52 protein-coding genes and 1 other annotated feature (2 of these 53 cut by a window edge) are annotated in these 57,671 nt (G+C 50.7%); of the genes, 7 read left to right on the forward strand and 45 right to left on the reverse strand.

The window, feature by feature from the left end; genetic code table 11:
- The 14 genes from def to I8U17_RS05515 form a co-directional block, all read right to left on the reverse strand.
- On the reverse strand, nt 1-93 hold the start of the coding sequence (def, locus tag I8U17_RS05450) for a peptide deformylase (protein WP_033100286.1). The gene continues 384 nt to the left of window position 1, outside the view; the window shows 93 of its 477 coding nt (coding positions 1-93); it begins with the start codon at nt 91-93; the stop codon falls past the left edge of the window.
- A complete protein-coding gene (priA, locus tag I8U17_RS05455; RefSeq protein WP_052154071.1) occupies nt 80-2,560 on the reverse strand; it encodes a primosomal protein N' in 2,481 nt (826 codons plus the stop codon). The genes def and priA overlap by 14 nt, the downstream gene beginning before the upstream one ends.
- Nucleotides 2,550-3,749 carry a bifunctional phosphopantothenoylcysteine decarboxylase/phosphopantothenate--cysteine ligase CoaBC gene (gene coaBC, locus I8U17_RS05460; protein WP_198059132.1) on the reverse strand — a complete coding sequence of 400 codons (1,200 nt, stop codon included), beginning with the start codon at nt 3,747-3,749 and terminating at the stop codon, nt 2,550-2,552. Before coaBC ends, priA begins: the two co-directional genes overlap by 11 nt.
- A gap of 201 nt (nt 3,750-3,950) precedes the next feature.
- Nucleotides 3,951-4,151 (reverse strand): DNA-directed RNA polymerase subunit omega, encoded by a 201-nt coding sequence (gene rpoZ / locus I8U17_RS05465; protein WP_033100284.1) that lies wholly within the window; start codon nt 4,149-4,151, stop codon nt 3,951-3,953.
- Nucleotides 4,152-4,166: 15 nt separating this feature from the next.
- Nucleotides 4,167-4,769, reverse strand: coding sequence for a guanylate kinase (gene gmk / locus I8U17_RS05470; RefSeq protein ID WP_033100283.1), 603 nt, complete (start codon nt 4,767-4,769; stop codon nt 4,167-4,169).
- Between the two features lie 14 nt (nt 4,770-4,783).
- Entirely contained in the window at nt 4,784-5,050 is a 267-nt protein-coding gene (gene remA, locus I8U17_RS05475; protein ID WP_033100282.1) for an extracellular matrix/biofilm regulator RemA, read from the reverse strand.
- A gap of 184 nt (nt 5,051-5,234) precedes the next feature.
- Nucleotides 5,235-6,146 (reverse strand): YicC/YloC family endoribonuclease, encoded by a 912-nt coding sequence (locus I8U17_RS05480; RefSeq protein ID WP_052154070.1) that lies wholly within the window; start codon nt 6,144-6,146, stop codon nt 5,235-5,237.
- A gap of 154 nt (nt 6,147-6,300) precedes the next feature.
- A complete protein-coding gene (gene bcaP, locus I8U17_RS05485; RefSeq protein ID WP_033100318.1) occupies nt 6,301-7,698 on the reverse strand; it encodes a branched-chain amino acid transporter BcaP in 1,398 nt (465 codons plus the stop codon).
- A gap of 746 nt (nt 7,699-8,444) precedes the next feature.
- A complete protein-coding gene (locus I8U17_RS05490) occupies nt 8,445-9,518 on the reverse strand; it encodes a M42 family metallopeptidase (RefSeq protein WP_198059133.1) in 1,074 nt (357 codons plus the stop codon).
- A gap of 232 nt (nt 9,519-9,750) precedes the next feature.
- A complete protein-coding gene (locus tag I8U17_RS05495; protein WP_033100277.1) occupies nt 9,751-10,971 on the reverse strand; it encodes an ROK family transcriptional regulator in 1,221 nt (406 codons plus the stop codon).
- A gap of 498 nt (nt 10,972-11,469) precedes the next feature.
- Entirely contained in the window at nt 11,470-12,141 is a 672-nt protein-coding gene (locus I8U17_RS05500; RefSeq protein ID WP_033100275.1) for an ABC-2 transporter permease, read from the reverse strand.
- Nucleotides 12,134-13,003 carry an ABC transporter ATP-binding protein gene (locus I8U17_RS05505; RefSeq protein WP_198059134.1) on the reverse strand — a complete coding sequence of 290 codons (870 nt, stop codon included), beginning with the start codon at nt 13,001-13,003 and terminating at the stop codon, nt 12,134-12,136. The genes I8U17_RS05500 and I8U17_RS05505 overlap by 8 nt, the downstream gene beginning before the upstream one ends.
- Entirely contained in the window at nt 13,000-13,380 is a 381-nt protein-coding gene (locus I8U17_RS05510; protein ID WP_033100273.1) for a GntR family transcriptional regulator, read from the reverse strand. Before I8U17_RS05510 ends, I8U17_RS05505 begins: the two co-directional genes overlap by 4 nt.
- Nucleotides 13,381-13,753: 373 nt before the next feature.
- Nucleotides 13,754-15,106 carry a glucose-6-phosphate isomerase gene (locus I8U17_RS05515; protein WP_198055672.1) on the reverse strand — a complete coding sequence of 451 codons (1,353 nt, stop codon included), beginning with the start codon at nt 15,104-15,106 and terminating at the stop codon, nt 13,754-13,756.
- Between the two features lie 399 nt (nt 15,107-15,505).
- On the opposite strand from I8U17_RS05515, the gene I8U17_RS05520 reads away from it, so the two are divergent.
- Nucleotides 15,506-16,348 (forward strand): DUF3153 domain-containing protein, encoded by an 843-nt coding sequence (locus I8U17_RS05520; RefSeq protein WP_198059135.1) that lies wholly within the window; start codon nt 15,506-15,508, stop codon nt 16,346-16,348.
- Nucleotides 16,349-16,397: 49 nt separating this feature from the next.
- On the opposite strand, the gene dapF is transcribed toward I8U17_RS05520, so the two are convergent.
- Both dapF and I8U17_RS05530 read right to left on the reverse strand, forming a co-directional pair.
- A complete protein-coding gene (gene dapF, locus I8U17_RS05525; protein ID WP_198059136.1) occupies nt 16,398-17,237 on the reverse strand; it encodes a diaminopimelate epimerase in 840 nt (279 codons plus the stop codon).
- 18 nt (nt 17,238-17,255) lie between these two features.
- Nucleotides 17,256-19,997 carry a calcium-translocating P-type ATPase, SERCA-type gene (locus tag I8U17_RS05530; RefSeq protein ID WP_232330925.1) on the reverse strand — a complete coding sequence of 914 codons (2,742 nt, stop codon included), beginning with the start codon at nt 19,995-19,997 and terminating at the stop codon, nt 17,256-17,258.
- Between the two features lie 149 nt (nt 19,998-20,146).
- Here I8U17_RS05530 and I8U17_RS05535 point away from each other — a divergent pair, with 149 nt between their 5' ends.
- The 3 genes from I8U17_RS05535 (at nt 20,147) to I8U17_RS05545 (ending at nt 23,904) form a co-directional block, all read left to right on the forward strand.
- Nucleotides 20,147-21,319 (forward strand): glycosyl hydrolase family 18 protein, encoded by a 1,173-nt coding sequence (locus tag I8U17_RS05535; protein WP_198059137.1) that lies wholly within the window; start codon nt 20,147-20,149, stop codon nt 21,317-21,319.
- A 164-nt stretch (nt 21,320-21,483) separates the two neighbouring features.
- Entirely contained in the window at nt 21,484-23,202 is a 1,719-nt protein-coding gene (locus I8U17_RS05540; RefSeq protein WP_033100268.1) for an Rqc2 family fibronectin-binding protein, read from the forward strand.
- A 201-nt stretch (nt 23,203-23,403) separates the two neighbouring features.
- The gene (locus I8U17_RS05545) at nt 23,404-23,904 is read left to right on the forward strand and encodes a DinB family protein (protein ID WP_198059138.1); all 501 of its coding nucleotides are present in this window, start codon (nt 23,404-23,406) and stop codon (nt 23,902-23,904) included.
- 78 nt (nt 23,905-23,982) lie between these two features.
- Here I8U17_RS05545 and I8U17_RS05550 read toward each other — a convergent pair whose 3' ends face one another.
- The 3 genes from I8U17_RS05550 to I8U17_RS05560 form a co-directional block, all read right to left on the reverse strand.
- On the reverse strand, nt 23,983-24,204 hold the full coding sequence (locus I8U17_RS05550; RefSeq protein ID WP_033100266.1) for a DUF2553 family protein: 222 nt from the start codon (nt 24,202-24,204) through the stop codon (nt 23,983-23,985).
- A 141-nt stretch (nt 24,205-24,345) separates the two neighbouring features.
- A complete protein-coding gene (locus I8U17_RS05555) occupies nt 24,346-25,362 on the reverse strand; it encodes a cytochrome d ubiquinol oxidase subunit II (protein ID WP_033100265.1) in 1,017 nt (338 codons plus the stop codon).
- A complete protein-coding gene (locus tag I8U17_RS05560; RefSeq protein WP_033100264.1) occupies nt 25,346-26,710 on the reverse strand; it encodes a cytochrome ubiquinol oxidase subunit I in 1,365 nt (454 codons plus the stop codon). The genes I8U17_RS05555 and I8U17_RS05560 overlap by 17 nt, the downstream gene beginning before the upstream one ends.
- 185 nt (nt 26,711-26,895) lie before the next feature.
- Between I8U17_RS05560 and splB the strand changes: the two genes are divergently transcribed.
- Both splB and I8U17_RS05570 read left to right on the forward strand, forming a co-directional pair.
- Complete coding sequence (splB, locus tag I8U17_RS05565; RefSeq protein ID WP_198059139.1) at nt 26,896-27,915, forward strand: spore photoproduct lyase; 1,020 nt, start codon at nt 26,896-26,898, stop codon at nt 27,913-27,915.
- 36 nt (nt 27,916-27,951) lie between these two features.
- Nucleotides 27,952-28,398 (forward strand): YugN family protein, encoded by a 447-nt coding sequence (locus I8U17_RS05570; protein ID WP_052154067.1) that lies wholly within the window; start codon nt 27,952-27,954, stop codon nt 28,396-28,398.
- Between the two features lie 49 nt (nt 28,399-28,447).
- Here the strand turns inward: I8U17_RS05570 and pyrE are convergent, their stop codons facing one another.
- The 11 genes from pyrE to I8U17_RS05625 all read right to left on the reverse strand — a co-directional run bounded on the left by pyrE (nt 28,448) and on the right by I8U17_RS05625 (nt 40,920).
- On the reverse strand, nt 28,448-29,020 hold the full coding sequence (pyrE, locus tag I8U17_RS05575) for an orotate phosphoribosyltransferase (protein WP_198055664.1): 573 nt from the start codon (nt 29,018-29,020) through the stop codon (nt 28,448-28,450).
- Between the two features lie 5 nt (nt 29,021-29,025).
- Nucleotides 29,026-29,745 carry an orotidine-5'-phosphate decarboxylase gene (pyrF, locus tag I8U17_RS05580; RefSeq protein WP_198059140.1) on the reverse strand — a complete coding sequence of 240 codons (720 nt, stop codon included), beginning with the start codon at nt 29,743-29,745 and terminating at the stop codon, nt 29,026-29,028.
- A gap of 81 nt (nt 29,746-29,826) precedes the next feature.
- Nucleotides 29,827-33,054: a carbamoyl-phosphate synthase large subunit gene (carB, locus tag I8U17_RS05585; protein ID WP_198055662.1), complete on the reverse strand. Its 3,228-nt coding sequence runs from the start codon at nt 33,052-33,054 to the stop codon at nt 29,827-29,829.
- Nucleotides 33,047-34,138, reverse strand: a complete 1,092-nt coding sequence (carA, locus tag I8U17_RS05590) for a glutamine-hydrolyzing carbamoyl-phosphate synthase small subunit (protein WP_198059141.1) — start codon at nt 34,136-34,138, stop codon at nt 33,047-33,049. The genes carB and carA overlap by 8 nt, the downstream gene beginning before the upstream one ends.
- Nucleotides 34,135-35,475 (reverse strand): dihydroorotase, encoded by a 1,341-nt coding sequence (locus I8U17_RS05595; protein WP_052154065.1) that lies wholly within the window; start codon nt 35,473-35,475, stop codon nt 34,135-34,137. Before I8U17_RS05595 ends, carA begins: the two co-directional genes overlap by 4 nt.
- A gap of 3 nt (nt 35,476-35,478) precedes the next feature.
- A complete protein-coding gene (locus I8U17_RS05600; RefSeq protein WP_232330926.1) occupies nt 35,479-36,402 on the reverse strand; it encodes an aspartate carbamoyltransferase catalytic subunit in 924 nt (307 codons plus the stop codon).
- A gap of 16 nt (nt 36,403-36,418) precedes the next feature.
- The gene (gene uraA, locus I8U17_RS05605) at nt 36,419-37,780 is read right to left on the reverse strand and encodes a uracil permease (RefSeq protein ID WP_198059142.1); all 1,362 of its coding nucleotides are present in this window, start codon (nt 37,778-37,780) and stop codon (nt 36,419-36,421) included.
- A gap of 143 nt (nt 37,781-37,923) precedes the next feature.
- Complete coding sequence (gene pyrR / locus I8U17_RS05610; protein WP_033100312.1) at nt 37,924-38,460, reverse strand: bifunctional pyr operon transcriptional regulator/uracil phosphoribosyltransferase PyrR; 537 nt, start codon at nt 38,458-38,460, stop codon at nt 37,924-37,926.
- Between the two features lie 222 nt (nt 38,461-38,682).
- Nucleotides 38,683-39,603 carry an RluA family pseudouridine synthase gene (locus I8U17_RS05615; RefSeq protein WP_198059159.1) on the reverse strand — a complete coding sequence of 307 codons (921 nt, stop codon included), beginning with the start codon at nt 39,601-39,603 and terminating at the stop codon, nt 38,683-38,685.
- 20 nt (nt 39,604-39,623) lie between these two features.
- Nucleotides 39,624-40,109: a signal peptidase II gene (gene lspA / locus I8U17_RS05620; protein WP_198059143.1), complete on the reverse strand. Its 486-nt coding sequence runs from the start codon at nt 40,107-40,109 to the stop codon at nt 39,624-39,626.
- 106 nt (nt 40,110-40,215) lie between these two features.
- Nucleotides 40,216-40,920 carry a TraR/DksA C4-type zinc finger protein gene (locus I8U17_RS05625; protein WP_033100310.1) on the reverse strand — a complete coding sequence of 235 codons (705 nt, stop codon included), beginning with the start codon at nt 40,918-40,920 and terminating at the stop codon, nt 40,216-40,218.
- Nucleotides 40,921-41,147: 227 nt separating this feature from the next.
- On the opposite strand from I8U17_RS05625, the gene I8U17_RS05630 reads away from it, so the two are divergent.
- Nucleotides 41,148-42,488, forward strand: a complete 1,341-nt coding sequence (locus I8U17_RS05630) for an amino acid permease (RefSeq protein WP_033100257.1) — start codon at nt 41,148-41,150, stop codon at nt 42,486-42,488.
- 83 nt (nt 42,489-42,571) lie between these two features.
- On the opposite strand, the gene ileS is transcribed toward I8U17_RS05630, so the two are convergent.
- From ileS to murA, 15 genes are all read right to left on the reverse strand, one after another.
- The gene (gene ileS / locus I8U17_RS05635) at nt 42,572-45,346 is read right to left on the reverse strand and encodes an isoleucine--tRNA ligase (RefSeq protein ID WP_198059144.1); all 2,775 of its coding nucleotides are present in this window, start codon (nt 45,344-45,346) and stop codon (nt 42,572-42,574) included.
- Between the two features lie 50 nt (nt 45,347-45,396).
- Nucleotides 45,397-45,625: a binding site (T-box leader), on the reverse strand.
- Nucleotides 45,626-45,669: 44 nt separating this feature from the next.
- Nucleotides 45,670-46,521, reverse strand: a complete 852-nt coding sequence (locus tag I8U17_RS18300) for a DivIVA domain-containing protein (RefSeq protein WP_052154063.1) — start codon at nt 46,519-46,521, stop codon at nt 45,670-45,672.
- Nucleotides 46,522-46,609: 88 nt separating this feature from the next.
- Nucleotides 46,610-47,395: a YlmH family RNA-binding protein gene (locus tag I8U17_RS05645; RefSeq protein WP_198059145.1), complete on the reverse strand. Its 786-nt coding sequence runs from the start codon at nt 47,393-47,395 to the stop codon at nt 46,610-46,612.
- Complete coding sequence (locus tag I8U17_RS05650; RefSeq protein ID WP_033100255.1) at nt 47,392-47,655, reverse strand: YggT family protein; 264 nt, start codon at nt 47,653-47,655, stop codon at nt 47,392-47,394. Before I8U17_RS05650 ends, I8U17_RS05645 begins: the two co-directional genes overlap by 4 nt.
- Nucleotides 47,656-47,665: 10 nt before the next feature.
- On the reverse strand, nt 47,666-48,085 hold the full coding sequence (locus tag I8U17_RS05655) for a cell division protein SepF (RefSeq protein WP_033100254.1): 420 nt from the start codon (nt 48,083-48,085) through the stop codon (nt 47,666-47,668).
- A 14-nt stretch (nt 48,086-48,099) separates the two neighbouring features.
- A complete protein-coding gene (locus I8U17_RS05660) occupies nt 48,100-48,837 on the reverse strand; it encodes a YggS family pyridoxal phosphate-dependent enzyme (protein WP_232330927.1) in 738 nt (245 codons plus the stop codon).
- On the reverse strand, nt 48,807-49,637 hold the full coding sequence (gene pgeF, locus I8U17_RS05665) for a peptidoglycan editing factor PgeF (RefSeq protein WP_033100253.1): 831 nt from the start codon (nt 49,635-49,637) through the stop codon (nt 48,807-48,809). The genes I8U17_RS05660 and pgeF overlap by 31 nt, the downstream gene beginning before the upstream one ends.
- A gap of 72 nt (nt 49,638-49,709) precedes the next feature.
- Nucleotides 49,710-49,985, reverse strand: coding sequence for a YlmC/YmxH family sporulation protein (locus I8U17_RS05670; RefSeq protein WP_033100252.1), 276 nt, complete (start codon nt 49,983-49,985; stop codon nt 49,710-49,712).
- A gap of 131 nt (nt 49,986-50,116) precedes the next feature.
- The gene (sigG, locus tag I8U17_RS05675) at nt 50,117-50,893 is read right to left on the reverse strand and encodes an RNA polymerase sporulation sigma factor SigG (protein ID WP_033100251.1); all 777 of its coding nucleotides are present in this window, start codon (nt 50,891-50,893) and stop codon (nt 50,117-50,119) included.
- Between the two features lie 71 nt (nt 50,894-50,964).
- Entirely contained in the window at nt 50,965-51,687 is a 723-nt protein-coding gene (sigE, locus tag I8U17_RS05680; protein ID WP_198055655.1) for an RNA polymerase sporulation sigma factor SigE, read from the reverse strand.
- A gap of 20 nt (nt 51,688-51,707) precedes the next feature.
- Complete coding sequence (spoIIGA, locus tag I8U17_RS05685; RefSeq protein WP_370589216.1) at nt 51,708-52,619, reverse strand: sigma-E processing peptidase SpoIIGA; 912 nt, start codon at nt 52,617-52,619, stop codon at nt 51,708-51,710.
- Nucleotides 52,620-52,970: 351 nt separating this feature from the next.
- Complete coding sequence (gene ftsZ, locus I8U17_RS05690) at nt 52,971-54,128, reverse strand: cell division protein FtsZ (protein WP_033100248.1); 1,158 nt, start codon at nt 54,126-54,128, stop codon at nt 52,971-52,973.
- A 50-nt stretch (nt 54,129-54,178) separates the two neighbouring features.
- Nucleotides 54,179-55,420: a cell division protein FtsA gene (ftsA, locus tag I8U17_RS05695; RefSeq protein ID WP_198055654.1), complete on the reverse strand. Its 1,242-nt coding sequence runs from the start codon at nt 55,418-55,420 to the stop codon at nt 54,179-54,181.
- A 185-nt stretch (nt 55,421-55,605) separates the two neighbouring features.
- Nucleotides 55,606-56,337 carry a cell division protein FtsQ/DivIB gene (locus tag I8U17_RS05700; protein ID WP_198059147.1) on the reverse strand — a complete coding sequence of 244 codons (732 nt, stop codon included), beginning with the start codon at nt 56,335-56,337 and terminating at the stop codon, nt 55,606-55,608.
- 138 nt (nt 56,338-56,475) lie between these two features.
- Nucleotides 56,476-57,671, reverse strand: partial view of a UDP-N-acetylglucosamine 1-carboxyvinyltransferase gene (murA, locus tag I8U17_RS05705; protein WP_198059148.1) — the 3' portion only. 82 nt of this gene lie beyond the right edge of the window; only the last 1,196 of its 1,278 coding nucleotides appear in the window; its start codon lies off the right edge, out of view; it ends in the stop codon at nt 56,476-56,478.

A 57,671-nucleotide genomic window follows, 5' to 3' on the forward strand; every position in this document is an offset into this window, starting at 1 on the left:
CAATTTCGCCAAGCGCGCGTGAAATTTGGTCACCGGCTTTGCCTTTTGTTTCAGGACGGGATCGGGATATTGCACAATTTTACGAATGGCCATTTTCATGAAAACTCCTTTCCCAAACAATTCCATCTCGATCTATGCTGAACCTTAAATCCCCGTCATCGATCCGCATCTCCAGTTCCCGCAAGCAAATTTTGCACTTTTCTGCGGTTACTTCATCCAAAGGGGGATATTTGATCAACATTTGCAAACGATAACGATCTTTCAGCCTCGGAATCGGCGCGGGAACGGGACCCAGGAGCCGCGTCCGCTTCGGTAAATTCTTTCCCAGAAAACGCGCCATTTCCTGTCCCTGCCGCATCAGGGAAACGCGATCCGGATGGCTTAACAAGAGGGTAAACAAGCCGTAAAAAGGAGGATATCCATGCTGTTTCCGAATGATGCTTTCCTGTCGGTAAAAACCGTCGCTGTCATGCTCAACGGCCCGTTCAATGCTGTAATGGTCAGCGCTGTATGTTTGAATGATCACCCGGCCCGGCTTTTCATGCCTCCCGGCCCGGCCGCTCACTTGCGTCAACAATTGAAACGTCCGTTCGGCAGCCCGAAAATCCGGAAGATGCAGCATGGAATCGGCGGCGATCACCCCGACCAGCGTCACCTGCGGAAAGTCCAATCCTTTGGCGATCATTTGCGTTCCCAGCAAAACATCCGCTTTTCCGGAGCCAAATGCGTTGAGCAACCGTTCGTGCGCCCCTTTCCGGCTGGTGGTGTCCACATCCATGCGAATCACACGCAGACCGGGAAAACGCCGTGCCAGTTCTTCTTCGACCCGTTGCGTACCCGTGCCGAAATGACGGATATGTTTGCTTTGGCAATGCGGACACGCCCCCGGCATCCGCTGGGCAAAACCGCAATAGTGACAACGCACCGTCCGGTTGGTCTGATGGTAGGTAAGCGAGATGTCACAGTGGGGGCAGACTAGCGCTTCGCCGCATTCCCGGCACATGACAAAAGTGGAAAAACCGCGGCGGTTGAGGAATAAAACCGCCTGTTCCCCCCGGTTGACACAGGAAAGCAATTCCTCCTTCAACCGCTCGCTGAACATGGTACGGTTTCCTTTGCGCAATTCTTCCCGCATATCGACAATCTCCATCTGCGGAAACGGTCTTCCTTTTACCCGCTCTTTCAACTGCACCCACTCATGCCATCCCTGCTGTGCGCTCACAACCGTTTCCACCGCCGGAGTGGCCGAACCGAGAACCAGGGCAGCCCCATGGTGTTGTGCCCGCCACAGGGCAACGTCCCGCGCGTGATACTTCGGATTCTCTTCTTGTTTATAAGAGGATTCGTGTTCTTCGTCGATGATGATCAGCCCCACATTTTGGAATGGGGCAAAAATCGCCGAGCGGGCTCCTATTGCCACTTTAACCTTACCCAACCGGATTTTGCGCCATTCATCATAGCGTTCTCCGCCGGAAAGCCCGCTGTGCAACACGGCCACCAGATCGCCAAACCGGCTTTTAAAACGGTCGACCATCTGCGGTGTCAACGAGATTTCCGGAACCAGTACAATCGCTTCCCGCCCCTGCTGCATCACTTCGGCGATCGCCTGCAGGTAAATTTCCGTTTTTCCGCTCCCCGTCACCCCGTGAAGCAAAATGGAGCGGAAACAGCGTTCCCTGATCGGGGCCACGATCGACGCAAAGGCTTGATACTGCTCAGGCGTCAGCGGCAAAGGAGCGGTCCGCTCAAACTGGCGATGGGCAAAGGGATCGCGATACAACTCCCGTTCCTCCCATTCAAGAAATCCCGCCTCGACCAGCGTTTTTACGGTGGAACGGGCGACACCCAGTTCTGACAGCAAATCGGGCAACGCGATCTCTCGCGGCCTTTTTTCAAAAAAACGGAGCACTTCTTTTTGTCTGACCGCCCGGGCCGACAGGGAAGCAGCGGCGTTTGCCAATTCCTCCGGTTTTTTGGGCCGGACGAAGATCACTTTTTGCTTCGTGACACGATCGCCGACTCTCTCCTCCAAAACCACCCATTTCTCCTCGCTCAGTTGCCTCAGGAGAGAGGCATCCACTCCTGCAAAACGGAGAGCATCCTCCCATGCGCACTCCCCCTGCTCGCGCAGGTGAACCAATAATGACTTGGCAGAAAGGCTGAGCAGCGTTTCTTCTTTTCGTCCGGCCTCCGGGTGCAGACGGACGATTTTTTGGTAGGTTCCCTTCAGTACGGCAGGAATCATCGATTGGAGAGCGGTAATCGTACGGCACAAATACTCATTGGCCATAAAAAACCCGAGCTGCACCAGTTCCGGAGTGAGCGGGGGCGCAAAATCCATTACCTCCTGAATCGATTTCAGGCGTCCGGCAGCGGGCCGTTCTTTGATATTGACCACATAACCGATCCGTTTCTGCGGGCCAAACGGCACTTTTACCCGGCTGCCGATCTGCACCTCCGTAAAAAGTTCAGTCGGAATCCGGTAATCATAGGGACGGTCGGTGGCTTTGGCCGGTACATCGACAATCACTTCAGCAATCAAACCGGCATCAGTTCCCATGCAAGCGTTCTCCGATCAGCCGGATGATTTCCGCTGCCACTTCGGCCTTGCTCATCAGCGGCAACGACAGAACTTTTCCCTGCCGGTCATAAACCGTCACGATATTCGTTTCCGTTCCAAAGCCCGCTCCCGGTAAGGTCACATCATTCGCCACAATCAGGTCCATCCCCTTGCGCTCGAGCTTCTCTCTGGCATAATCCTCAACCCGCTGTGTTTCTGCGGCAAATCCCACGAATAGTTGATGCTCATTTTTTCTCTTTCCCACTTCGCTGGCGATATCTTCCGTTTTCGTCAGCGTGAGGGTCAGTTGATCCGCCGTTTTTTTCAGCTTTTGCCCATGTTCCTGCAACGGCCGGTAATCGGATACAGCGGCTGCTTTTATTATAATATCGGCTTGCGGCAAATAGTGTAAAACCGCTTCTCTCATTTCCAAAGCCCGCACGACGTCGATTCTTTTCACCCTCTCCGGTGTTTGCAGCGAAACCGGCCCGGCGATCAAGATGACTTCCGCCCCGGCCTTGGCGGCTGCTTCCGCCAGGGCAAATCCCATCTTGCCGGAAGAGTGATTGGAGATGTAGCGCACCGGGTCGATCGGTTCCTGCGTCGGTCCCGCCGTGATCAGCACCGTTTTTCCGGCGAGCGGTTTCCCTCCGGCAAAAAACGTTTCCACCCACGAGATGATTTCCTCAGGCTCTGCCATGCGTCCTTTTCCCACATAACCACAGGCCAGATGCCCTTGCCCCGGTTCAATGAAAAAGACGCCCCGCTCTCTCAGGGTCGCGAGATTTTTTTGCACGACCGGATTTTCGTACATATGTACGTTCATCGCCGGTGCAACCACGATCGGGGCTTGCGTGGCCAATAAGGTTGTCGACAGCATGTCATCCCCGAGTCCAAGGGCCATTTTGGCAATGATATTGGCCGTCGCCGGGGCAATGATAAACAAATCGGCGTGATCGGCCAGATCGATATGGTTCACCACTTCGGGATTATATTCATCAAAGGTGTCGACTGCCACATGATGCCGGGACAAGATCTGCATTGTAAGAGGGGTGATAAATTGAGTTGCCGACTTGGTCATAATCACTCTCACATCATATCCGCGTTGCGCAAGCCCGCTGGCGACAGAAGCGGCTTTAAAAGCAGCGATCCCACCTGTGACACCGAGCACGATCCGTTTTTCCTTCATGGCAATCCCCCTCTCCCTTCCTTCGTTCCCCCGGAAAAACTGTTCGCGCTATTCATTCGGGAGATATGACATTCCGGGGTTTCAGCGCAATCCGCTTCTTCTCACAAAAAGAACAACCTTTTAAACAGGTTGCCGTCAAAAACAAGCAAAACGATCAGGGGAACCGTTTCCTCTTTGCACGTTCCCCTGATCGGCATGCCTTTATCCTTTGTGCGGATGTTCCGGCACGAGGAGATCATCGGCGATCTCTTCCAAAGCCATCCCCACATATTTTTTCGAATGCGGCTTGATTTGGGGCTCCTGCCCGTCGAGCAGTTGGCGCGCCCGCTTTGCCGCCAAAACGACCAACGAATATTTGCTGTCCGCTTTTTTCATCAACAAATCAATGGATGGATAAAGCATTTTCCTTCCTCCCATCTATTCGCTTAAGATCAGGCGGTCTTTCCGGCAATGTTCGGCCGTGATGATCGCCCGGATTCGTTCACAGGCTTGCTCCACCTCATCATTGATCACCACGTAATCGTAGCGCTCGATCTGTTTCAGCTCATCGGTTGCGGCATCCAAGCGGTGAGCCAGAGAGGTTTCCGTTTCCGTGCCCCGGTTTAAAATGCGGCGCTTCAAATCTTCAAAGGAAGGAGGTACCAGAAAAATGAAAATGCCCTGGGGAAATTTCTCCCGCACCTGCATGGCTCCTTGTACCTCAATCTCCAGTAAAATGTCCTGTCCGGAAGCCAGCGTTTCCTCGACAAACCGCCGGGGAGTTCCGTAATAGTTTCCCACATATTGCGCCCATTCAATCAGTTCGTCGTTTTGAATCATCTTTTTAAACTCGGGTACGGTCTTGAAAAAATAGTTGACTCCGTCCACTTCCGATTCACGCGGCGGGCGGGTCGTAGCGGAAATGGAATAGGTCAGTTCCGGCATTTTTTTGCGAAGTGCCGAACAAACCGTTCCCTTTCCGACACCGGACGGGCCCGAAACCACGATCAACAGTCCTTCACGCAAATAATTCGCCTTCATAGAAAAGTCCTTTCCTATTCAACAATCTCTTCATGATGTTCTTTGCTGGCCAGCCGGTGAGCCACCGTCTCCGGCTGTACCGCTGACAGGATCACATGATCGCTGTCCGTGATGATGACCGCACGCGTTCTGCGGCCATATGTAGCATCGATCAAAACACCCCGTTCGCGCGCTTCCTGAATGATCCGCTTGATCGGGGCGGAATCCGGACTGACAATGGAGACAATCCGGTTGGCCGAAACAATATTGCCGAAACCAATATTAATTAATTTGATACCCAAGTTTGAGTACCTCCTCACCCAATTTGAGATCAATCGTATTTCGAAGCGGGAATGGAAAACATTCCCGGCTCTGAAAGTTGCGCTTCATAAGGTAAAAAATACCAAATTAAAGGAATGAAAGAAAAAAAACGCATTTCCAGCCTACTAGGCTATTTTAGATCGTTTTTCCGTCCGAATCAATGTTTTACTCAATGTTTTGCACTTGTTCTCTGATTTTTTCCAGAACACTCTTACAGTCCACAACCCGGGAGCTGATGCTTGGCAGGTTCGCCTTGGAACCGATGGTATTCACTTCGCGATTCATTTCCTGCACAAGAAAATCGAGGCGGCGCCCAACCGGTTCACTTTGGGAAAGAGCCTTTTCAAACTGGCTCATGTGGCTTTTCAGTCTCGTCAACTCTTCAGTGATGTCTGCTTTTTCCACCCAGATCGCCACTTCGGTAAGCAGGCGGTCCGGATCGGTTTCCAGATCCCCCAGCATCTCCTCCAGCCTTGTCTTCAACCGTTTTTTCACATGTTCGGCCACGATCGGCGTCTCCCGTTCGATTTCCTCCACTATTTTACTCAATGTTTGCAGGCGCCCGGTCAGATCTTGCCCCAAATGATTCCCTTCCTGCTCCCTCATTTGTCTCAGCTCCTTCAGCGCCCCGTCAACCGAAGAGAGAAACGCCGCACGGTACTTTTCCACATCCCATTTCACTTCATCGATCAGCCAAAGCTCCGGCTTTTGAAGCAAATCAGCCAGGGTCAGTTCTGCCCGGATGCCCCACTCCTGTTCGGCGATTTTGCCGGCCTGCAAAAAGCCGCGCAGCAAATTCCAGTCCAATTGCACGTTGCGCTCAGGCGGCCGGATTCCTTCAATCGTGATGAAGACATCAATTCTTCCCCGCCGTGCAACCTTTTGCACCTGTTTTCGCACGAGGTCTTCCAAACAGAGCCAACCCTGCGGAATGCGAATGACAATATCCAAAAAACGATGGTTGGTCGAACGGATTTCCGTGACGAAGCGGATGCCATTTTCCTCTGCTTCCCCGTGTCCATAACCCGTCATGCTCAACACCGTTACTCTGTTTTCCATGTCTTTAAACCCTTTCATCCAATTTGTTCTCTTTCCATCATAATCAAATGAAACGTTTTCGATCTACTGTTTATCCATCAGGAGGCAGAATTCAGACATTTCAATGAACAAAAAAAGCGGCTCCCCCGAAAGATTCAGGAGAGCCGCCATAGGTGATTGGCTCCATGACCTCTTATTTTTCTTGATTTAACAGCGAATGTTTGCGCGAATAGAGGAAATACACGATCAAGCCGATGCCGAGCCAAACGAGGAATGCCACCCAAGTGATCCATTTCAGCTGTGACATCAGGAACAAACAGGCAAGCACGGCCAGACCGGGCAAATAAGGAACACCCGGACAGCGGAATGCCCTTGGCAGATCGGGCTGCTTGTACCGCAGGACAATCACGCCGACGGAAACGAGGGCAAAAGCCGACAAGGTTCCGATGTTAACCAGTTCAGCCAACTTGTCCAGCGGGAGCAGTGCCCCGATAAAAGCGGCGATCGTCCCCAGGAGCCAGGTGCTGCTGTAAGGGGTTTTAAAACGCGGGTGAACCTGGGAAAAGACTTTCGGCAACAGTCCGTCTCTCGACATGGAGAAGAAAATCCGCGTCTGTCCGTAAAGCATAACCAGAATCACCGTCGTCATCCCCATAATGGCCCCGAGGTCAACAATGCCAGCCGCCCAGTTTTGATGAGCCACTTCGAGCGCGAGCGAAACCGGATGATCCATGTTCTGGTTAAATTGTTGATAATGAACGATCCCGGTCATAATGAGAGTGACGATGACATACAGCAATGTGCAAATTCCCAGCGAAAAGAGCAAGCCTTTCGGCAAATCTTTTTTGGGGTTGCGCGTTTCCTCTGCGGCCGCGGCCACCGCGTCAAATCCGACATAAGCAAAAAAGACGAGAGCCGCCGCCTGAAAGATTCCGCTGAAACCAAACGGAGCAAACGGAGACCAGTGAGCCGGTTTCACATAGCCGATTCCGACCGCGATAAAGAGCAAGACAACCAAGATTTTGATAATCACCATCAGGTTGTTCACTTTTTTCGATTCACGAATGCCGCGGGATAACAAAAACGTAATAATCATTACAATCAGAAACGCCGGCAGGTTAAAAATTCCTGATTTCCCCGGCACTCCCGGCGCTGCGGTCAATGCCTCCGGCAAGTTGATGCCGAATCCGGACAACAGCGATTGAAAGTAACCCGACCACCCGACGGAAACCGAACTGACCGCAAATAAATATTCGAGGACGAGATCCCATCCGATAATCCAGGCAATCAGCTCTCCAAGAGTGGCATAGCTGTACGTGTACACGGAACCGGATACAGGCACTAGCGAGGCAAGTTCCGCATAGGACAAAGCGGCCAATCCACAGGCAACTGCCGCAAGAATAAAGGAAATGACAAGTGCCGGCCCCGCTTTTACCGCACCGGTTCCGGTCAGAACAAAAATACCGGTACCGATGATGGCTCCAATCCCCAGCAAGGTCAGATCCCAAGCGGTCAAATCCCGTTTCAGCTTGCTCTTTCCCTGTGCCATGTCCAACATCGACTTGACATTTTTTTTACGAAATAAATTCATCTTCCTCAGCTTCCCCCAACCAAAATTATTTTTAGCAAAATAAGCCAATCTGAATCGGCATTTGCTAATCAATTGAAAAAATTCAGTCTGATACAAGGGACGACCCCTAGGAGCAGCATCGACAGACAGCCTCTCTGCTTTTGCTAAAAATCACCCAGTGTCGATTAGAAAGTTTAGAAAATTAAGCCACGCTATAGGAATTTATTAAAAAAATCTATATCAATATTAAAAAAAATAAACAGATTTTTCAACAATATATTTTTGGAAATATTTCCCTGTGATTCCAGGCGATTAAATATGGAAAAATATGTCCAAGGCCGGCTCTGTATGCCTTCTTTTGATTCCCTCTTATTTTTTTCAACAGAGATGATTTCCATTCACTTCTCCCGCAGAGTATTGTTTAACCAAATACTGGATCCGGCAAAGGATGATTAAAATCGGGCAGACTTTGTCTCTGCTGCAAAACAAAAATTCCAAACAGTGGAAAATCGCGGATCTGATTGAAGTTTGACCGCAAGAAGTCTCTCCCTTCCCGGAGATCGGGGGATGAAGCCTGTGGGTTTTCACCGGAGCCCGGCACTCAAAAACTTCCCCCTACACACCTGTCTTCTCCCCAGTATATGGAAAATAAAAAACACGCCCTCCGCAAGAGAGCGTGTTCTCTGAAACATTTTATGTCCCGGGGCACTGCCCTGAAGAAGGCTTGGGCAAATCGCAGGGAAAGCCCGCCTCGATGTAAAGCAAGACTAACCGCACAGCTTTTCCATTTGCTTGTGGTCCAGCTTTTTGACCACTGCCGTCACCAGCCGCACGGCCTGTTCAAAGTCTGTTCTCGACATCAGCGCATTATGGCTGTGAATATACCGCGTCGGAAATCCGAGAGCAACTGTCGGGCAGCCGCCCCCGTTTAGATGGAAACGGCCTCCATCGGTTCCTCCTCTGAGAAGCGCATCATATTGCAAGGGAATCTCCAGCTCTTCCGCAGTCTCAATGATCAAATTTCGCAATCCGCCGTGCCCGATCATGGTAAAATCCATCAAGTATATAAGGGGGCCTTTGCCGAGAGCCGCTTCACCCGGGTACGATTCAAAACCAGGTGTATCATAAGCAATGCCGACATCCAGGGCAAAAGCGATGTCCGGTTTGATCAGGTGGGCAAGCGTGGAAGCTCCCCTCATTCCCACTTCCTCCTGTACCGTCGCTCCTGCGAAGACAACATTGGGATGATCCTCATCCTGAAGGTTTTTCAGCACTTCGACAGCCATGGCACAGCCAGCCCGGTTGTCCAGTGCCTTTCCACCCCATAACTCACCGTTTTTCAAAGTAAAAAAGTCAGAAACGGGAACAACCGGATCTCCCGGGCGGATTCCCATTTCCTCCACTTCTTCCCGGCTGCCGGCTCCCACATCGATAAACATATCCTTTAAATCGAGCACTTTTCTTCTCTCTTCCGGTGTCAAAACATGCGGCGCCTTTGAACCGACCACGCCAATGTAGTCTCCGCGGCGCGATTGAACCGTAACACGGTGGGCCAACACGTTGTGCGGCCACCATCCACCCAGTGGCTGAAAACGCAGAAATCCGCGCTCAGTGATCCGGGTGACCATAAATCCAACCTCATCCAGATGCCCGGCCAATAAAACGCGGGGGCCTTTGGAATCCCCTGTTTTTTTTCCGACGACACCGCCGAGCCGATCCTTGAGAATTTCTTCTGAAAGCGGTTTCAAATATTGCTCCATCTTTTGCCGGACCGTTCCTTCAAATCCGGCCACTCCGTTGGCTTCCGTCAGTTCCTTCATCATCAGCGTTAAACGATCCATTTTGTTCCTCCTCGGTTTCGACTTGTTTGTTTTGCCAATTGGATCGCTTTCCGAAAATAAAAATCAAGATTATGTAAAAAAAAGAAAAAAAACTCGTTTAAACGCAATTTACCCAAAACTAAAAAGCGATCAGTCTCATTATTATGACATGAATCAATTATTTTATCAATCTTTCCTCTTTTGGGAATGGTCTGTCGGCGTGAAGGGGAGCCTCTTGCCATTGAGGCTCTTTTTAATCCGTTTCCGCTGCCCCGGCAGGAGCAAAAATCTTTTTGAGCACGAGAGTAAACGCTCCGATCAGCGTCGCCTTTTTGCCCAGCTCCGACACCACAATGGAAACTTGTTCTGCCGGCCGCTCCAGAGCACGCGACCTTACCGTTTCCAAAAGAGGATCGATGATAAATCTCCCGGCGCGCGTTACACCCCCGTGAAGGATGATTCGTGAAGGGTTGAAGGTGTTGATGAGGTTGGCCAAACCCACCCCCAAAAATCTTCCCGTATCCGCCAGCACGTCAATCGCCAGCAAATCCCCGTCGAGAGCTGCTTCATAAATGGCTTCACCCGTCAGCCCGTCAGCATTTCCCTCAAGCTTTTCGCACAGTATGCTTTTTCGCCCCCGCTCGATCTCCCTTTTCGCCCGTTCCACCATCGCCGGTCCTGATGCCAATGCTTCAAGGCAGCCGTAATTCCCGCAACTGCACTTGGGACCATCGATGTCGATCGTGGTATGGCCGATCTCCCCGGCAGAATAGGAATCCCCCTGATAAAGTTCGTGATCCAGGATAATCCCCGCTCCGATTCCCGAACTGATATTCACCGTGATAAAATTGGCCAGGTCGCGCCCCTGTCCAAACCAGCTCTCCGCCAACGCCAAAGAGCGTACATCGTTTTCCATTTCCACCAGCACGTTCAACTCGGTTTCCAGATATTTTTTGACCGGAACGCGTTTCAGATGAAGATGGGGGGCATAAATCGACTCCCCTTGCAGCGGATCAACCAAGCCATGCATGCCGATACCGATTCCGAGCGCTTGCTGCCCCTCGCGCCGGACAAACGCCAATGCCTTTTCCGACAAACGTTTCAATTCCAGCAAAAAAGCCGTCTCATCCGGGTTGTCCGGCAAAAAACAGGAGCACTCATAGACGATCTTGCCATCCAGGTTGGCCACGGCCGCATCCAGTTTTTTCGCCCGAGCATAAATGCCGATGACGTAAAACCCGGATGAATTGATCTTTAGCATGATCGGTTTGCGCCCGCCGGTTGAAATGCCCAGATTGCTTTCCACAATCAACCGGTCCTGCAATAATTCACTGACGATATTGGTTACGGTCGGCGGGGTTAATCTGGTCATTTTCGCAATTTCGGCACGGGAAATCGGGCCGTGGAGACGAATAATGTTTAAAATGGTTGATTTATTCAGCGATTTCATCCAGCGAAAACTGCCTGTTTGCATCCCGTCCCCCCCTTTCCTTTCCGTCTGACCTGCTTCTTTTGCCTCTCCTATTATAATACAGGACGTTTTTTGGAAATCACATCAATACTGCTTTTATATTTAAATTAATTAATTTTGTTTTCCATTTCATCTTAACCGTTGGGCTGCCCTTTTGTAAATATTTAACTATGAAGTGTGAACTGACCCAATATCAAAAGATTGCAGCCAGTGGTTCTTCCATAATCGAGGGAATGAATGGGTTCAAAAAATAAAACCGGCTGCCCCTCAGCGTCAGGAATGCCGGCCGGTTTGTGAAAAAATATCTGATCGTACGTTTTACCCGAAATGATATGGTGGTCCCTTCCGGGATGAAAGAGAAAGTATCATGCATTTGCCGAGAATTGCCAAATTGTGCGATGATGGGTGCTATTTTTGCAGCGGCCTTTGTGACGGAAGCAGCCGGCAACAAAGAATGGCCCCCATCCCTAAATCGGCTGATCAAGCCAACTCCCTTTCTAGCTAAAATTCACGTTTGTTATAGATCACACAAGAAAGGAAACAGGAGAGACATCCCAAGAGCAGAACCAGCAACAATCCCTCCGTTTCCAGCATCCAGGCGGGTTGTCCCCTGAAAAAGTCAATCGCTTTTTTGAGAATGCTTTGCGGAATCACCCGTTCAAGGCTGCCGATAATCACCGGGATGAAGAAGACAGAGAAAAAGATGGCAACATTGAATACCCTCGATTTTTGATATCCCCATTTAAAATAGAGGGGAAGGTAGAGTATGCTGGTCAGCCAAAAACTGATTGCTCCCATCAGCATACTTTGCTGTGCTGACATCATTAACGGTTGGAAAAGGCCGGGATGTACTGCCTGACTGACCCCTCCGATGAGGAGGGAAAGAAAGGTGCCGATCAGGACAAACATGAACAGGCTGAGGTAGCGGGCCATCACAATCCGGCTTCTTTTTATGGGCAGACTGTTAAAAAGGATGTCGCTGTTATTTTTGTCATCATAGGAAATGGCTGAACTGAAAAGGGCATAGGAAATGACAAATATTTCCATCGCATAGAAAAACGTTGTTTGCGTTGAATTGGCAAAGACAAAAATAATCAGCAACGCTGTGCACAGGAGAAGAAAAAGCCAATTCCTTGTGGTTAAAATCAAGTCCTTTAACAGAAGATTACGCATACTGTTCACCTCTTGCCATATGCACCATGATTTGTTCCAAACTGGGCTTCTCCATGATAACCTGGCCCTTAAACCGGTCGTTGACCGCTGCAACATCCGCCGTCAGCGCCTCAAAGCCAAACTGGTTGTTGATAACCCCCGTCAAGAGCCCCTCTTCCTGCAACGGCTCCAAAAGATCAGGTCCGCCTTTGACGATGCGGTAGGTATCCAGCAAGTCATCCTTGCTCTCACTGAAAATCAGATTTCCGTTATGGATGAACGTGATATAATCAGCGACCCGTTCCAGATCAGAAGTGATATGGGAAGAGAAGAAGATCGCTTTCTCCTCATCCTGAATGATCTCCAGCAACAAATCGAGCAATTCGCTGCGAAAAATCGGGTCAAGCCCTGAAGTCGGTTCATCCATGATGATCAGTCTGGCATGGTGGGACAAGGCCACGGCCAGGGAAAATTTCATTTTCATCCCCTTGGAAAACTCTTTGATCTTTTTTCGCACCGGCAGGTTAAACCGGTCGATATACTGCGAAAACAAGGAATTATCCCAATCTTCGTAAAATCCGGCAATCACTTTCTTCATTTCCCCGATCGTAAACTCGTCATAAAAATGGTTCTGGTCATAAACAAATCCGATCTGCTGTTTGATTGCCTGCATTTCTTTAGCCTGATCTTTGCCAAAAATGCGGATGGAACCCCCGTTCGGCCGGATCAAGCCGAGAATCGCTTTGATGGTGGTGCTTTTGCCGGAACCGTTTGGGCCGATCAAACCCATGATATAGCCCGGTTCCAGCTGAAACGACAAAGGGCCCAGGGAAAATCCCTTATATTCTTTACGCAAATCCTTTACATCCAAGATGTAACTCATGGTGCTTCCTCCCGAAAGATAGTTTCGACCAGGGCCGTCACTTCCTGCAGGGATAACCCGATTTCCTTCGCTTCTCTGATGGCGGGGCCCAACTTTTCTTTCAGTTCTTCCACTCTCTTTTCATGCAGGAAAAACTGGTCATGGGCCGTGACAAAGGTTCCCTTTCCCGCAACGGTCCGAATAAGCGCTTCTTTTTCCAATTCTTCATACGCTCGTTTGGTTGTGATGACACTCACTTTCAGTTCTTTGGCCAATTTGCGGATCGAGGGCAGGGCATCGCCGCTCTGCAAAATCCCGTTGAAAATCTGATGTTTGATTTGCACCGCGATCTGGGCATAAATCGGTTGGTCTCCGGTTTGCGAAATGATGATTTTCATCTTCAACCCATCCAAGTGTATATATCGTATATGTACAGTATAAACAGATTGACCGGCCAATGCAAGCAACAATAAAAATATTCACGTTGAAGTTTTAAAATCGAGTGGAAACAGAGCACGACTGACCGACCATAAGAACGCAGATCTCCCGCTTTTTGGCGAGGCAATCCAATTGAATAAAAAAAACCATGCCCGGTTGGACATGGCTCACTTGTTAAGTCTAAAAACCCATATAGAATTCCGTCAGGGATCCCGGTGCTTCTCTTGGCCCGGCCCGTCGTGGAACAAGCCGCCGCAGAAAAGCACCAATCCCCTTCTGCAAAAGGTTGTGGACATCACTTCATGCCCGGTTGGACATGAATTCTCATTCGCTTTACTTGTTCAGGCGTTTCAGCAGTTCATCCCGCTGCGCTTCAAATCCCGGTTTCCCGAGCAGGGCGAACATGTTTTTCTTATACGCCTCAACCCCCGGCTGATCAAAGGGATTTACCCCCAATAAATACCCGCTGATGCCGCAAGCCTTCTCAAAGAAATAGACGAGCGCCCCAAAGGTGTACGGACTGATTTCCTCCACTTTGACCGCCAGGTTGGGAACTCCGCCATCCGCATGGGCCAGCATGGTTCCTTCAAAGGCCTTGCTGTTCACGAAATCAAGATCTTTCCCGGCCAAATAGTTCAGGCCGTCCAAATCGCTCTCATCCTTTGGCAGGAGCAACGACTCGCGCGATTTTCCGACAAAGACGACGGTTTCAAAGATGTTGCGCAGCCCCTCCTGGATGTATTGACCCATGGAGTGCAGATCGGTCGTAAAGTTGACGGACGCCGGGAAAATCCCTTTCTGGTCCTTCCCTTCACTTTCACCAAACAGCTGTTTCCACCACTCACTGAAATACTGCAGCGCCGGGTCGTAGTTAACCAGGATCTCCGTCGTTTTTCCTTTGCGGTATAAAATGTTGCGCACAGCTGCATATTGATAGCTCGGGTTTGCTTCGAGATCCAGTGTTTGGTATGCTTCCACCCCTGCTTGCGCACCGGCCATCATTTCATCGATATCGATCCCGGCGACAGCAATCGGCAGAAGTCCGACCGCTGTCAAAACAGAGTACCGGCCGCCCACATCATCGGGAATCACAAACGTTTCGTATCCCTCTTCATCGGCCAACTTCTTCAAGGCTCCTTTGGCCTTGTCCGTTGTGGCATAAATACGGCGGCGCGCCTCTTCTTTTCCGTAGCGCTTCTCCATATATTCACGGATAATGCGGAAGGCGATGGCCGGTTCGGTCGTCGTTCCCGACTTGGAAATCACATTCACACTTACCTCTTTGCCTTCCAAATGTTCGAGAAGGTGAGCCAAATAAGTGGAAGAAATATGGTTTCCGGCAAAATAAATTTGCGGTGTGCGACGTTTATCTTTCGGCAATTCGTTATAGAAGGTATGAGAAAGCATTTCAATCGCGGCACGCGCACCCAGATAGGAACCGCCGATTCCGATTACGACCAGCGCGTCCGAATCAGACTGAATTTTGGCGGCTGCTTTTTTAATCCGGGCATATTCTTCCTTGTCGTATTGAAAAGGAAGATTTACCCAACCGAGAAAGTCCGATCCGGCGCCTGTCCCGTTATGTAGCAAATCGTGGGCCATCCGGATGGCTGGCTGCATTTGCATCAGTTCATGCTCGTTCATAAAGACAGTGGCACTGGAATAATCAAACTGAATTTTATTCATGTTAACCTCCGGATAATTTTTTTCTCAAAATCACTCCCATTTTAACTTAACCAAAATCCATTTTCAAAAAACAGCACAAGTCATAAAAACGCTTTCATTTCTAAAAAATGGACGATCCCCCTGCAAAATGGACAATCTCCCCGCTTGCCGGGGATATACCCATAGAATTGATTCTTCAGTCGTCCCTGTTCTGATCAAACCGACTTTTTCCCATACGCGAATGGATGAAAGATTCCATTTCCGGCTTTCACGCCCTCCCCGCTTTGACACCCATTTTCAACTTCATTACAATGATAGAAATTGCATTCCATTGCGCAATAAGCAATAAATTTTCCATTATTCCAACCCATTCTCGGCCGCCCCCCTGAGTAAACCGAAATCAAAAAGGAGAGGCAGCAAATGAAGAAAAAGTGGACAAAGATCATGGGATTTTTGCTCATCCTCACCGTCTTTCTCACCGGATGCATCGATGCCGATCTGCATGTCACGATCAACCGGGACGGGTCGGGCCAATATGAACTTAAAGTGTTAACCAACCCCCTGATCCTCCCGCAATTCAATGACTTGAAAAACCGCCTGGCGAATCGCGGCTACCAGATCCGTCCCTTGGACGAAGGCGATAAACAGGGATGGGTTGCCGTCAAAGAGGTGGACAGCGTCATCGATGATCCGCCGGGAAAAGAGCTGAAAGAGCAGGCCAATTCCGCTTTTCACTTCTTCGGCAAGCAAAGCGCTTCGCTCCCGCAGGATCAACATCCGCTGACCGCCGGGACGTTCCCAACGGTAAGAGGGCCGGGAAAAGATTTTGAAATAAAAAACGGTTTGTTCACCACTACACTGGTGTACAACACCCATGTCGACCTGACCCATTTAAAACAGGATGGCGCCTACGGACTCGATCAATTGTTTTTTAATCAGATGAATCTGCGCTTTATCCTGACTCTCCCGGTTAAGGCGGACCAAAGCAACGCCACGCAGGTTAGTCCGGATGGGAAAACGCTCACTTGGAAAATCCATCCCGGAGAAGACAACCCGATCTATATGTCGGTTAAAATCCCCAACCCGATCACTTGGGGTATTCTGATTCTCCTGATCGTGCTGCTCCTGATCATTGCCCTGGCCGTTTGGTTGCGACGCCGCAATCGAAACCGCCAAGGCCCGCCGGGAAACGGCCTTGCAACTGTCCCAACCTCTCCCCCGGAGGATGAAGCGGATTCACCCGATTCGTTCCGCTGGGGATGAAGAAAAAGCCAGAATCCATCATTTGCTTTGGATTCTGGCTTCATTCCTTTTAAGCCGGCAACCAAACTCCGTCATAGACGAAAGCAGCAGGCCCGCTCATATAAACCCGGTTATCCGCTTCGCTCCACTCGATCTCCAGATCGCCTCCAAGCAGATGAATCACCGCCCGGCGCGCCAATTTTCCGAGAAGAACACCGGCGACCAGCGTTGCACATGCTCCCGAACCGCAAGCCATTGTTTGTCCGACCCCGCGTTCCCAGACCCGCATGGTCACCTCGGACGGGGAATGAAAAGTGACGAATTCCACATTGGATTTATTGGGAAACAGCCGGTGCGTTTCCAGGATCGGCCCCCATTTTTCCACAGGAAACCGGGAAGCATCGTCTACCTCGATGACAGCATGCGGGTTCCCCATCGACACGCCGGTAAAGTAAAACTGTGCACCTCCGGCCTCGACCGGTTGGTTGATCACCCGCCGGCCGGTTGCAACGACCGGGATTCGCGAAGGCTCCAAAACCGGCTCTCCCATATCGACACGAATCTTCTCCGCTTTTCCCAGGCTTCCGTCCACCCATACCGTCTGCAAACCCACCTTCGTTTCCAGCGTAAACTCGTCTTTTAATGCCGAAAGGCGTTCGTAGCAGTATTTGGCGACACAGCGCATGGCATTGCCGCATTGTTCCGTCAACGAGCCATCGGCATTGAAAATGCGCATCGCTGCATCGGCGTTCTCCGACGGGTACACCACCACCAGTCCGTCTGCTCCGATCCCGGTGTGGCGGTGGCACATTTGTACCGCCAGACGGGAAAATTCCTCCAGATTCGGCGTGTGGTTTTGATACACAATAATAAAATCATTTCTAAGACCGTGCATTTTTGTGAATTTCATGGTCTCTCTCCTTCTGTCTTAACTGTTGGCGATTCGCTTGAGATGCCAGTTGCGCGGTCTCATGACATCGAACAAACCGGCGACGATGACGGGAAGTGTGGATGTTACCGTCACCAGAATCCATTCCCTCAGCCCCAACGGTACTGTATGGAAGACCGGTCCCAGGGGCCGATAGTAGATAACTGCCAGCAGCAAGGCGACAGATGAAAGAACCGCCAGCACCAGCGCCGGATTGTCAAACGGATTTCGCTGAAAAATCGTGCCCTGTGAGCGGCAATCGAAAACATAGATCAGCTGGGACAGAACGAGCGTGGCAAAGGCGACGGTTTGCGCCTTGACCAGATCATCGGGGAACTCGGCATAAGTAACCCAGAATGCCGCCAGTGAGCAAAAGCCGATCAGCAACCCCCTGGTGACAATCTTCCATCCAACCCCCCGTGCAAACACACTCTCCCTGCTGTTTCGCGGTGCCCGTTCCATGGTATTGTCTTCCGCGGGGTCGACTCCCAGGGCCATTGCCGGCAGTCCGTCTGTCACGAGATTAACCCATAAAATCTGGATCGGAACCAGAGGCAACGGAAAACCGAACAACATCGCCAGGAACATAATCAAAATTTCCCCGACATTGCTGGCCAGCAAATAGCTGATGAATTTGCGAATATTATCGTAAATATTCCTTCCTTCTTCAACAGCCGAGACGATGGTGGCAAAATTGTCATCCGCAAGGATCAGGGAAGAGGCCTCTTTTGACACATCCGTTCCCGTCACGCCCATGGCAATCCCGATATCCGCCGCTTTGATGGCGGGCGCATCATTTACTCCATCGCCCGTCATCGCCACGACATGTCCGTGTTTTTGCAGCGCCTTGACGATGCGCAGCTTATGCTCGGGCGATACGCGCGCGTAAACATCCACCTCATTTGCCACACGCAAAAACTCTTCATCGCTCATATTGTAAAGATCTTGTCCGCTCAGTGTCAAACCTTCGGGCCGCTTGATGCCCAGTTCGCTGGCAATGGCCACCGCTGTCGTCTGATGGTCTCCGGTTATCATCACCGTTTTGATCCCCGCCCGACGGCAAACCTCAATCGCTTCTTTGACCTCTTCCCGCGGCGGGTCGATCATGCCAGCCAAACCGACGAAAACGAGATTCTGTTCTATCTGCCAATCTTTATTGAGATTGGTGGTCTGCGGAACTTCGCGGTATGCAAATGCCAGATTCCGCAAGGCCATCGCCGCCAATTGTTCATTCATTTTGAGAATGGTTTGCTTATGCTCCCGCGTAAGTGGCACCACTTTTCCCTTCGAATAAATATGAGTACATCGTCCGATCAAAATCTCGGGAGCGCCTTTGGCATAGAGACGCTGCTTCCCATTTTTGTTTCTCACCAAAACAGACATCATTTTCCGTTCAGAGTCAAAGGGGTACTCTTTGACCCGCACCCATTCTTTTTTCAGCGTTTCACCAGTAATGCCCGCTTTGCCCGCAGTTACGATGAGCGCTCCGTCAGTGGGATCACCGTCAATTTTCCAAACCGTCCGCTTTTTGATTACCCCTGCCCCCTTTTCCTTAATCAGGGAGGCGTTGTTGCAGAGGGCGGAAATCTCCAGTAACTGTTTTAAAGCAGGCTCTTTGGCCGCATCGATCTCTTGTTTTCCCAACTTGAATTTACCAACAGGTTCATAGCCGCTTCCGGTCACCTGAATCAATTTTTGATCGGTCCAAATATGGGTGACGAACATTTTATTTTGCGTCAGCGTACCGGTTTTATCCGAACAAATCACAGTCGCACACCCCAGCGTCTCGACAGACGGGAGTTTGCGCACAATGGCCCGGCGTTTGATCATGCGCTGCACCCCGAGAGCCAGGGCAATCGTGACAATCGCCGGCAATCCTTCGGGAATGGCGGCAACTGCCAGCGAAACTCCGGCCAGAAACATCCTATATGCATCTTGGCCGTGCAAAATCCCGGTAACCACGACAAGCGCCGTCAACAGCAGCGCCACGATGATCAAAATCTTCCCCAGTTGCTCCAGCCGCCGTTTTAACGGGGTGTCCATTGTCTCCGTCGTTTCGATCAGATGGGCAATCCGTCCCATTTCCGTCTCCATGCCCGTATGTACCACAATACCCGTTCCGTTTCCCCGGACAACCATCGTTCCCATATAGCCCATGTTTTTCCGGTCTCCCAGGGAAACATCGGCATGGGGGAGAGGGGCGCTGTTTTTCTCCACGGGAACCGATTCCCCGGTGAGCGCCGACTCTTCAATATAAAGGCTTTCCGCTTTGATCAGACGAAGATCAGCCGGAATCCGGTCCCCGCTTTCCAGCGCCACCACATCGCCCGGAACCAGCAGGGAAGCATCGATGCGGGTCCATTTTCCCTGCCTGAGCACCTTGGCTGTCGGCGCGGATAATTTTTTCAAGGCGGACAGTGATTTCTCCGCACGCACTTCCTGTATGAATCCGAGAAAAGCGTTTAACAGTACAATGGCGATGATCGCGATCGCATCCGTATATTCTCCGAGCAAACCGGAAATCAGTGTCGCCACCAGAAGGACCAGTACCATAAAGTCCTTGAACTGGTCGATGAACAGTCCGAACAGCGAGCTTTTCTCCCCTTCCGCCAACCGGTTGTAACCCGCCCGCTTGAGCCGTTCCTTCGCTTCATCCCCGTTCAGGCCAACAGAGGGATTCACCCCAAAATAAGCTGCAACCCGTTCTGGATCCCAATCAATCCATCGTGCTTGTTCCGCCAACTTTCTTCCTCCTTTGTCCCATCTGTCTATTTTCCAATCTATTCAGACGAGCTTTCAAACATGCCTTGCACAGCGATTCAGTCCCGGTGCATAAAAAAAAGCAGTTCAAGAAGACTAAAGGATAAAATTATGAAAAACAGGTGAGACAAATGAAACGTATTCTTTTATTATTTACTGTCCTAACCCTTATTTTCACAGGATGCTCGGCCCCGACTAAAAAGGAAAGCGGGGGAAAACGCCCCCAGGCGACCGCATATCGGACGAATCATACAGAACCGATGAACACCCGTGGCAGAACGGTCCCTGTCAAACCCCGGGAAAAAACAAAACCGCCGGCGGCCAAACCCCATATTGATACCATCGGTTTTTTGGAAGTCGACAATCCCAAAACAGCGGTGGCAGCAGTCAACCAAGCGGCACCCAATCTGACTTATGTCAGCTTTTTCAGCTACCGCGTCCGGTCGGACGGAAGTCTGATTCCTCTCAATGATACGGCTCCGTTAATAACCACGCGCAAAAACGGAGCCGTTCCGATGCTGGTCATTACCAATTTTGCCAACGGCAATTTTCAGTCGGACATTGCCCACCGGATCTTCACAAACAAAGCAGCTTCACGAAAATTGATCGCCAATGTGATCCGCGTGATGAAACAAAAAGGATATCGGGCACTCAACGTCGATTTTGAACATCTTCACCCTCAGGACCGCCATTTGTACAACAGTTTTCTGACCACCCTGGTTCCATTGGCGAAACGGGAAGGATTTATCGTTTCCACTGCACTTGCCCCCAAGCAGAGCGACCATGATCGCGGACCTTGGCACGGGGCGCACGACTATGCTTTTCACGGAAAAATCGCCGATTTTGTCATTCTGATGACCTACGAATGGGGCTGGACCGGCGGGCCTCCGATGGCGGTATCCCCCGTACCGCAAATTCGCAAAGTGATTGAATATGCCATAACCAAAATCCCCGCCCGAAAAATTATCATGGGCGCTCCGTTGTACGGGTACGATTGGACCCTTCCCTATAAAAAAGGCGGCCCTCCGGCCAAACGGATATCCCCGAAAGAAGCGGATACCCTCGCCCATCAAAAGGGAATCAAAGTCCGGTACAGCAAACGGGATGAAGCTCCTTGGTTCCGTTACACGGACAGAGCCGGCAAACGGCATGAAGTTTGGTTTGAAGATGCACAAAGCATACAAGCCAAGTTCAATCTGGTGAAGCAGTACGGACTGCACGGGATCAGTTACTGGGTATTGGGCGAAAGCTTTCCCGAAAACTGGACCATGCTGCGGGATAATTTCCATATCAACAAATTTTGATGCCAACGAATCGAACCCGAGTTTCTGCGAAACAAAACCCGGGTTCGTTTTTTTACACTTTGTAGTAAAATGAATAGAGCCATCTTCGTGTCATGCAGGGCAGCACCGCCTGGCTTGCAACACGTTTTCACAGAAGACTCTTTCAGAGAAAAGGATGAATCCTGATGTCGTTTGACGGAATTGTTACCCGCGCTGTTGTTCATGAGTTAAACCAGGTATTAAGCGGCGGGCGCATCACGAAAATTTACCAGCCGGCTGACCTGGAACTCATCTTGCATATACGTTCCCAAGGAAAAAATCATCAGTTGCTGCTATCGGCTCATCCTGCTTTTGCCCGTGTTCAGCTCACAAAGGCAAAAGCAGATAACCCTTCGGAACCTCCGATGTTTTGCATGCTCCTGCGCAAACACGCCGAGGGGGGAATTATTGAATCGATTCATCAGGTTGGAATGGAGCGCATCATTCAAATCGATTTTCGCACCCGCGACGAACTTGGAGATGTGGTAAAACGGCGCCTGGTGATGGAAATCATGGGGCGCCACAGCAACATTATTTTGCTCGACCCGGAGAAAAATGTCGTTTTTGACGGGATCCGCCGCGTCAGTCACGCCATCAGCAAGTATCGGCAGATCTATCCCGGTGTCCCTTATCTCGAGCCGCCGTCACAAGGAAAGCGAAATCCGCTGACGGCAGATAAAAATACATTTATCTCAGGCTTTGATTACAACGGCGGGCGGCTGGACAAACAGATCGTCGCGCGTTTCACCGGAATCAGCCCCCTTCTGGCAAAAGAAATCGTGGAGCAGACCGGCCCCGGCAGCCGGGATCAACTTTGGGAAACGTTCAGCTCCTATATGGAACGCGCCAGGGAGCACGATTTTCGCCCTGTCATCATAAAGGCAAAGCAAAAAAGTCATTTTTATGTGTGGCCGCTTTCTCACCTTGACGGCGAGATCCAATCCTTCCCCTCGATCAGCGAATGCCTGGAACACTTTTATTACGGAAAAGCCCAGCGAGACCGCATCCGCCAGCAAACCCATGATTTGATGCGCAAATTAAAAAATGAAATCGAGAAAAACACCAAGAAAATCGAGATTTTGCAAAATGAGATCAATCAGGCGGACAAAGCGGATCAATACCGGATGTTCGGCGAATTGGTCACCGCCTCGCTTTATCAGATTAAACGCGGCGATACCGAAGTCAAAACGATCAACTACTTCGATCCGGAAACACCCGAGGTGACGATTCCCCTCGATCCGACTTTATCTCCCCCGGAAAACGCGCAGCGCTACTTCAAGAAGTACAATAAATTAAAAGCGGCCAAAAAATGGAACACAGAGCAAATTGAAAAAGCAAAAGAAGAAAACCTCTATTTGGAATCGGTGCTTGTCCAGCTGGAAAACTGCAGTTTGCGTGAAGTGGAGCAGATCAGGGATGAACTGGCTGAGCAGGGCTGGTTGAAAAGGCAGTCAAACAAGCGGGAGCGAAAGCGCAAGGATGTCCCTGCCCCGTTGAAGGTAATAAGCGGGGATGGAACCGTGATTCTGGTCGGAAAAAACAACAAACAAAACGATTATCTGACCCACCAGCTCGCCTCCTCGACAGACACCTGGCTTCATACCAAAGAGATTCCCGGTTCTCATGTGGTGATCCGCTCCAAACAGGTAACCGATCAAACGCTTCTCGAAGCAGCGATGCTGGCCGCTTATTTCAGCAAAGGGCGGGAGTCGAGCCGGGTTCCTGTCGACTATACCCTGATCAAGCATGTGAAAAAACCATCCGGTGCCCGTCCGGGTTTTGTCACGTATGAGAATCAAAAAACGCTTTATGTCACGCCTGAAGAAGAACAGATTAAAAAAATCCTCGAACGCCAGCCAGAATAAAAATCCCCTTCCCTCTGCCCCCTGCTTCCAGCCCGAAGCGGGGGCTTTTTGCTGCCCAAAAAAAGATCATCACGACTGTTGTCTATTGTATTTAAAATGTTTTATATTAAAATCATTTTGTTTTCTTTTGCTAACAAGAGGTTAAGCAGGAATGAAGTTCCATGTCGCCGAATTATAAATGTCAAGAGAGGAGGAAACGTCATGTTGGGGTTGGACGAAGTACGAAACGAATTGTTGAATGAGATCGATTTGATCAGTGATGAGGATGCAAACCGCAAACCGTTTGAGGATGGATGGTCCATCGCGCAGGTAATCGAACACATCCATCTGGTGGAACGGGCGATCGCATCCCAGTTAAAGCACGGATTATTTGAAGAAAGCGAAACCCCTTTCCCCACAAAGCCGCTTGATCCGTTACTGGATCGGACCAAAAAAGTGAAGGTCTTCTTATCCCACCTGGAACCAAAAGAAGAATTTCAAACACTCGATTCCCTGAAAAAAAAACTGGGCAAATCGCGGGAGCAACTACGGGAGGCATACGAACAGCTGGACCCTCATGCGCTGACGCACAAAGCCGCCGTCTACCCCCCTTTGGGCCTTCTTCCCCTGTCCCAATGGATCGAGGTGGCGGCCGCTCATGAGAAAAGGCATATTAAACAGATAAGAGAAATTAAAAAAACATTGTTTAAACGGGAAAATTAAAGCCTGATCTTATCTGTCCTCATGATGGTCCCGGTTTGAACCCGGGCTCTTCTTTTTCCAAAAAATAAGCGATGCGGCTCAGCACCATCCGGCATCGCAATTTTCCGTATAGTGATCCTTCAGTTTGGTATTTTTTTCACTGGCCAGAATGAGATTATTTTTCATATCATAACCATCATTCATTTGAATCTCTTTGGTTCCGAGATCCATTGATCCGATGGGCTCATGGTTGTGGTAAAAAACCAATCTGCCTCCTTCAAACTTCGCTGACACTTTCTCTGTAATATCCTTCATTCCCATCAAACAAAATCCCCCTCATTCATCAAAATCAGCCAGGGGCCAATGTATGGCCATCTGACACCCTTAGAATATGTTTTTTTCCATGGGAGCATACGGCTTTCACACAACCCCTGTTCACTGACGAAAGCGAAACGGCGGGATTCAACTTTTTTGCAAATACCGCTTATCCTTCAGAAAAAATCTCCAAAAAACAAGGAATCCGGGCAACAGGAGAGCGAGACCGACTGCAAAGACTTTCAACAGCGAATAAAACGTGTCAATATTGGTAAACGCTTCATTGACGGTCATGAACGGGTAAACGATATACGGAAGATGTGCGACGCCGTAAGCGAAAGTGGCCAATGCATATTGGATGGCCACAAACACCACTGCCACCCTTGGCCTGCCATCCTTCCACCACAAGGAAACATAAGCGATCAAAAAGGCGATGATCGAAAGGGCAAACCACTCTTTTTGCCTGCTTAAACCCAATAATAGCCACTGCGCTTCCGGCTTGGAAAAATAAAGAGTCAGCACTGCCACAAGGATGGTGACCGGACCGAAGATCAACGCGATTTTCCGGTAGAGGCGGTAAGCCTCATCGTCCGACGATTCCCGGGAATAATCGGCCAAAAACAGAGAGGACAAAAATAACTCCGATGTCAGACCGAACAACATGTATAAATAGACAGAAGGACTGGACAGCCATTTATCGAACAGCAGGATTTCCCTGTCCGCCAATCTCCTGACAAAACCTCCTTCAGTCACGGGAAGGGCGCTGATCAGAAGTGCCGGGACAAAAAGCCCCGTCAATCCGGAAATAATGCGCAGCGCTTTTTGATACCCCTCCACCGAATAGGCAAAAACCATAAACGCGCTGCGAATGGCGATGAGGAGCAAAATGATGCTGACCGGAACCAGCAACACCGTACCGAGAATATACGCCGCTTTGGGAAAAAAGCCGACGAAGGCGACAACCAGCAACACGAGAACGGTGTTGGTCACTTCCCAGGTGGGTGACAAAAAACGATTGGCAATCCGCCCGGCCCGTGTATTTTTATCCGCGTAAACCATCGCCCAAAAGCTGGCCCCAAAATCAACCGATCCGGCGATACTGTAAATATACAACAGCAACCATACCAGCAAGATTGCAATTGAGGGTTCAATGGGTTGAACCATGTGGTTTCACTCCTACATGTTTAAGTAGATCCAGATCTTTTCTGAGCGGATTGCGCTTAAAATAGGAAATCAACACCACTGCCACCATCACGCTTAACATGAGATAAACCAGGGAAAACAGGATGTACAAACCCCCCAGGTTTCCCGCCTTGGTCGCCGCTTCGGTCGTTCGTTGAAACCCGTAAATCGTCCACGGCTGCCGTCCGCTGCAACTGAAGATCCAGCCCACTTCAATTCCCAGCATGGAAACCGGACCGCTGTAAGCCAATCCCCACAATAACCAGCGCGGAAACGGCTTTCCGGCCCGAGCCTTTTTCCACCAGTAATAAAGGCTGTACGCTGTGACCACAAACAACAGAATCCCGATTCCAACCATCACGTTGAACAAAGTATGGACATAAGCAGGCGGCCATGTATCCCGTGGAAATTCGTTCAAGCCTTTCACTTCCGTATCAAAACGGTTTCCGGCGAGGAAGCTGAGAAAATACGGAATTTCAATCCCGTATTTAACCGTTTGTTCCTTTTGATCGACAAAACCGCCGATGACAATCGGGGCATACTTTGTCGTTTCAAACAGGCCCTCTGCCGCCGCCAGTTTTTCCGGTGTATACCGATGCAGGTTTTGGGCGGAGTCATGGCCGGTAAAAATGGTGAAGAACGAAGTGATAAACGCTGTTACCAATCCCAAAATGAGAGCTTTGCGATGGATGGCTTCTTCTTCGCGGCCGCTTTTCAACAGACGGTAAGCGGCGGCCGATACCACGGCAAAAGCCCCTGTCATCAAAGCGCTGATCACCACATGATAGGCTGTGTCCACAAAGCTGGGGTTAAAGAAAGCCTTCCACGGATTTACATGATAAATCGTTCCATCCGGTTTCATGTCAAAACCTGCCGGGGTATTCATCCACGTGTTGGCGGATGTGATGAGAACAGCTGATGCCGTCGCACCCACAGCCACCAAAAAGACGGCAATGACACGCATATAAGGAGAAAGGCGGTCAGCGGCATAAACATAGATGGATAAAGCTAATGCTTCGAGGAAAAAGGCAAAGATTTCAATCTCAAACGGAACCGATATGACTTGACCGACGATTTTCATAAAACCCGGCCATAACAAAGACAACTGTATGGCCACGATCGTTCCGCTGGGAATGGCCACTCCAAGCAAAATCCCCATCGACTTTGTCCAGCGTTTGGCCATCAGTGCATAATCCCTGTCTTTTCTCCAGTTGTGCAGAAGCTCACTCAAAAATACCATGAAAGAGAGCCCGATGCCCAAAGTCGCATAAATAATATGAAAAGCGAGCGATGTTCCGAAAAAAGCCCGTGCCAAGACAACTTGATCCAATCATTTGCACTCCTTCGCTTCTGATCCTAAAATCCAGTTTACCCATGAGATTGGAAAATCTATACAAGCAATTTTCTTTTCAACATAAAAATGCCCAAAACCACCCTTTCCTCCGTCACGGTCCCCTTTCCCTTCTGAACATAGGAAGCGCCTCGACTGGAAAAACTAAAGTCGAGGTGGATGACATGAAATTATTTCAGCCCGATTTGATTTATTTTGAACCCCAGGCGCTTGAGTATCCATTGGGACAAGAACTGTATAACCGTTTCAAAAACTCAAATATTCCGGTACGGATGACTACTTCGCACAACCGCATTACCAACTTGCCCGGAAAAAATGACCTGGAGAAGTATCGGATCGCGAAAAAAACGCTGGTTGTCGGGGTGCGCAAAACACTGAAGTTCGAACCATCCAAGCCATCTGCGGAATATGCCATCCCATTGGCTACCGGTTGTATGGGGCATTGTCACTACTGTTATCTGCAAACAACGCTGGGGAATCGTCCCTATATCCGGGTTTACGTTAATCTGGAAGAAATTTTCGAGGCGGCAGCCAAATATATACAGGAACGATCCCCTGAAATTACACGGTTTGAAGCAGCATGTACCTCTGACCCGGTCGGGATTGAACATCTAACCGGATCGCTGAAAAAAACGATTGAGTTTATGGGAAAACAGGAACTGGGAAGGCTCCGTTTTGTCACCAAATTCGCAAACGTGGACAGTTTGCTGGATGCAACCCACAACGGGCATACCTGGTTTCGGTTCAGCGTCAATGCCGATTATGTCATTCGCCAATTCGAGCCGGCCACCGCTTCCTTTGACGAACGGGTGGAAGCTGCCGGAAAAGTGGCACGGGCCGGTTATCCGCTCGGATTTATCATCGCCCCATTGATTCTTTATGACGGATGGAAAGAAGGATACACGCAATTGTTAAAAAGGCTGAGCCAGGAACTTCCCGAAACAAACGGGCTCACATTTGAACTGATTTCCCACCGGTTTACACAAACCGCAAAGAAAATAATCTTACAGCGGTATCCCAAATCCAAACTGGAGATGGAGGAAGAAAAAAGAAAAAAGAAATGGGGACGCTATGGCAGAGTGAAGTATGTTTACCAGGAAACGCAGATGAAAGAATTGGAAGAGCACATGAGGGAACAAATCGCACGGTATTTTCCAAATGCTTGCGTGGAATATTTCACCTGAGTAAATCCGTTTTTGTCTTGCAAAGGAGTCAACATTATGCTCACGATTGATTCAAGCAAAATTGAAGGATTTCAGACCAGCTTCGGGACGATGACCGATTTGCTTTATCCGGAAGGGTTCGTTCTGGGAGGCGGTTGGACCTACGAGCACGGTTATTTCGACCATCCTCTTGATTGGGAAAATGAACAGGGTTACCGCTACTATTTGCGCATTCCCGTATATGTTGTAAAAGGCGAAATGCAGGAAAAGGATGCCATCGTTCGGCTGGGCAAACCGTTCGTCATCAAGCATGAATTTCGTACCAAAAACGACCCGTCTGCTGATATTGGAGTTGTCAGTTCTCTCGTTAACCAGTTCAGCGAACCTTTGCCCACAGACGACGCGAAAATCGGGGAGGAATGGAGTTCCAGAGCCAGGCAGATTGTCGCCAAAATCGAGAACAAAATCGAAACGCACCTTTTGGAATCATCATCTCCCAAATAAAAACAGCCGGGACCGTATTTCGATCCTGGCTGTCCCCTGACTCCCTTCCTCATTTCGCAGTGCGGCTGCCCGGCTTGTGCACAGGCAACCCTTGCTGACAAAGAGGGCAGTTTTCCGGTTCATAGCTTTCAATGTGAATCTTCGTCAGCGCGCGGAACGGGTAAGCAAAGGGATTTTTCCCTCCGGTGCGATCAACGATGGCGCCCACTCCTGCGATCACGGCACCAAGGGGAAGCAGCAACTCAATCACTTCCTTGACCGAGCCGCCGGTGGTCACGACATCTTCCACCACCAACACCCTTTCACCCGGCTGAATGGCAAAACCGCGCCGCAGCTCCATTTTCCCGTCTTTCCGTTCGGCAAACAGACAGCGAACGTTCAAAGCCCTTGCCACTTCATGGGCGATGATCACGCCCCCGAGCGCCGGCCCGACCACGACATCGATCTTCTCTCCCTTGAACAGAGAGGCAATCGCTTCTCCGGCCTTCCCGGCATCTTGCGGATACTGAAGCAGGGCGGCGCATTGCATATATTTCCCGCTGTGGCGCCCGGATGACAACAGAAAGTGCCCTTCCTTTAAAACCCCTGTCCGTTCAATCGCTTCTTCCACCAGCCATGCCATCTCTATCACTCCTCCAACACTTCTTTTATCTCTTTGACTATCGCTTCAAACGCGGCAATCGGATCAGTTGCCCGGGTAATCGGACGGCCGATGACGAGATAATCGGCTCCCGACTGAATCGCTTCACCCGGAGTCAACACTCTTTTTTGATCTTGAGCCTCAGCGTGAGCAGGCCTGATTCCGGGGGTTACTGCGAGAAAATCATTCGAAGTGGCCTGTTTGACCATTCCGCTTTCCCGCCCCGAACAGATGACACCGTCAACCCCTGCCCGGTAAGCCAATTGGGCATAGCGGATCACACTCGATTCAACGCTGCCCGGAATGCCCAGTTCCTCATTCAACATTTTCCGGTCGGTGCTGGTCAGTTGCGTCACCGCCAACAACCGGGTTCCGGCCCCCGCTTTCTCACAAGCCTCCTTCGCCGCTTCCAGCATGGCGCGCCCGCCGCAAGCATGAATCGTCAATAAATCAACTCCGAAACGGCTGAGAGATTCGATCCCTTTCGCAACCGTATTCGGGATATCATGCAATTTCAAATCGAGAAAGACGGGAAATCCTTCCTGTTTTCGTTTCACAACCCATTCCGGCCCGACAGCGTAAAAAAGCTGATAACCCACTTTGATAAACGGTTTGTTTTGTGAAAAAGCCCAGGCTTGCAACAATTGTTCGGCTTCGTTCGCACCCGGATAATCCAGTGCGATGATCACCCGCTCTTCTGCCCGCACGCTGCTCCCTCCTTGAAAAATTCAGATGAAAAGCGGGTTCGCAGTCGTCCGCACAGGCGCAACCCTCTTTTCTCCATCGGTTTAAACCATCAGTGCCTCTGCCGCTTTTTTTCCGGGTACTTGCGGCGCACCGATCGGTTCTGCATTGAGATGGATTGACTCCAGCGTCGTGAGGAGCGCATCCACTGTATCCAAAGAAGTGAGACAGGCGATGCCGTGTTCGACCGCCTCACGGCGAATGCGGAACCCGTCGCGCTCCGGTGTTCGCCCGCGCGTCCAGGTGTTTACCACCAGGTCCGCTTTTCCGTTGCGAATCAGATCGAGAATGTTCGGAGAGCCTTCTTTCAATTTGTGCACGCGTTCGACCGGCAATCCCGCTTTTTCCAGCATGTCTGCCGTACCGCTGGTGGAGACGATTTTATACCCCAATTGATGGAAGCGGAGCATGAGCGGAATCGCTTCCTCCTTCTCTTTGTCCCCGATCGTGGCTACGACTGTGCCAAAGCGCGGCAAGGCGATTCCCGCTGCCAGGAGCCCCTTGTAGACCGCCCGGGCATAATCGCGGTCGCGCCCCATCACTTCTCCTGTGGACTTCATTTCCGGGCCCAGCGTGATATCGACGCGGCGCAATTTGGCGAAGGAGAAAACCGGCACTTTGACAGCCACCTCCGGACTCTCCTGCCACAGGCCACTGCTGTATCCCTGTTCTTTAAGCGATTGACCCAACGCGATTTTGGTGGCCACTTGTGCCATCGGGATGCCGGTCACTTTGCTCAAAAAAGGTACCGTCCGGGAAGCGCGCGGATTTACTTCCAGCACATAGATCTCCCCTTTGTACAGGACGAATTGGATATTGATCAGCCCTTTGATGTTTAATGCTTTGGCAATCTGAGCCGTGATGGTGACCAGCTGTTCCCTCTGTTCTTGCGTAATCGATTGCGGAGGGTATACGGCGATGGAATCCCCGGAATGGACACCGGCTCGCTCGATGTGCTCCATGATGCCTGGAATCAGGACATCGCTGCCATCACTGATGGCGTCCACTTCCAGTTCCTTGCCGAGCAGATAGCGGTCGATCAGGACAGGATGCTCCGGATTTACCTTGACCGCCAGCTTCATGTAACTGCGCAGTTCCGATTCATTGTAGACAATTTCCATTGCCCGTCCGCCCAGTACGTACGAGGGACGCACCAGCACCGGATAGCCCAGGTGTGCGGCAGTCTCCACCGCAGCTTCGACCGAGGTGACGGCCGATCCCGGCGGTTGCGCGATATTGTTTTTGCTCAAAAGCTGTTCAAATTTCTTGCGGTCTTCGGCACGATCGATTTCTTCCAGGGAAGTGCCCAGGATGTTGATCCCCTCATCGCGCAGATCCCGCGCCAGATTGAGCGCTGTTTGTCCGCCGAACTGTACGACCACTCCATAGGGTTTCTCTTTTTCAATGATGTTGAGCACATCTTCTTTATAAAGCGGTTCAAAGTAAAGGCGGTCAGACGTATTGAAATCGGTGGACACTGTTTCCGGGTTATTATTGATAATAACCGCTTCATACCCGGCATTGCGGATCGCCCAGACGGCATGGACGGTGGCATAGTCAAATTCCACACCCTGTCCGATGCGGATCGGGCCGGAACCGAGGACGATGACGCTTTTCTTGCCGGCGGAAACCACTTCATCTTCCTGTTCATAACTGGAATAGTAGTAGGGCGTTTCCGCTTCAAACTCGGCCGCACAGGTATCCACCACTTTATAGACTGGCTGAATCCCCCATTGCTTGCGCAACTGACGCACTTCATTTTCCGGCATCCCGCGCAACTGACCGATCGTCCGGTCAGCGAAACCCGTTTTCTTGGCGGCAAGCAGCAGCTCCGGCGTCAGTTCCTCCGCTTGCTGCAAGGTTTCTTCCAACTCGATGATCCGCTTCACTTTATGGAGGAAAAAGCGGTCAATTTTGGAAAGCTCGTGAGCTTCCTCCAGGCTTCCTCCGCGCCGGAACCATTCGGCCACGAGGAAAAGCCGTTCATCATCCGCGGTCACCAAACGCTCTCTCAGCTTTTCGTCAGGAATTTTCCCGCTGTCCGGCACCTGTATATGATGCAGACCTATTTCCAGCGAACGCACGGCTTTCAGAAGTGATTCTTCCAGAGTGCGCCCGATGGCCATCACTTCTCCGGTCGCTTTCATCTGCGTTCCCAGCTTGCGGTTGGCGGAAACAAATTTATCAAAGGGCCAGCGCGGAATTTTGCTGACAACATAATCGAGCGTCGGCTCAAAGCAAGCATACGTTTGGCCCGTTACCGGATTTTTCAGTTCATCCAGCGTATAACCGACGGCGATTTTGGCCGCGATCCGGGCGATCGGATACCCCGTCGCTTTGGAAGCGAGTGCGCTGGAACGGCTCACCCGTGGATTCACTTCAATCACATAGTATTGGAAACTGTGCGGGTCGAGGGCAAACTGGATGTTGCAACCGCCCTGAATGTTGAGCGCCCGTATGATTTTGAGCGCTGAGGTGCGAAGCATATGATACTCGCGATCGGACAAGGTTTGGCTCGGGGCAAACACTATGCTGTCACCGGTGTGAACGCCCACGGGGTCGAAGTTTTCCATGTTGCACACGACGATACAGTTATCGGCGGCATCGCGCATCACTTCATATTCAATCTCTTTATATCCGGCGATGCTCTTCTCGATCAGGCATTGGGTGATCGGACTGTAGCGCAGCCCGTTTTCAACAATCTCTTGCAATTCATTTTTGTCCCTGGCGATTCCGCCCCCCGTACCGCCCAGCGTGTAAGCAGGGCGCACGATGACCGGATAACCGGCTTCATCGGCAAACGCTGACGCCTCCTCGACCGTGTGAACAATTGCGCTCTCCGGCACCGGTTCATCCAGTTCCTTCATCAGTTTACGGAACAAATCCCGGTCCTCCGCACAGGTGATGGCATGGAGATCCGTTCCCAGCAGTCGTACTCCTTCCCGTTCAAGAACCCCTTGTTTCGCCAGTTCCACCGCCAGGTTTAAGCCCGTTTGCCCGCCAAGGGTGGGAAGCAGTCCGTCCGGGCGTTCCTTGCGAATCACCTGCGTAATAAATTCGGCGGTCAGCGGTTCAATATAGACGCGGTCTGCCATGTTGGTGTCGGTCATGATCGTGGCCGGGTTGCTGTTGACCAGAACCACTTCAAGTCCTTCCTCTTTCAGAGCCTGGCAGGCTTGTGTGCCCGCATAATCAAATTCGGCCGCCTGCCCGATTACAATCGGCCCGGAACCGATCACCAAAATTTTCTTCAATGTCGAATCTTTAGGCATTCATCGTCTCTCCCTTCCGTGCAAAAGACTCCATCATCTCAAGGAAGCGATCGAACAGGTAACCCGAATCGAGCGGGCCCGGGGCCGATTCCGGATGATACTGAACGGTGATGACCGGCAGCGTTTTGTGCCGGAGCCCTTCCACCGTGCCATCGTTCAAGGCAATATGCGTAATCTCCAGCTCAGTATTTTTAACGGAGTCTGCTGTCACGGCATACCCGTGGTTTTGCGCGGTGATCACCGTACGGCCGGTTGAGAGTTCTTTCACCGGGTGGTTTCCGCCGCGATGCCCGAACTTCATTTTCTCCGTATCCGCTCCGGCGGCGAGGGCGACCAGCTGATGCCCCAGACAAATTCCAAAAAGAGGAACTTTTCCCATCAGTTTTTGAATCGTGCGAATTCCCTCAGGCACATTCTTCGGATTTCCGGGGCCATTGGACAGCATCACCCCATCCGGACGGAAGCGCAGGATTTCCTCGGCTGTGATATTGTAAGGCACTGTGATCACTTCGCAATTTCGCTCCACCAATTCCCGCACAATATTGTGTTTGGCTCCAAAATCGATCAGCACCACCCGTTTGCCGACATTGGGAGCGATATGAATGCTTTTCGTACTGACGCGTGCCACCTGATCCCGCATCATCGGCGAAGACAGAGCCTCCTTCAGCTCTTCCAGCGATTCGTCCCCGGTGGTGATCACGCCTTTCATCGTTCCGCGGAGGCGAATTTTCCGGGTCAGCATCCGTGTGTCGATGCCGGCGATCCCGATCAATCCGTATTCTTTTAAAAATGTGCCCAGAGACAATTCGTTGCGCCAGTTGCTGGCATACTCAGCGTATTCGCGCACGAGCAAACCATGGGCGTACGGGCGCAGTGATTCATTATCGTCACGTGAAATCCCGTAATTCCCGATCAGGGGATAGGTCATCGTGATAATCTGCCCACAGTAAGAAGGATCAGTCAAAATCTCCTGATAACCGGTCATGCTGGTGTTAAACACAATTTCACCGACCCTCTTTCCCTCCGCACCAAATGAGGTTCCCGTGAAAAGCGTTCCATCTTCCAAGAGCAACCTTGCCTTCATCGCTGATCCTCCTTCTGTTCCGTCCATTTTCCCGGTCCGGTCAAGGATTCCGGTTTTGCATCTTCCCATGTGATCCGGCCGTCCATGATCGTCAAAACCGGCCATCCTTTCACATTCCACCCTCCAAATGGTGTGTTTTTCCCTTTGGAGAGAAAGGTTTCCGGCTCAATCGTCCGTTCCGTCTCCAGATCGATTACCGTCAGGTCGGCCGCTTTCCCTTCAGCGATCTCACCGTAAGGAAGACCGAACACTTTCGCTGGTTTGCGGGTCATTTTATCAATCAATTCCTCCAGGGTGAGAATGCCATCCTTCAGCACCAGGTGGGTGTAAAGCAGGGGAAAAGCTGTTTCCAGGCCGACGATGCCGAAAGGGGCTTTTTCCATGCCCAGCGCTTTTTCTTCGCTGGTGTGCGGGGCATGATCCGTGGCAATGATGTCGATGGTGCCGTCTTTCAATCCGGCAATCAGCGCTTCCCTGTCCCGTCGCGAGCGAAGCGGGGGATTCATTTTCCAGCGCCCGTCCGGTGCCGGAATATCCTCATCGCACAAGAGAAGATGGTGGGGAGTCACTTCCGCCGTCACACGCTGCCCCCGCGCTTTGGCTTCGCGCACCAGACGAACGGATTGTTCGGCACTGATGTGGCACACATGGTAATGAACGCCGATCTCCTCAGCCAGCAAAATGTCCCGCGCCACATGAACCGACTCCGCCTCGGAAGGAATCCCTTTTAATCCGAACCGTTTGGCTGCTTCACCGTCGTGCATCACCCCGCCTTTGGCCAGGCTGTCATCTTCGCAGTGGGCAACGACCGGCAGTCCCAGTTCATGGGCAAGCAGCATCGCCTCTTTCATCATCCCGGCCGACTGGATCCCGACACCGTCATCGGTTACCCCGATCACTCCCGCTTGCTTCAGGCTTTTCATATCGGTCAGCTGTTGCCCGCATTCTCTCACTGTAATCGCACCGTAAGGCAAAACGCGTACCAGACCGACTTCGCGGGCGCGGTTGATCACTTTCTGCACGATTTCGGACGAATCGGTCACCGGCCGGGTGTTCGGCATCGGAGCAATCGTCGTAAAGCCGCCTTTCGCCGCAGCCTTCGCTCCCGTTTCGATCGTCTCTTTTTGTTCAAATCCCGGTTCCCGCAAGTGGACATGCATATCGATGAGGCCCGGAACCACCCGTTTGCCGCCGACATCAATCACCCGCGCCCCCTCTTCTTCGGGTGCGTTGTCAACCATTTGCACAATCCAGTTTCCTTCGATCACGATATCCTGTTTGCTCCATCCCTCGGAAACGGACCGGAACACCAGGCCATTTTTCAATATCGTTTTCATTCCCTACCATTCCCCCAATGCTCGTTCCAAGATCGCCATCCGAATCCAAACGCCGTTTTTCATCTGTTCAAATATTTTCGAGCGGGGATGCTCCACCAGCTCATCGGCAATTTCCACACCCCGGTTAACCGGAGCCGGATGCATGATGATCGCTTCCGGTTTCATGATCTTGAGCCGCTCGGCGGAAAGCCCGTAACGGCGGTGATACTCTTCCCGCGAGGAAAAAAGCTTCCCTTGATGCCTCTCCAGCTGAACCCGGAGCAACATCACGACATCCGCCGTTCTCAATGCTTCTTCAAACGAAACATACGGGGCGATCCGCTCCACCTCGGGATCGCGCATTTCCTCCGGCCCGCTCACAATCATCTCCGCACCGAATTGCTTCAGGGTCCAGAGATTGGAACGCACCACACGGCTGTGGGCAATATCGCCGATCACTGCCACTCTTTTGCCGGTAAGATCCCCGAAATGCTTGACCAGAGTGTAAAGATCGAGCAAGGACTGGCTGGGATGTGCAAAACTGCCTGCCCCTGCATTGATAATCGCACAGCCGGGGTTCTGTTTGATCAGAAAGAGCAATTCCTGCTCGTCCGTCAGGCGAATCACGGCTACTTCCACTCCGATCGAAACCAGGGTTTTCACCGTGTCAAACAGGGACTCTCCTTTGGTGCTGCTTGAAACATCCGGGGTGAAGTTGACTACTTGCATCCCCAATCTCTTTTCCGCTACTTCAAAGGAAAAGCGGGTGCGGGTACTCGGTTCAAAGAACAGGTTGGCAGCAAATCTGCCCGTGAAAGGAGCCAATCCGCTGGCCTGATGTTCCTCCCAAAAATGGGCCCGCTCCAGAATCCGTCTGATCTCCTCTTTTGTCAGTTCGCTCGTATCCATCAAATGACGAAACGGTGAACGGGTCATCGGTGCTCTCATTGTTTATCCTCCATTGTCAGGCGGCTTCCGCCACAGTCTTCTCTTCCTTTGCCCGCTTGGGCAAAACCAGATTCAACAGGATGCCGATCACGGTGGACAAAGCCATTCCTTCCAATTCCAGATGGATGCCGCTGAAGCGGAGCAAGGCTCCACCCACGCCGATCACCATGATGACAGCGGCGATCACCAGATTGCGCCGGTCGCTGAAATCAATTTTGTGTTCGATCAGCATGCGCAAACCGGCCGAAGCGATAATCCCGAACAGAAGGATGGAGACACCGCCCATGACCGGAGTCGGAATCGTTTGGATCAGGGCCGCAAATTTGCCGATGAATCCGAAGCTGATCGCCAGCACCGCTGCCCCTCCGATCACCCACACGCTGAAAATGCGCGTGATGGCCATGACCCCGATATTTTCCCCGTACGTGGTCGCCGGCGGTCCGCCGATCAGGGATGCGATGCAGGTCGCCAGGCCATCTCCCAGAAGGGAACGATGCAACCCGGGGTTTTTTGTCAAATCCCTTCCCATCAACTCTCCCTGCACCAGCAGATGTCCGATGTGCTCTGCCAGGACAACCAGTGTGACCGGCAGCATAACCAGGGCCGCATGCCAGGAGAACGAGGGGGAGACGACATGGGGAAGCTGAAACCATTTGGCCTCATGAACCGGTGAAAAATCGACCATGCCCGCTGCCAGCGCCACCAGGTACCCCCCGCAAATTCCGATCAGAATGGGGATGATGCTGAAAAATCCGCGGAAAAACAGGCTGGCGATTATGGCGATGGCCAGTGTGGCCAAGGCGACAGAAAAGTTTTTCAGCGAGTACACATGCACCGTTACCGTACCTTTTGCCGAATCGATGCTTTTAATCGTTCCGTCCAAGTGTTGCCACCCGGCTGCTGTATGCGGCAGGGCTTCGACCACATCTTTTTTGCTGGCCATATCGACGGCTGTTCCGGCCAACGCCAGCCCGATCACGATTACGACTGACCCGATCACGACCGGCGGCAAAAGCGAATCCAGCCATTTCACCCCGAACCGGTAAACAATCAGCGCCACCACACCGTACATCAACCCGACAACAAAACACCCGAACAGGGCATTGCCCAGATATTTTCCTCCTTGTGACACAGAGATAATGGGAACAATAAAGGCGAAGGAGGATCCGAGATATGCCGGAATTCTGCCTTTGGTGACGATCAGATAAGCCAAGGTCCCGATTCCGCTGGACATCAGGGCCACGGACGGGCTTAATCCGGTCAGGATCGGAACCAGCACCGTGGAGCCGAACATGGCAAACAAGTGTTGGAAACTGAGGAACAGCCAGCGATGCCATTTCGGCCTTTCATGCACATCCATTTCAATCAAACGATTCATTCACATTCACCCCTTTTTTTGATATAAAAAAAGTCTCTTTACCCGTATGGCAAAGAGACGCAGGATAGATACACCGTTCATGCGCAGCACGATTCCGCGTTCCCTTTGCCGGCCTCACGGGACCGCCTTAAAAGGGAAAACTCTTATTTTGTTTGCAGGCTGACGCGATCTTCTCCTTCATCGACCTCAGTAAGAAAAACCGATACCATTTCGCTTTTGGAAGTGGGGACGTTTTTTCCCACATAATCCGGACGAATCGGCAGCTCGCGATGCCCTCTGTCGATCAGAACAGCCAACTGAATCATCTGCGGCCGTCCCAGGTCGACCAGAGCATCCATTGCCGCCCGTACCGTTCGGCCTGTATAGAGAACATCATCAACCAAAATCACTTTTTTTCCTTTAATATCCGGAACATCGGTTTTCTTCACTTCCGGATGTTCATACTTCTCCGTCAGGTCATCCCGGTAAAGGGTAATATCCAGATCCCCGATCGGAACTTTTTTTCCTTCGATGCTGTAAATGCGTTCCCTCAGCCGCTTGGCCAGAAAGACGCCTCTGGTTTTGATCCCGACCAGGAGGCAATCATCGACGCCTTTGTTTCGCTCCAAAATTTCGTGAGCGATCCGGGTCAACGCCCGGCGAATCGCTGCCTCATCCAAAATGATTTTCTCTTTGCTCATCGGATGCCCTGCTCCTCCCTTTTCCCATCTTTTTACGGCCATAAAAAAACTTCTTGTCCAAGGGCAGACAAGAAGCGTAACCAACCCGCGGGCATACTCCTCCCGCGGACATGCAAATCCTATATCACTTCCGTGCCCTTGCCAGCCTCTCTGGACTGGATTTAAAGGTCCAATATGCTCAAGGAGTATTATGCATCAGCAGATGGAAATTGTCAATGCTTATTACGATTTTGCGGCCAGGCGCTCGAGCAGTTTTTGCATATCCTCGGGCAACTCCGCTTCCAAACGAATGCGTTCGCCGGTGCGAGGGTGGGTAAAACCGATGATTCGCGCGTGCAAAGCCTGCCCGCTGATGGCATAGGAATTTTTCTTCAGGCCGTAGACCGGATCGCCGATCAGCGGATAGCCGATATACTTCATATGAACCCGAATCTGATGGGTTCTTCCCGTTTCCAGACGGCATTCGACCACACTGGCATCGCGAAATCGCCGGAGTACGGTAAAATGGGTAACCGCATGTTTGCTGTTTTGGTGGACAACCGCCATCCGTTGCCGGTTCGCCGGATCTCTGCCGATCGGGGCATCAATCGTTCCGTGATCATGCGGGATCACCCCGTGAACAATCGCCGTATAAGCCCGTTCCACCGAATGCTCCTTCAACTGGGCTACCAATGACTGATGCGCAAGATCGGTTTTGGCGACCATAATCAGACCGGAAGTATCTTTATCAATGCGGTGCACTATTCCCGGTCTCGCCACGCCTCCGATGCCGGACAACTCTCCCTTACAATGGTAAAGCAGGGCATTGACCAGTGTGCCTGCAGTATTTCCCGCACCGGGATGCACCACCATTCCCCGTGGCTTATTAACGACGATCACGTCCTGATCTTCGTAGCGAATATCGAGCGGGATCGCTTCCGGTGCGACTTCCAGTTCTGCCACCGGCGGGACATCCAATTCCACTCTGTCCCCCGCCTTAAGCCGGTAATTTCCCTTGCGGGTTCGATTATTGACCCGTACCCGTCCTTCCTCAATCCATCCCTGTACCCTGGTTCGTGTCCATTCTTCATTCAAAGATGAAATCCATTTATCCAGACGCTCACCTGCTTCTTCATCCGGAAGGTTCCATTCATAATGTTCCATTTGCCCGCTTTGTTCCGTCATCATGAGTCCCCCGCCTTGGTCAACTCATTGTTGTTCTGGGCCGCGGGACTGATCAAGGTGATAATCACTAGTGCAATCACACCCACCACAATAGCCGAATCGGCACAGTTAAAAATGGGAAACTGATAAGACCCGAACTGGAAATGCAAAAAATCGACGACTTCCCCGTTTTCCACCCGATCGATCAGGTTGCCAAACGCTCCGCCCAAGATGAGGGAAAAGGCATAGGACATCATCGGACGGTCATGTTTCAGCTGCCAGAGATAGTAGAGAACAAACGCAATCACGACGACCGTAATCAGAATAAACAACCACTGCTTGTTCTGAAGAATCCCAAATGCCGCGCCGCGATTGCGATGGGAAGTAATATAGAAGAAATTGTTAATCACCGGGATCGATTCATATAAAGACATGTTGTGAACGACCAACCATTTCGTCCACTGATCCAATAACAAAATGGAAAATGCCGTTATCAAATATCTCAAATGCCTTCCTCCTGTCTCCCACCGTAGAGCATCTCCACATTATTTCTCTCCGATTGTAGCACAGTCAAGCCTGGTCAAACAAGGCAACGCGAAGCCTCGCATCCGGTCATCCGGTAAAGTCTGCATCTCTTTCCTCCAAGGATTCTTCCTTGTCCTTCTGCTCATAAGACTGATTGTGGGTAATCTCGGTGATGCCGCTGTCATTGCCGGACTGATCCGTAATTGAAAAGCCTTCCAACAGATCGATATATCCCCTCTGTTCATCGTGATCCACTGTCAATTCGTTGTAATTTCGGCCGCTGGCAAAAAAATCCGGGGGATTGGACGTTCCGTATTGCTCCACTTCCTGCCAAGCATCTTCCCCATCATAAAAGTTGGATTCGCTGTGATCGTTGTTCATCTGAATCCGGTTAAGAACTTTCTCTTCAACCGGCCTGCGCATCGAGGAATGTTGCTGCGGATTGTGCTCCACACAATATTCCGTGACCGGAACCGCCTCCAGGCGCTCAAACGGAATCTCCCTGCCGCATTTCTTGCAAATGCCGTATTGGCCCGTTTCCATCCGTTCCAGCGCAGCCTCAATATCCTGCAAATGGCGTTCATCCGCTTCATTCAGCGCAAGGTCCTTTCCGCGCTCAAACATTTCTGTCCCCAGGTCGGCCGGATGGTTATCATAGCCCGACAATTCCCCGACGGAATTGTTCATCGACACTTCCATGCCATAATTGTCATTCCGGCTCAACCGCCGGACAATTTCTTCCTTCTCTTTGATCAACTGGCTTTTAAGCTGTTGCAGCTGGCTTTCATTCATGCCCGTTTCCTCCAAACTTCCTCTGGATTTCAACAAAACCTCTTTATTTTCCTAGGCTGTCCTCTTTCCCGCATTTCATGTGCAAAAGCAGGTAAAAGTAAATGGGAACAGGCATTAAAATCGTTAATTATATTATTGCGAATTCATTTGCTTTTTTTGTTCATCTTCCAAAAATACTTCAGCGCTGTTATGCTTTTGGGTAATAAAGAAAAAAGTGGGGGGAAAAAATGAGCGACCATTTACAAAAACAGCTGCTCCCGCGCCACGTACAAATGATGGCCTTGGGAGGCGCGATCGGAGCAGGAATCTTTCAGGGAAGTGCAGAAACCATTTCTGCCGCCGGGCCCGGGGTGATCTTTTCTTATGCGCTCGCCGGTATCCTGCTCTATATCGTCATGAGCGCCATGGCCGAAATGGCATTGGGATTTGCCGGAACAGATTTGCGCGGTCTTGTTCATAAAGCGTTTGGCACTCGTGTTTCCTTTATTTTGGGCTGGCTTTATTTTATTCAATGGGTGTTGGTGATGGCCGTCGAGATCGTTACGGCCGGAACCTTTTTGCAATATTGGTTTTCCGTCCCGGTCTGGCTGCTCAGTCTGATCGTGACGCTGGTGATCATCGCGATCAACCTTTTCAGCGTCCGCTTGTTTGGCGAAATCGAATACTGGCTGACCAGCGTGAAAATCGTTACCTTAATCGTATTTGTCATCCTCGGGGCGCTTTTGCTGTTTGGCATCATCCCGTCGGCCCAGGCGCCCGGACTGACCAACTACCGTGTGCATGGCGGCTTTTTCCCATTGGGTTGGCAAGGAGTGCTTTCCTCATTGCTGATCGTCATTTTCTCCTATGGCGGAACGGAAATGATCGGCTTGACCATCACCGAAATGAAGGACGCAAAAAAAACGCTCCCCCGCGTGATTAAAGGAGTGATTTTGCGCATCTGTCTCTTTTACGTGCTTCCCCTTCTGATCATTACGGGCCTCATCCCCTGGGATCAGGTAAAGAGCAGCGGAAGCCCGTTTGTCGAAGTATTGTCCGCCGTCGGCTTAAAAGGAGTAGCCAACATCATGAACTTCATTTTGCTGACCGCGGTCATATCCGCTGCCAATTCCGGGATGTATGCGACGACCCGCATGTTGTATTCACTGGCCGGCGAAAAAGAAGCACCCGCCTTTTTTACCCGTTTGGGAAAAAGAGGTGTTCCCATCTACGCCCTGGCGGCAAGCTCGGTCTGTCTCTTTTTGGGATCGCTGGTGGCCTTCATCGCTCCCGAAAGCGTCTTTCAGTATCTGATGGGGATTCCCGGATACACTGTGATACTCACTTGGATTCTCATCTGTCTTTCCCATTTGAAACTGCGGGGAAAATATGAACGAACGCCGGATTTTCGGCTCTCTTTCTTCCCTTTTACCACCGGCATCACCCTAATCGTCCTGGCAGCCATTATGATTTTTGTCCTGCTGTCTCCCAAAAATCTGATCAACACCATTGTTTACCTGGCCATTATTCTCGTTCTTACCATCGCCTCGCAATGGCTGAAACCAAATCAACGCATTTTGACCGAATAGAAACATCGCCGCGGAAATACGGTTGGGCGGCGATCCCATAAAAAAAGCCTGGCGTTTTTGATTCGCCAGGCCTTTTGTTTTGTTTAATTGATCTCGACATCAAAATGGGCTTCTCGCAGAATTGAGGCGCAGCGGTTACACAAGGTCGGATGGTCTTCGTTCTTGCCGACGCTCGGGGAAACCACCCAACAGCGTTCGCATTTTTCCCCTTCCGCCACACGGACAATCACGTGCACTTTCTGCTCTTCCGTCACCTCATGCGACGGAGGATTCAATTTTACGTCGGAAACGATGAACACCTGTTCCAGCTCATCGACACTGGAAAGAAATTGATACGTTTTTTCCGACGGAGTCAGTTCCACCGACGCCCCGAGGGAGTTGCCGATCAATTTGGCTGCACGCGCTTCTTCGAGCGATTTGAGGACGACATCGCGAACATGCAGCAATTGATCCCACTTTTGTTCCAGTTCATCATCGAAAACAGAAACTTCCACTTCAGGGAAATCCGTTAACTGAACGCTGATTTCCTCAACGCCCGGAGTATGTCGCCAAACTTCCTCGGAAGTGTGGGGAATGATCGGATTCAGCATTTTGTTCAAGGTAACCAGCATTTCATACAGGACGGTTTGCGCCGACCGACGAACAGGAGAATCAGGCAGCAGAACATATAGCCGGTCTTTTAGGACATCCAGATAGAATTGGCTTAAAAAGACGTTGCAGAAATGATGGATGTCATAATAAACCTGGTGAAAATCGTAATCGTCGTACGCTTGATTGATACGGCCGACCAAACGGTTCAATTTGATCAGGGCAAACCGATCCAATTCAGTCAACTCCGCCAGCGGCACACGATCTTTTGCCGGATCAAACCCATTCAGGTTTCCGAGCAGGAAGCGGAAGGTATTCCGCAGTTTGCGATAAACCTCGGCGATTTGCTTTAAAATCCCATCAGACAAACGCTGATCCGCCTGATAATCGGAGGAAGCAACCCAAAGGCGCAGGATATCCGCCCCGTATTGATTAATCACCTTGGCCGGTTCGATCACATTACCAAGGGATTTGGACATTTTGCGCCCTTCGCCGTCCATCGTAAACCCGTGGCTCAAAACGCCTTTATACGGAGCCTGCCCTTTCGTGGCAACCGAGGTGGAGAGGGATGAGTTAAACCAGCCGCGGTATTGGTCAGACCCTTCAAGATACAGATCAGCCGGCCAGGCCAGTTCCTCCCTTTGCTCCAGTACGGCGATATGGCTGCTGCCGGAGTCAAACCAAACATCCATCGTATCTGTCTCTTTGCGGAAACGGTTGCTCCCGCATTCGGAACAGCTTTGGTTTGCCGGCATCAACTCGTGCACTTCTTTGGCATACCATGCGGACGAGCCTTCCTTGGCAAAAAGGTCGGCAATAAAATCGATCGTCTCGCCGTTGATGTGCGGATGCCCGCATTCTTCGCAATAAAAGATCGGCAGCGGCACTCCCCAGATGCGCTGACGCGAAATACACCAGTCTCCCCGGTCAGCAATCATGTTGTGAATCCGTATTTCACCCCATGACGGCGTCCATTTTACGTTTTTGATTTCTTCCAGCATCTCATCGCGGAAGCCGTCAATCGAAGCGAACCATTGCTCTGTGGCCCGGAAAATGACCGGTTTTTTCGTGCGCCAGTCATGCGGATATTGGTGCGTGATAAAGGTGAGCTTGAGCAGACACCCGACTTCTTCCAGTTTTTTCGTCACTTCCTTGTTGGCATCTTCGTAAAACAGCCCTTCAAACCCGGGAGCTCCGGCAGTCATTTTACCCTTGCCGTCGACCGGGCAGAGGACACCCAACTGATACTTTTGCCCGAGATAGAAGTCCTCTTCCCCATGGCCTGGTGCCGTATGCACACATCCTGTCCCGGCATCGAGGGTGACATGGTCACCGAAGATGATCGGGCTTTTCCGGTCATAGAACGGATGGCGGCAAATCACTCCGTTCAGGTCCTTTCCTTTGTAGGTGGCAATCGTTTCATAACTGTCGATCTCCGCCGTCTTCATAACCGAATCGACCAGCTCTTTGGCCATGAGCAGCTTGCGCTCACCAGCCTGGACAAGGCTGTAATCGAAATCTTCATTGAGCGCGATTGCCAGATTGGCCGGAATCGTCCAAGGTGTTGTGGTCCAGATCACCACATAGGTATCTTGTTCCGGTAAAACTCCATTGCCGTTTTCCACCGGGAAAGTGACATAAATCGATGCAGAGCGCTTGTCGTAATATTCGATTTCCGCCTCTGCCAGAGCAGTTTCCGACGAAGGGGACCAATAAACGGATTTCATCCCACGGTAAATATGCCCCTTCTCCACCATTTTTCCAAATACGCGAATCTGCGCTGCTTCATACTCGGGAAGCAGGGTGATATATGGATGATCCCAATCCCCGCGCACACCGAGCCGCTTGAATTGCGCTTTTTGCTTTTCTATAAACGAAAGCGCATAATCTTTACACATCTCGCGGAATTGCACCGGGTCTACATTTTTCCGGTCCACTTTCTTTTTCGACACAATGGCGTGCTCAATCGGCAGACCGTGGGTATCCCATCCTGGAACATAAGGGGCGAAATAACCCTTCAGCGATTTGTAGCGAACGATGAAATCTTTCAATGTTTTATTCAGCGCGTGTCCGATGTGAATGTCGCCATTGGCGTAAGGAGGGCCATCATGCAGGATAAATTTTGGATTTCCCTTTCTCTTGGCCAGAACCTGGCCGTAGATGTCGATTTCTTCCCACCATTTTTGCACTTCCGGCTCTCTTTTCGGCAAATTTCCCCGCATGGGAAAATCTGTTTTGGGAAGGTTTAATGTTTTGCTGTAATCAGCCATCTTCAACTTCACTCCTTTATTGGGAAAAATAAAAAAACCTTCTGCATCCACTTAGGGACGAGAAGGTTTCCCGCGGTACCACCCTACTGGTTTATGCCGCCGCAAAAAGGACAGCAAAACCTCTTAACCATCCGTAACGTAGATGACGCGGTCGACCTTACTCCAATTTCAGGTGACAGTTCCAGGGTGATTTTCGATAGAACTCGGATTAGGCTTACACCATCCCTAATTCGCTGTACTCGAGTTTCCCTATCTACTCTTCCCTTTCCTTACCATTACCAGACTCAATTTTGAAACTATGTTTCAGAACGATCGGGGGCCCGTCAGAACATCGCTTTTTTCTTAAATTTACGGGAAGTTCTGCGCAATTCGCGACGCGGTTCCTCTTCATCCTCATAATAGGAAGAAGTCGCAGCAACCTCGTCCATCATGGCCGTGTCATCCATCGCGTTATTGAGCGCATCGCTGAAATCTTGATATTCCTGAGTCGACTGATCCATCAGCAAGTCGTTGGGCTGGGTATGTTCAGCATATTGCTCCAATTGCTTTCCTTGCTCTTCCAAGCCGTTCTCCAATTCTTCCAAGGACTCCCAATCGGAGTTTTCCAGTATGTCCAGATGAGATTGCACCAAGGTGCGGAAACGTGCCCGATAAACGGTCGCTTTTTGCTTGAGATCAAGCAGCTCGCTGTGGATCGCACGCGCTTTCTGCAATGCTTCGTTGATGATGCGATCGGCATTCTTCTCGGCTTCCTGCACGATGAGCTCGGCTTCTTTTTTCGCGTTCAAGCGCACTTCTTCGGCCACTTCCTGCGCAACGCGAATCGACTTGTGAATGCTCTGCTCCATCGATGTGAGAGCAGCCGTGGACGGTTGCAACTGCGGCATCGGTTCCGGATATCGTTGCACCGGTTGCGGTTGCGGTGGGGCCGGAGGTGGTGTCTGCTGTTGTTGCGCTTGCTGCGGTCCGGTTTGGAACATCGATTCGCCTTCCATCAACCGTTCGATCTCCGCCTGCAACTCCTCTACCTGTTGCTCCAGTTCCAATTTTTCGCGGGTCAAGAGTTCAAAGTCTTTAATAATTTGATCAAGAAAATCATTTACTTCATCTACATCATAACCGCGGAAAGATCTTTTAAACTCTTTATTGTGTATATCGTAAGGTGTAAGCGGCATCGTCCGCACCTCCTAGATAAATTGCATTCTTTCCTATTCGACAATATTACCAGATATCCTGCCAGATTGCCATAAGCTTGGATATCATTCAAATAAAAGATACGATTTTAATCCAAAATCTTCCTTTTTTGCTTGTTCCGTCAATACTTTCTACACGTATGCGTCCAATTCCTCTTACTGACAGGAGATCGCCTGCTTCCACAGGATAATCAGGTTGATCCACCAACTTCCAATTTACCTTACATTTTCCATTCTTCACCAATAGCGATGCCTTCGTTCTGGAGATCCGGCAACTTTCCGCAACGACCGCGTCGACTCGCAAAGAAGCGACCGAAATGGAACGAACCGCGTACGCTTGTTCGGGCGGAGTCAATTCTTCGCGAGAAATCTTTATTATGTTAACACGTTCCCGCCCTACCTGTCCAACATGCATCCGGACATACTCCGCCATCTCTTCCGCCACCACAATATCCGCTCCATCCGCGTGCGGATAAATATCTCCCGTTTTTTCCCGTTTGATTCCCAGACCGAGAAGGGCTCCCAAAACATCCGGGTGCTCCAGGCGTTTGCCGCTGGCAGATTCCAGCCGAAAAAACGCCAGGCCACTCATATGCTCATCCGGGGCATAATAATCCGGAGCGATCACCGCGCGACGTCGCTCGCTGTCTGCTGCCCCTCCATCCGCAAAGAAAACCAGATCGGGGTGGCGCCGCACGATCGTCTCAAGAATCGTCTGCTCACGCGGATCCAAAAACGGCGTCAACACCATCTGGTTTCTGTTTGAAGCCCGCTCGGCCCAATCGAGGCAGCGCAGGACAAACGGGCGCTCATCCGGGCGGAAATGCATCAGGATGTTCTCATGTGCCTGTTTCAAATGAGACCCACCCATCCCAAAATCGCATAAATCCCCATTTGGACAAAATGCAAAGCAAATAAGGCCACGATTGGTGAAATATCGATCATGCCGATCGGCGGAATAAACCGGCGAAATACCGACAGATAGGGCTCCACAATCCGCTGGAGCAAGATCCCTACCGGTGACCCTTGCAGGTTTGGCACCCAAGACAGGAACACGTAGATAATAATCAGGATGTAATAGATCTCAAATGCCCAATTTAAAATTGAAAGTATCATGTGTACACGGTCACCTCAAATCTTTTGCCTCGTCTTCTCTTAAGAAATCCGTGATCGTTCCTTGAATGTCAACATTGGCCGGGGTGCATATAAAAATATTATTGCCCAATTTTTGGATATTCCCCCCCAGCGCATAAACAGTTCCGCTCAGAAAATCGATAATGCGGATCCCTTGATCCCGCCGTACCAGCTGGAGATTGACAACGACCGGGCGATGGCTTTTCAGGTGATCGGCGATTTCCGGAGACTCTTCGTATGTCTTCGGTTCAAACAGAACCAGGCGAATATTCTTTTGTGTATGCAAGGAAACGATGTTGCTCCGTCCCTTTTGCACGGAAGGAGCTGATTCGTCTTGCTCCTTCGTCTCCTCTTCATACAGATCCTCGTCGGTCACACCAAAAAAACCCATAATCCGATCCATGAAAGTCATGGGAGATCGCCTCCTTAAGGCTTCCATCCCCGTTTGCCTCTTCCAACTAACACGGATCCCAACCGAATCCATGTCGCCCCTTCTTCAATGGCAATATCAAAATCTTGAGACATGCCCATAGACAAATGTGGAATCTGTAAACGGGGCTGGTTCAACCGTTGTATTTTTTCTTGCAAACGTTTCAGCTCGCGAAAAACAGGACGCACTTCTTCCGGATGTTCCGCGATCGGCGCCATCGTCATCAGCCCGACCACATCGATAGTAGAATAATTCGCCACGTGGAGCGCAAATTCTTCTAATTCCTGTGGTGAAATTCCCGATTTTGATGTTTCGCCGGAAACATTCACTTGAATGAAGCAACGGAGCGGTTCGCACTGGCGCGAACGGATGCGGCGGTCAAGCTCTTCGGCCAGTGAAGGCCGGTCAAGGGAATGCAAATAACGAAACCGTCCGATCACGTCTTTGACCTTGTTGCGTTGCAGGCGGCCGATGAAATGCCAAACGCCCCTGTCTCCGATGGCCTCCATTTTCGGCAACGCATCCTGAACCTTGTTCTCTCCGATGTGCGATAATCCCAAATCAAGGGCACGCTTTGTTGTCTCAAGATCCACATATTTGGTCACTGCCACGACGTTTATTTCCTTCGGGTTCCGGCCGACTCGGTGGCAAGCCTGCTGTATCCTTTTCTGCACATTTTCCCAACGATTAGCAAATTCGTCCATCAGGATCTCCTTTCCTTCTTTCCAATCCATGCCACCATTCTTCCCGTTTTTCCACGGTCGCGTCGGTGAGAGTAAAAATAATCTCTGTCACAGCTTGTACACCATTTGGTCACAGAAATATGCTCCGGTTTCACTCCGGCTTGTTTCAGCAACTCCGCATTGGCTTTACGCAAATCAAGCTGCCACTTGCCGGGGATGTGGCTCACGGCAACCCGTTTCAGGGCGAGGGGATCGGCGATCGCCCGCTCGAGTGGCTCATAAACACGGTCATCCACTTCATAGCAGCAAGGACCGATCGAAGGACCGATAGCCACGCGAATGTTGCCGCGGTCCGCCCCCGCTTGGGCAAGCAGATCGATCACTTTTGTCCCGATCTTCCCGACCGTTCCCTTCCATCCCGCGTGGGCAACCCCCACCATGTCCAATTCCGGGCTGTAGAAATAAAGAGGAACGCAATCGGCAAAAAAAGCGGTAAGCAGCACGTCTGTTTCCTTCGTCAGCATTCCGTCTGTATTTTCAAAAGCAGATTCGCGCGTGGTGTTGCCTTTGCCGCGATCTTCTCCCGTCACATGAACCACTTCCACCCCGTGCACCTGCTCCGCGCAAGTCCACGCGGCAAAGGGCATTCCCAGCATTTCGGCCAATTGGCGACGATTTTGCACCGTCAGCTCCGGACGCTCCCCGACATGGAGTGCATAATTGCGACAGTCCGGATCTTCCCCTTTTCTCCTGGCACTGAATCCAACCACGAGATGCGGAAACTCTTTTTCCCACTCTTCCAGTGTAAAACAAGGGATCGCGGCAAAATCCTGGTATTTGAATGGTTCCATACACTCCCTCCTTCGTATCATATTATCATATCTTTGCATATGGACAAATACTTCCTCTTCAGTCCCGCTCCTTCAGCTTTCCTGCGGCAGTTGGGCGTAATAGGGATCGCGTTCCCGGCCATCCAGCCGCACCAATATCACATCGGAGCCGATCTTGACGATCTGTCTCCAAGGTATCACCCATTCCTGTCCGCTGCTGACAAAGCCAAACCATTTGCTTTCACCCGGTACAACCAGCGCGCGAATGGTTCCCTGCCGTAAATCCAGTTCCAAATCATAAATTTGCCCCAGTTTTCTTCCGTCTGCGATATTCACCACATCTTTCGCCTGCAACTCCGAGATTTTCATATAGCCGCCCCCGTTTACTCAGATTGTTTATCTTATGTATATGACGAAGTCCGACAAAATGTACAGCCCGAAAAAAGCCAAAAAATAAAACCCAATCGCCGTCGGATTGGGCCTCATATCATTTGTTCACATTAATTGATAAATTTGTTCATCTGATGGATTGCCGCTTTTTCCAGACGGGAGACCTGGGCTTGGGAGATCCCGATCTCCTCGGCCACCTCCATCTGTGTCTTTCCTTCGAAAAAGCGCATGGACAAAATCATTTTTTCCCGGTTATTCAGTTTTGCCATCGCTTCTTTCAGCGCAATCTCTTCGAGCCATTGGACGTCTTTGGTTTTATCGTCACTTAATTGATCCATCACAAAAATCGGATCGCCTCCATCCTGATAAACAGGTTCAAACAGCGAGACAGGGTCCTGAATGGCATCCAGGGCAAACACGACATCTTCTTTTTGCACGTTGAGAGCTTCGGAGATCTCCAGGATCGTAGGTTCCCGGGAATAGCGGTTTGTCAATTGGTCCCTGACTTGCAGTGCTTTATAAGCGATGTCCCGCAGTGAACGGGATACGCGAATGGGGTTGTTATCCCTCAGATACCGCCGTATTTCCCCTATAATCATCGGCACGGCATAAGTAGAAAATTTCACGTTTTGACTGAGGTCAAAGTTGTCAATCGCTTTCATCAATCCGATGCAGCCCACTTGAAAAAGATCATCCACGCATTCTCCGCGATTATTAAAACGCTGGATCACACTGAGAACCAGTCGCAAATTTCCATTCACGAGTTTTTCACGAGCGGTCAAATCCCCCGCCTGAAGCTCCCCAAACAGCACTCGCATCTCCTGGTTTTTGAGAACAGGGAGTTTCGAAGTGTCTACGCCGCATATTTCCACTTTGTTTCGTGCCATGACTTCCCCTCCTCAGGATGGAACTAAAAGACAGTATGTCCTGAGGAGGGAAATTTATAATGACATGGAAATTAAACCATTTTATTGAATTCTTTACGCAATCTCTTAATAATTCTTTTCTCAAGGCGGGAAATATAGGATTGAGAAATTCCCAAAAGGTCTGCCACATCCTTTTGCGTTTTCTCTTCGCCCCCATCCAAACCAAACCGCAGCACCATAATTTTGCGTTCCCTGTCTGATAGATTGGAAAGGGCCGTTCGCAAAATTTTCCGGTCCACTTCGTCTTCAATGTCCCGGTAGATGGTGTCATCGTCCGTCCCCAAAACATCGGACAACAGCAGTTCATTGCCATCCCAATCCATATTGAGCGGCTCGTCAAAAGAAACCTCCGACCGCACTTTGTTGTTGCGGCGCAAAAACATGAGGATTTCATTTTCGATGCATCTGGAGGCGTAGGTCGCCAGTTTGATTTTTTTCGTCGGGTCAAATGTGTTTACCGCTTTGATCAAGCCGATCGTTCCAATGGAAACGAGATCCTCAATATGAATCCCCGTATTTTCAAACTTTCTGGCAATATAAACGACCAGCCGCAAGTTTCGCTCGATCAGGATGGCACGTACGGCTGCATCGCCTCCGGGCAGTTTTGCCAGCAGATGTTCTTCTTCTTCACGCGTCAGCGGTGGCGGAAGTGCTTCACTGCCACCGATATAATAGATTTCCTCCCCTTTTGCCCCGATATACAGCAAAAGCCGATACCAAAGCAGCTGTAAAATAATTTTCCACTTGACCAGCATGTATCTGCCCCCTCATTCATTTAGGAATGAACAGCCCGAATACAAGACGGATGAATAATCGCCTGGTATGTTCCATCGGACGACAGACGCCCGACATCTAAACCTATGAGAATTTTCTCCATTTTATTCCACCCGTTTTCCTGCCGCACTTGGACATGATCCGGCTTGATCGCCACCATCATGCCATTTTCCTTGCCTGCTGCCCGAAACGGGATTACCCGGATGCGTGTCGCCCACTCCGGAGGGAGTTCACTCCATGCCAAAGCAAAATCGTCCTGTTTCATCAACCGCTTGAATTCCGGAGGAAGCCGCTCTTCCAGCTGAGCGAACTCAATTAACATGACAGGCACGCGTGTAATCGGGTCCCTCAGCTGATTTCCCGTATCAATCAGTCCCGTGCAGGCGATTTCGTGTTCTCCCAACCGGATTTTGACCTCGGTCAAATAGCGATGCAAGGCTTGCCTCTCTTCCAGCGAACCGAGAGAGACCTTGGTGTAAATCCAGACAAGCGGAAACCCGAAAAGGATCAGCCCCCACGAAACCGGGGAACCCCAACCGTACTCCGACTCGGTGAAAAAAATGCCACCAGCCACTTTGCTGCCCCCTGTTACGATGTAGTGAAGCGCGATGAGCGCTCCCCCGGCGATAAAACAGGCCAAATAAAAGACACCAAGTGTACGCAGATAGGCAAGCGGATGGCGAAAGCCAAAGGCAATCCAAATCATCAGCAACGAGACGATGATTTTGACCGGAAAAAAATAGGCAAGCGAGAAAGCCGACCACAAATAAAGGGTTGAATACAGCCCGCCCAGCAGCGCGGCAACAATCAACCGCCAGTACGGTGTACGTTGTTTGCGAATTCCCGACGTCAGCCACAGGAGGAGAAAATCCATACAGCTGTTAAGGAGGAAAACAACATCAGCATAAACCACCAAATCCGTTTCCCTCCTCCCCAAGTTTGAGTGAAACTAGTATATCTCAATCTATATTTCAAAGTCTGTCTAAACTTGCCAGGAAGAATTGGCTTTTTTCGTCGAACAAACAAAAAAAGGGAGCGGTGGCCCCCTTCCCTCCCCGCCATTCAGATGGCCGAGTCAGTCAGGGGTGCCCCGCTCCTAAAACTGCGGTGCACAGAGAGAGCAGTTTGTTGACAAAGTCTCAAACCAAAAGCCTGTCGGGTCCGGGTGCTTTTCTTTGCAGAAAAACAACCCTCTCCTCCTGTCGAAGCTTCTCAACAGCTTTAGATGTCTGTTGCGGAAACATCAGTTTTTGTTCGCTTGGGTTTATTTATTATTTTTAGTCCGGTTGCGCAAGAAGGTGGGTACCTCCAAATGCCCGTATGGATCGATAAAGTTTCCGTCCGTCGGTTTGGATTCTTTTTCCACGCGGCTGAACGGCGGAAAAACGGGTTCCTCTTTATGCCCAAAGTACGGTTTCCCATGCGTTTTGCCCCGTTCTTGCGGCTGTGATGATTGCTTCGTTTGCTGCTCGCCATCAAATCCGGTTGCAATCACGGTAACCAAGATTTCATCTTTCAAATCTTCATTGATCACCGCACCGAAGATCATGTTCACCTCTGCATGGGAAGCCTGGGTTACAATATCGGCTGCTTCATAAACTTCGTACAGACTGAGATTGGTTCCGCCCGTAATATTCATCAGCACCCCGCGGGCACCATCGATCGAAGTTTCCAGAAGAGGGCTGCAGATCGCCTTTTTGGCCGCTTCGGCGGCGCGGTTCTCCCCGGTCGCCGTCCCGATGCCCATCAGCGCAGATCCCCGTTCTGTCATAATCGTCCGCACATCCGCAAAATCGAGGTTGATCAGTCCGGGTACGGCAATTAAATCAGAAATCCCCTGCACACCCTGGCGCAGAACATTGTCCGCTTCGCGGAAAGCTTCGAGCATCGGTGTGTTTTTATCGACGATTTCCAGCAAACGGTCATTGGGAATGACGATCAGGGTATCGACATTTTCCTTGAGAGCGGCCACACCTTGTTCCGCCTGGCTCGCCCGGCGCTTTCCTTCAAAAGTGAACGGCCGGGTTACCACGCCCACCGTCAGCGCTCCCAATTCCCGGGCGATCAAAGCGATTTCCGGAGCCGCCCCTGTACCGGTTCCGCCACCCATCCCTGCGGTGACGAAAACCATATCGGCTCCCTTCAAAACACTTTCAATTTGTTCCCGGCTCTCCTCAGCCGCTTTTTTGCCGATCTCCGGTTTGGCTCCCGCTCCCAGTCCCCGCGTCAGTTTTTCCCCGATTTGCAAACGAATCGGTGCTTTTGAACGATTGAGCGCCTGAGCATCGGTATTGACCGCGATAAATTCCACTCCTTGCACTCCGGCTTCAATCATACGGTTAACCGCATTGCTACCGCCACCACCGACACCAATGACCTTTATCTGGGCAATCTGTTCCATTTCCAGATCAAAATCCAACATATTCTTGTCCCTCCAATAATCAAACTTCTGTTGTATCCGATAGATCGGAACTAGATAAATTCACTTAACCAGCTTTTCATTTTTTCGAATGCGGAAGGTCCGCGCTGTTTTTTCTGCCGGGGAGGGTGGTGAGCCGATCGGGGTTTGTTCAGCTGCAAAATCCCGCGTTTTTGCAAATAATGAACCATGCCAACGCCTCCGGTATAGGCCGGGTCCTTCACACCGATATTTCCCGGAACGGCAATTCGCACGGCGGAACCCAGCTGTTTCTGTGCCACATGCAGAATATGCTCGGTTGCCATTACGCCTCCGGTCAAAACGTATCCTCCTGCCGGTTCATCGGAATACCCCATCGCTTTCACTTGCTGGCGGATGAGTTGAAACATCTCTTCCAAACGCGGTTCGATAATTTGAGCCAGTTCGATCTGGGTTACAATCCTCTCCCGGGTCGTGCCAATGGTTTGTACCTGGAATGTTTCCTTTATCTCAGCAAAATCCTTGCTGGCAACCCCGTATTTGCACTTCACTTCTTCCGCAGTTGTCGTCTGGGTGCGCAAACCGATGGCGATATCATTGGTAATATACTCGCCGCCGATGGGGATCACAGACGTGCCGGCCAGATGCCCTTGCCGGAAGACGGTGATCGTCGTCGTTCCCCCACCGATATCAGCCACAACCACGCCCAGGTTTTTCTCATCGGCGGACAAACACAACTCGCTGACGGCAAGCGGCAAAAACACCATGCCGGCGATATTTAGATTCGCTTTTTCCACGCACCGGAGCAAGTTATGAATGATCGTTTTCGCTCCCGTGACGATAATGGCATCCACCTCCAACCGGACTCCGATCATCCCGTTGGGGTCATGAATGTCATCCAAACCGTCGACAATGAACTGTTTTGGTACCACTTCGATGATGGCGCGTTCCGGCGGAAGGGCGATGACCCGTGCCGCCTGCAGGACGCGATCGATATCGTGAAAGCTGATTTCCCTGTCTTCGCTTGAGACGGCGACAACCCCATGGCTCGGTTGCAAAGAAACATGATGTCCAGACACACCGACAAATACCTCTGAGATCTCTATTCCAACCATGCGCTCTGCATGGTCAACCGCTTCGCGAATGGATTGTACCGCTTGATCGATATTGATGATGGCTCCCTTTTTCATCCCTTTGGATTCGGCAGTTCCGACGCCGACGATTTGCGTGGTACCATCCTGGTTAACTTCGGCCACGATCACGCGAACTTGGAAAGATCCAATATCCAATGTAATAACGAATTCTTCATTGCTCAATCTTGGGCACCTCCTTGCCCGAGAATCAAACTGTGCTAAAGTCCAATATGCGCAATGCTAAGGGAAAGGGAGGAATCACTTACAAACCATATTCAACAGCCAAGGAAGATTTACCTTTTAAGCCGCTAATTTTTCTTCTTGTTATACTTGCATATTTTTCCAATTAAAGAAAAAGAATGACACCGCTAAGCTCCTTCCTTAGCCTTATGATCCGGTATGAACCAGACGCTTTCCAATAAAAAAAGCGTTCCACTGGGGTGCTTGTAAAAGGAAGGGTAATAGAGCATCATTTCGGAAAGATTGCGGACCCTGACAAAAATCCGATGCTTCCGTTTGCTGTCAATCTCAACCTGGTCTGCCTGCCCGGAGACAGGACGAACCGTCTCACATTCTCTGCGAATGCTACCCGGCAGTTTGGCCAGTTGGAGAACAGCTTGTCTCAACGTCGAATTTGAAGGCTTCCATCCCTCAAAGACAGGTACAGACGCTTCCACCGAAGCCGTGCGGTTCAGGAGAATCGTTCCGTCGGAAAGGATGGGAAAAAGTTCCTGATCGCTTGACCGGAACATGGCTACGGGCGTTTTTTCCTGAACCTGTATGTAGATCTGATTGGGAAATGTGGTGGTCACCGTGGCGTTTTTAATCTCCGGCATGGTTTCCAAACTTTTCTCTATGTGTTCTCTGTTTACTCCAAAATAGGAAATTCCTTTGAAAATCTTTGCCTTATGAAGAATTTCCCCTGAAGAAACCAGATGATTCCCAACAATGTCAATTCGCTCAATTTTACTCAGCGGTGACCGCAAGAATAGGACAATGAACATTCCCGTAAAAAAGAGAAAAATGAAAGCGAACATCCAAGGAGCAGGGGAACGTTTCTTTCCTACCCGTGAGCGAAAAGGGGGCACACGCTCAACCATGGTAGAGATCTCCTTTCCCGTACTTCACCTTCACACTCTTAAGTAAGCCCTAAGTAGTAAAAAAAATTAATCTTCCCTATATATTACCACAAAAAAAGTGCGTTAAAAGATTTTTTACACAAAAAACAGCGGCACAAATCATGTGCTACTGCATGATGAAAAGCCAGTTTTTCTTTCCATGATCCCGCCCAGTTTGTTGATGACGGTTTCGAAGCGTTCATAGCCCCTGTCAATATGTTCCGCTCCGGTGATATGCGTGGTCCCTTGCGCGACCAGTCCGGCAATGACCAGCGCCGCTCCGGCTCTCAGGTCGGTTGCGCTGACAGAGGTTCCGTTGAGACTTTTCCCGCCGCGAACCCAAACCGTGTTGTTGTCCAGCGTGACATCCGCTCCCATTTTTCTTAATTCATCCACATGTTTGAGCCGTGATTCAAAAATCGTTTCGGTCAGCATGCTGATCCCTTCCGCCTGGGTCAGCAGAACAAGCATTTGCGGCTGCATATCCGTGGGAAAACCGGGATAAGGTGCGGTTGCGATGGCAGGAATCGGTCTTAGCCTTTTCAGCCCTCTGACGCGAAGGGAGTTTTCCCCCTGTTCGATTTCGATCCCGAGGCGTTGCAAATGCAAAATGATGCTGGTCAAGTGGGAAGGAATGACATTTTCCAGGAGAACTTCCCCACCCGTTGCACCGGCGGCCGCGGCTAGAGTGCCAGCCACGATCCGGTCGGGGATGATCGTGTGGCTGACCGGCCTCAAAGAACGCACTCCGCGAATGCGTATTTCCGGGCTGCCCGCTCCCGTTATCTGCGCCCCCATCTTATTTAAGAAATCCTGCAAATCGCTGATTTCCGGTTCACGGGCAGCATTTTTCAGCACAGTGGTTCCCTCTCCCAAAACGGCGGCCATCATGATGTTTTCCGTTGCCCCGACGCTTGGAAAATCCAACACGATCTCATCGCCGATCAATTTCGAGGCATAACAGTGGATCACGCCCTCTTTTTCGGTCATTTGCACACCTAAACGCTTCAAACCGTTCAAGTGGATATCAATCGGCCGTTTGCCAATCGCGCAACCGCCGGGATGGGATATGCAGACTTGCTTCAATCTCGCCAAAAGAGGCCCCATTAGAAAAATCGAAGAACGAATTTTGCTCATCAAATGATCTGGAATCACATAGTTATTGATCAGGCGGGTATTTACACGGATGCTCGTTTGGTGGCGTATTACTTGCGCTCCCAACGCCTCGAGAATTTGGCACATCGCCTCAATATCCGAAAGGCGTGGTACATCGTGGATCTCAAATATGCCTTCCGCCAGCACGCACGCGGCCAAAA

The sequence above is a fragment of the Thermoactinomyces sp. CICC 10521 genome, from assembly GCF_016055135.1.
Lineage (GTDB): Bacteria > Bacillota > Bacilli > Thermoactinomycetales > Thermoactinomycetaceae > Thermoactinomyces_A > Thermoactinomyces_A daqus.

Coding starts and splice junctions, on each gene's coding strand:
- I8U17_RS05545 (WP_198059138.1), top strand. CDS start 23,404: ATGTTGGGGTTGGACGAAGTACGAAACGAATTGTTGAATGAGATCGAT.
- I8U17_RS05500 (WP_033100275.1), bottom strand. CDS start 12,141: ATGCGTAATCTTCTGTTAAAGGACTTGATTTTAACCACAAGGAATTGG.
- carB (WP_198055662.1), bottom strand. CDS start 33,054: ATGCCTAAAGATTCGACATTGAAGAAAATTTTGGTGATCGGTTCCGGG.
- I8U17_RS05490 (WP_198059133.1), bottom strand. CDS start 9,518: ATGGATCGTTTAACGCTGATGATGAAGGAACTGACGGAAGCCAACGGA.
- I8U17_RS05520 (WP_198059135.1), top strand. CDS start 15,506: ATGAAGAAAAAGTGGACAAAGATCATGGGATTTTTGCTCATCCTCACC.
- priA (WP_052154071.1), bottom strand. CDS start 2,560: ATGGGAACTGATGCCGGTTTGATTGCTGAAGTGATTGTCGATGTACCG.
- ftsZ (WP_033100248.1), bottom strand. CDS start 54,128: ATGTTGGATTTTGATCTGGAAATGGAACAGATTGCCCAGATAAAGGTC.
- I8U17_RS05615 (WP_198059159.1), bottom strand. CDS start 39,603: ATGGAACATTATGAATGGAACCTTCCGGATGAAGAAGCAGGTGAGCGT.
- I8U17_RS05670 (WP_033100252.1), bottom strand. CDS start 49,985: ATGAAAATCTCGGAGTTGCAGGCGAAAGATGTGGTGAATATCGCAGAC.
- I8U17_RS05650 (WP_033100255.1), bottom strand. CDS start 47,655: ATGATACTTTCAATTTTAAATTGGGCATTTGAGATCTATTACATCCTG.
- bcaP (WP_033100318.1), bottom strand. CDS start 7,698: ATGAATTTATTTCGTAAAAAAAATGTCAAGTCGATGTTGGACATGGCA.
- I8U17_RS05625 (WP_033100310.1), bottom strand. CDS start 40,920: ATGAATGAAAGCCAGCTGCAACAGCTTAAAAGCCAGTTGATCAAAGAG.
- ileS (WP_198059144.1), bottom strand. CDS start 45,346: ATGGCTGATTACAGCAAAACATTAAACCTTCCCAAAACAGATTTTCCC.
- I8U17_RS05515 (WP_198055672.1), bottom strand. CDS start 15,106: ATGAATAAAATTCAGTTTGATTATTCCAGTGCCACTGTCTTTATGAAC.
- I8U17_RS05555 (WP_033100265.1), bottom strand. CDS start 25,362: ATGGTTCAACCCATTGAACCCTCAATTGCAATCTTGCTGGTATGGTTG.
- splB (WP_198059139.1), top strand. CDS start 26,896: ATGAAATTATTTCAGCCCGATTTGATTTATTTTGAACCCCAGGCGCTT.
- sigE (WP_198055655.1), bottom strand. CDS start 51,687: ATGCTGGTCAAGTGGAAAATTATTTTACAGCTGCTTTGGTATCGGCTT.
- I8U17_RS18300 (WP_052154063.1), bottom strand. CDS start 46,521: ATGCCGCTTACACCTTACGATATACACAATAAAGAGTTTAAAAGATCT.
- I8U17_RS05570 (WP_052154067.1), top strand. CDS start 27,952: ATGCTCACGATTGATTCAAGCAAAATTGAAGGATTTCAGACCAGCTTC.
- pyrE (WP_198055664.1), bottom strand. CDS start 29,020: ATGGCATGGCTGGTGGAAGAAGCGATTGAACGGACAGGGGTTTTAAAG.
- I8U17_RS05540 (WP_033100268.1), top strand. CDS start 21,484: ATGTCGTTTGACGGAATTGTTACCCGCGCTGTTGTTCATGAGTTAAAC.
- I8U17_RS05495 (WP_033100277.1), bottom strand. CDS start 10,971: ATGCAAACAGGCAGTTTTCGCTGGATGAAATCGCTGAATAAATCAACC.
- coaBC (WP_198059132.1), bottom strand. CDS start 3,749: ATGAAGGAAAAACGGATCGTGCTCGGTGTCACAGGTGGGATCGCTGCT.
- dapF (WP_198059136.1), bottom strand. CDS start 17,237: ATGAAATTCACAAAAATGCACGGTCTTAGAAATGATTTTATTATTGTG.
- I8U17_RS05510 (WP_033100273.1), bottom strand. CDS start 13,380: ATGAAAATCATCATTTCGCAAACCGGAGACCAACCGATTTATGCCCAG.
- rpoZ (WP_033100284.1), bottom strand. CDS start 4,151: ATGCTTTATCCATCCATTGATTTGTTGATGAAAAAAGCGGACAGCAAA.
- pgeF (WP_033100253.1), bottom strand. CDS start 49,637: ATGGAACCATTCAAATACCAGGATTTTGCCGCGATCCCTTGTTTTACA.
- gmk (WP_033100283.1), bottom strand. CDS start 4,769: ATGAAGGCGAATTATTTGCGTGAAGGACTGTTGATCGTGGTTTCGGGC.
- I8U17_RS05660 (WP_232330927.1), bottom strand. CDS start 48,837: ATGGATTGGAAAGAAGGAAAGGAGATCCTGATGGACGAATTTGCTAAT.
- I8U17_RS05655 (WP_033100254.1), bottom strand. CDS start 48,085: ATGACTTTCATGGATCGGATTATGGGTTTTTTTGGTGTGACCGACGAG.
- uraA (WP_198059142.1), bottom strand. CDS start 37,780: ATGAATCGTTTGATTGAAATGGATGTGCATGAAAGGCCGAAATGGCAT.
- I8U17_RS05535 (WP_198059137.1), top strand. CDS start 20,147: ATGAAACGTATTCTTTTATTATTTACTGTCCTAACCCTTATTTTCACA.
- I8U17_RS05595 (WP_052154065.1), bottom strand. CDS start 35,475: ATGAAAACGATATTGAAAAATGGCCTGGTGTTCCGGTCCGTTTCCGAG.
- carA (WP_198059141.1), bottom strand. CDS start 34,138: ATGAAGGCAAGGTTGCTCTTGGAAGATGGAACGCTTTTCACGGGAACC.
- I8U17_RS05480 (WP_052154070.1), bottom strand. CDS start 6,146: ATGAAAGGGTTTAAAGACATGGAAAACAGAGTAACGGTGTTGAGCATG.
- pyrR (WP_033100312.1), bottom strand. CDS start 38,460: ATGAGCAAAGAGAAAATCATTTTGGATGAGGCAGCGATTCGCCGGGCG.
- I8U17_RS05700 (WP_198059147.1), bottom strand. CDS start 56,337: ATGGTTGAGCGTGTGCCCCCTTTTCGCTCACGGGTAGGAAAGAAACGT.
- I8U17_RS05550 (WP_033100266.1), bottom strand. CDS start 24,204: ATGGGAATGAAGGATATTACAGAGAAAGTGTCAGCGAAGTTTGAAGGA.
- I8U17_RS05505 (WP_198059134.1), bottom strand. CDS start 13,003: ATGAGTTACATCTTGGATGTAAAGGATTTGCGTAAAGAATATAAGGGA.
- I8U17_RS05630 (WP_033100257.1), top strand. CDS start 41,148: ATGAGCGACCATTTACAAAAACAGCTGCTCCCGCGCCACGTACAAATG.
- sigG (WP_033100251.1), bottom strand. CDS start 50,893: ATGGCACGAAACAAAGTGGAAATATGCGGCGTAGACACTTCGAAACTC.
- I8U17_RS05600 (WP_232330926.1), bottom strand. CDS start 36,402: ATGAGAGCACCGATGACCCGTTCACCGTTTCGTCATTTGATGGATACG.